Origin of the sequence: Halomonas ventosae (assembly GCF_004361885.1) — a bacterium.
Classification (GTDB): Bacteria; Pseudomonadota; Gammaproteobacteria; order Pseudomonadales; family Halomonadaceae; genus Halomonas; species Halomonas ventosae_C.
The window spans coordinates 112,976-167,318 of record NZ_SNWH01000005.1 but is presented as its reverse complement, the minus strand read 5'-3'; the positions used below and the strand labels follow the sequence as shown (position 1 = coordinate 167,318).

Sequence of the window (54,343 nt, the reverse complement as noted above, 5' to 3'; positions counted from 1 at the left end):
GGGGTAGGGCGGGGCGCCGGGATAGAGCCGGGATATCATAGCGGCGTTAGCCGGAATCCGTCAGCAACGAAACGTCTCGACGAGCAACCTGCGAACGCTGGCGAGTCAGCTTATGCGTCGTCGAAGCGCTGACCGACCCGATCGATGTGCGCACGCAACCCCTCATTATCGATATCCTGATATCGAATGACGTCAAAAAGGTAGGGCGTGTTGAGCTCATCCAGACGATTCAGGAGTCGGAGCAAATCATCATCGGAGACGCTGCCGTAAAGCACCAGATCGATATCGGAACCGGGCCGAAAGGTTCCCTTGGCCCTCGAGCCGTAGATCTCGACCTTCTCAACACCCGGGCACGTCGCCAGGGCCTGGCGGATAGCCTCGCTGGTGCTTTCGGGTAGCCCGAACATCAGCAATACTGCTCCATCGTTTGCCGAAACTGCTTCAATGCCGGGCAATAACGTCCGACGATCTTGGTGAACTCGGTTTCCAGAATGCTGCGACGGTAGGCATGCACCGTATGATTACGGGTTTCGATCATGTCCATCCAGACTTGGCCATCCTCCAGCAGCCCGAGATTGAAGGCATGGCGGGCCGCACTGCGCGATCCCGTGACGTTCTGGATGCCTTCGTGTTCGAGGTAATCCTTCATCACCTTCCAGGCAAGCTCGTGGGTGAACTCGAAGCGCTGGATGACCCCTTCCTTGATGATGTCCAACGTCGTGTCGCCATACGCCTCGACCGCCTGCTCCAGCTGGGAAAAGGCATTGCTGTAGTTGGCGAACCGCTGCTGCCAGCGAATATCGTCTTCCATCACCATCTCCTTTTCGCAAGGGCCACGACATGCAAGCAGGCCATGCCTCTTTCTAGGACATGGCCTGCCAGCGTCACTACCGCTTCACGCCATCACCCTCAGCGATACACCGGCAGGCGGTCGCAGACGGTCTCGACCTTGCCCTTGACCTCGACCTCGATGGGGGCGGTGTCCTCGCCCTTCGCCATCGCCTCAAGGATGTCGCAGATCCAACCGGCCAGCTCGGTACACTCGGCCTGGCCGAAGCCGCGGGTGGTCACGGCAGGCGTGCCGATACGCAATCCCGAGGTGACAAAGGGGCTCTGCGGGTCGCCGGGCACGGCGTTCTTGTTGACGGTGATATGCGCGCGCCCCAGGGCGGCGTCGGCGTCCTTGCCGGTCAGGCCCTGCTTGACCAGCGAGAGCAGGAAGAGGTGGTCCTGGGTGCCGCCGGAGACCACCTCGAAGCCGCGTTCGATGAACACCCCGGCCATGGCCTGGGCGTTGGCGACCACCTGCTGCTGGTAGCTCTTGAACTCGGGCGCCATGGCCTCCTTGAAGCAGATCGCCTTGGCGGCGATGACGTGCTCCAACGGGCCGCCCTGGCTACCGGGGAAGACCGCGGACTGCAGCTTCTTCTCGATCGCCTCGTCGCCTTCGCTCGAGAGGATCAGCCCGCCACGCGGGCCGCGCAGGGTCTTGTGGGTGGTGCTGGTGACCACATGGGCGTGGGGCAGCGGGCTCGGATAAACGCCGGCCGCCACCAGGCCCGCCACGTGGGCCATGTCGACCAGCAGGTAGGCGCCCACCTCGTCGGCGATCTCGCGGAACCTGGCCCAGTCGATCACCTGGGAGTAGGCGGAGAAGCCGGCAATGATCATCTTCGGCTTATGCTCGCGGGCCAGCTCGGCGACCTGGTCATAATCGATACGACCACTGTCATCGATGCCGTACTGCACGGCGTGGTAGTGCTTGCCGGAGAAGTTGGGCTTGGCGCCGTGGGTCAGGTGGCCGCCGGCGTCGAGGCTCATGCCCAGCACGGTGTCGCCCGGTGTGACCAGCGCTTGGAAGACCGCACCGTTGGCCTGAGAGCCGGAGTGGGGCTGGACATTGGCGTAGGTGGCGCCAAACAGCTGCTTGGCGTAGTCGATGGCCAGCTGCTCGACGATGTCGACGTACTCGCAGCCGCCGTAGTAGCGCTTGCCGGGGTAGCCTTCCGCGTACTTGTTGGTCAGCTGGCTGCCCTGGGCCTCGAGCACCCGGGGGCTGGCGTAGTTCTCGGAGGCGATCAGCTCGATGTGCGCTTCCTGGCGTGCGACTTCCTTCTGCATCGCATCGAACAGGGCATCATCGAAACCGGCAATCGTCATGTCACGGCGGAACATCGGCGGAAACCTCGCAAGACGGGAGAATCTAGAGCCACATGATACCCCAGCCCCCGGCGGCTTTCACATGAAAGGCGGTCATCTCGAAGAGAGCCCTTTTCAAGCCTACCCGCTACCGGACGAACCATGCCAACCGTAGGGCCGGTAAGCGAAGCGCACCGGGCGGATACACGAGGCGGCGCTGACCTCTGCGCCCGATGCGCCTGCGGCTTATCGGGCCTACCGATACCCGGCGCAACGTGCCGACCTCAATGCGCCGAGTCTAGACGCATCTCCAGCCGGCGATTGACCTCCTCGAGAACGGCGAGGCGCGCGCGGCGCTTGTCGTCGCAGGCGATCAGTGTCCATTCGGCGCCTGGCGACTGGGTGCGGGCGAACATCTCGTCGATGGCTTGCCGGTAGTCATCCCAGCGCTCGCGATTGCGCCAGTCTTCCTCGGTAAGCTTGTGGCGCTTGTGGGGCGTGGCGGCACGCGCCTTGAAGCGGCGCAGCTGCTCCTCCTGGCTGATGGCCAGGAACAGCTTGCCAAGCACCGTGCCATGGGCCAGTAGCTGGCGCTCAAACTCGCGGATCTCTGCATAGGCGCGCCGCCAGGCAGGCTCCGAGGCTAGCTTTTCGACCCGCTCCACCAGTACACGGCCATACCAGCTGCGATCGAAGATGGCGATGCGCCCATCCGCCGGCAGGCGACGCCAGAAGCGCCAGGCCCAGGGCAGTGCCAGCTCCTCGTCGCTGGGCGCGGCGATGCGATGAACCCGGTACTGACGGGCATCCAGCGCCGCGGTAAGCCGGTGGATGCTGCCCCCCTTGCCTGCTGCGTCTAGGCCCTCGAAGGCCAGCACCATCGGAATGCGGCGGCGGGCCGCCTCGCGGGCGTTGATGGCCAGGCGGCCCTGTTCTTTGGCAAGGCGCGCGGCATAGCGCGACTTCTTCAGCGATGTCTTGATTCGCGGATCGCTGAGCCGTATTGAGGGCGGTGCCGGCGCTTCGCCGGGTACGCGCTCCGAAACCCCGTCGGGTGCGCTCTCAGGCACCTCGGTGGGCCGAGCACATGGCGCGACCAGGGTCTGGTGCAGCAGGCCCCCTACCCGCTGGAGCTGGATGGCGGGGTCGCGGAAGGCGAGCCGATGCCAGGGCGCATGGTCGGCCGCGGTGGCATGGCGCATCTCGCGGCCTAGCACTGTGATGGCAGCATGCTGCAGATGGCGTTGCCAGTCGGTAGGGCTCAGCTGCCAGGCACGGATCGGGTCCGCCTGAAGCGCCTGCAGGTGACGACGCTGCTCACGACGACCGATATCCATCCATAGCTTGAGCAGCATCACGCCCTCGGCGGCCAGTTCGGCCTCGAAGGCGCGGATCTCCGCCAGCCTGTCGCGAAAGGCGCCCGGCGAGAGACGCCGTTCGGCGCGAGCGAACAGCGCGTCGCCGTACCAGCCATGGATGAAGATGCCGATGCGGCCACGGTCGGGGACGCGTCGCCAGAAGCGCCACCAGTAGGGGCGCTCGCGCTCCTCGCTACTGGGGCCCAGGGCATGCACCTCAGTATGACGGTTCTCCAGCCAGTGATTGAGCTCGTTGACCAGTTGTCCCTTGTAGGTGACGGCGTGGCCCGTAAGCAGCAGGATCACCGACCGCTCCTGGCGATGGGCGAGGTCGAGTTGGGCTTCCAGCAGGCGGGCACGCAGGGTATGGGTTTTCATGATGGAACCTCAGGCCTCGCCCAGCAGGCCGAGGCTGGCCGCCGGCGCCTGGCGACGCAGACCTCGCGAGAGCAGGTGGCCGATCAGCCCGATCAGCAAGGCGCCAGCCAGCGGCAGGGCCAGCCACAGCCCCCAGTGGAAACGCGGCGCCAGATCGAACCAGGTCAGGTAGATGCCGGCGGCCGCCAGTTCCGCCAGCAGCGCGCCCATCAGCCCGCTGGCCAGCCCCAGCACGGCGAACTCCGCCGCCTGCATCCGCGACAGCAGCCGGTTGCTGGCACCGAACACCCGCAGCAGCCCGGTCTCGTGAGCGCGCACCGGCAGGCTGGCGGTGAGCGCCGCATAGAGCACGCTGATGCCGGCCAGCAGGACGAAGCCCAGCACCAGCTCCACCGCGCGGGTGACCTGGGCCAGCACTTCGCGTACCTGGGCGAGAATGGCCTCCACGTCGAGCAGGGTGACACCCGGGAACTCACGCACCAGGCGGCGCAGCAGGTCACGGTCGTCGTCGCCGAGATGGAAGGCGGTGATGTAGCTGTGGCCGAAACGCTCCAGGGTGTCCGGGGGGAAGATCACGTAGAAGTTGGGACGAAAGCTCTCCCAGTCGAGGCTGCGCAGGCTGGTCACTTCGCCGGTGACCGTGTCGCTGCCGATGGTGAAGGTCAGACGATCGCCCAGGGTGAGGCCCAGGCGCTCGGCCAGGCCATTCTCCACGGAGATTGGCACCGCCGCCCCGCTGGCTGAGGCTTGCGGCTCGGCGGCGACTTCGTCAAGCCAGTTGCCCTCTTTACCCTCCTCCTGGCCTGCGGCGAACCACTCCCCCGCCACCACCCGGTTGCCTTCGGGCAGGGTCGCGCGCCAGGTCAGGTTGAGCTCGCGACGCAGGGCATTGTTGCCGCGCGCCTCGGCGGGCACCGCCTCGCGGGCCGGCTGGCCGTTGATGGCGGTGAGGCGTCCGCGCACCATCGGATAGAGGGCCGTGCGGGCATCGGCGGCACCGGCCAGCGCCGAGGCGAAGGCGTCCCGCTCCTGGGGCTGAATATTGATAGCGAAGTGATTGGGGGTGTCCGCCGGCAGCTGGGCCTGCCAGGTAGTGAGCAGGTCGCCACGCACCAGGGCGATCATCGCCACGGTGAAGAAGGTCACCGAGAAGGCCAGCAGCTGGCCGAGGCTCGCCTGGCGGCGCCGCGCCAGCTGCTGGCCCCCCAGCCGCAAGGCCGTGAGCATGCCATCGGCCGGGCCGCGGCCGCGCGGCAGCCGGGCGGTGCCGCGCAGCACCAGCCTCAGCAGCACGCCGCCGAGCCCCCAGAGCACCACCAGCATCACCAGCCCGCCCAGCAGCAGGCCGGCGGCGAGCCACAGGTCGCCGGAGTAGAGCCACAGCAGGCCGCCGAAGACCAGCGCCGCCACGCCCACCACCAGCCAGGCCGAGGGCGGCAGCGGGTCCAGCTCGCGGCGCAGCACCTTGAGGGCGCTGACGCGCTTGAGGCGCAGCAGGGTCGGCCCGGCAAACCCCACCAGCACCGCCAGGGCGGTGAACACCCCGAGCCACAGCGGCAGCAGGCCGGGCGCCGGCAGGCTGAACGGCAGGAAGGTCGCGAGCAGCGCGACCAGCAGTGCCTGCCCGGCCAGCCCCAGCAGGGCCCCCAGTGCCGAGGCGGCCAGCGCCAGCCACAGCAGCTGCAGCACGAACAGCCTGAGCAGGTCACGCTGGGTGGCGCCGAAGCAGCGCAGCAGCGCCGCGGTATCCAGGTGGCGCTCGACATAGCGACGGGTGGCCATGGCCACGGCCACGCCGGCCAGCAGCACGGCGGCGAGCCCTGCCAGGCTGAGGTACTGCTCGGCCCGCGCCAGGGCACTGCCCAGCTGGGGGCGGTCCTGGCGCACGTCGCGCACCTCGACGCCCTCGCGACGCAGCCGCTGCAGCAGCGGCTCGACCCGCGCCACGGCCTCGGCGCTGCCGGCGGCGAGCAGCTCATACTCGATCCGCGAGCCCTCCTGAACCAGGCCGGTGGCGTCCAGGTCGTCGCGGTGCATCATCAGCCGCGGGTTGAAGTTGCCGAAGCCGGCCGATTGATCGGGTTCGCGCTCGACCACCCCGCCCACCTCGAGCTGGGTCTCGCCCAGGCGCACCCGATCCCCCACCTCGAGCTCCATCAGCAGGGCCAGGCGCGGGGCTACCCAGACCTCGCCCGGCGGCGGGCCATGAGCCAGTGACTCGATGCCGTTGCCGCGGTCCACCCGGACGGTGCCGTAGTGGGGATAGACCGAGTCGACGACCTTGAGGCTGGCCGGCTGGAAGCGCTCACCACGACTGACCATGGAGACCATGTCGATCTGCTCGGAGAGCGTCAGGCCGGCGTCTTCGAGGGCCTCGCGGACCTCTGTATCGAAGGGTCGACCCTGCTCCAGCACCACGTCGCCGCCCGCGAGCTGGCCCGCTTGGCGGGTCAGGCCGCGGTCGAGGCGATCGAGGAAGAAGCCGATCATGGTGGAGGCGGCCACCGCCAGCGCCAGCGCCAATGCCAGGGCGCGCACGTCGGCGGCGCGCAGGTCACGGATCAGGCTTCTGGCGGAAAGGCGCAGCAGGGCCGGCCAGCTGGTTCGGCTCATGCCATCACCTCGTCGCGCGCCATCTCGACCAGCCGGCCATCCTCCAGGCGCAGGCAGCGATCACAGCGCCGCGCCAGGGCGTGGTCATGGGTCACCAGCACCAGGGTGGTGCCGGCCTCGCGGTTGAGCGAGAACAGCGCCTCGATGATGCGCTCCCCGGTGGTTGGGTCCAGGTTGCCGGTGGGCTCGTCGGCGAACACCAGCTCGGCGCCGGTGACGAAGGCCCGGGCCAGGGCCACGCGCTGCTGCTCGCCCCCCGAGAGCTGCTTGGGCAGGTGGTCCAGGCGCTCACCTAGACCGACACGGGTCAGCCAGTCGCGGGCCCGGGCCTCGGCCCCGGGGCTCGGCGACAGCTCCAGCGGCAGCAACACGTTTTCCAGGGCCGTCAGGGTGGGCAGCAGCTGGAAGTTCTGGAACACGAACCCCACCCGCCCCGCCCGCAGGGAGGCCCGGCCATCCTCGTCGAGGGCGCGCAACGACTGGCCGAACAGCGTGAGCTCGCCCCCGCTGGGCGTGTCCAGGCCCGCCAGCAGACCCAGCAGGGTCGACTTGCCGGCACCGCTCTGGCCGAGGATCGCCACGCTCTCCCCGGGAAACACCGCAAGCGACAGGTCACTCAGGATGCTCAGCCGCCGCTCGCCGCTCTCGACCTCCTTGGCGAGGTGATCGGCGTGTAGAATCGGTGAGACATGCGTTCGAGAGGAGACGGACATGACGATGGGCTTCCCTGTAGGTACGTGGGGCCAGCGAGCAAAGCGCTGGCTCGCAGGTTGCTGGTGGCCGATACGCTGGTTGTCGGCGCTGGGGCTGCCAGCACTTGGCATGACACTGCTGCTGGCCGGCGAAGCGGCGCAGGCGGCCCCCCGACCGCTGCTGCTGGTGATGGGCGACAGCCTGAGCGCCGCCTACGGCATCGAGCGGCAGGCCGGCTGGGTTAGTTTGCTGCAGGCGCGTCTGGACGGGAAGGCGCGCGTGGTCAACGCCAGCATCAGCGGCGAGACCTCCAGCGGCGCCGCCGCGCGACTGCCCGACCTTCTGCGACAGCACGAACCCGATATCGTTGTACTGGAACTGGGCGGCAATGATGGCCTGCGCGGCCTGCCACCCGGCCAGTTCGAGGCCAACATGCGGCGCATGATCGAGGACAGCCGGGCCGCCGGTGCCGAGGTGCTGCTGCTGGGCATCGACATTCCGCCCAACTACGGCCAGGCCTACCGCGACGCCTTCACCGGGGTCTACTACCGCCTCGCCGATGAGTTCGACCTGCCACTGGTGCCTTTCCTGCTCGAGGGCGTGGCCCTGAAGAGTGAACTGATGCAGAGCGACGGCATCCACCCCACGGCCGCCGCCCAGCCACGCATCCTGGACAACGTCTGGCCCAAGCTCGTGGCGCTGCTCGAAGCGAACGGCGTGAAGATAGATAGCGTTTCGCCACCGGACCAGACATAGACTAAATTTGGACCACTGACTCCTTGCCGTTGTGCGTCGGCGCGGCAAGCGCCCGCGCACCGGGCAAGCGAAGCAGCGCTAGGCCAGTGTGCCTCCCTGGCCGAGGCGCCTGCAGCTTATCAAGCCTAGTGCCCTTCACACCTTGTTCTGGAGCCTACCATGCGCACGGAGACCATCAGCTACCTGAAACAGAATGCCGCCACCCTGGATGTCCAGGAGCCCCTGGTGATCACCCAGAAGGGCAAGCCGACCTATGTGATCGAGTCCTACGCCGCCCATGAGCGTCGCGAGCAGGCCATCGCCCTGCTCAAGCTGCTGAGCCTGGGCGAAAAGAGCCGGGAAGAGGGCAAGACCATGAGCACCGAGGAGTTCCTGGCGAAAGTCAGGGCCCGTCACGCCGCGAGGCGAGGTGAATCGATGTGAGGAGGCCTTCGGATGGATATCATCTTCGAAGCCACAGCAGACGCCTCGCTAGAAAGCTGTGAAAACCTCCTGCTCGACAAGTTGGAGATACCGTTGGACAGGGTCGAAGCCATCTCCCTGCACCTTATCACCAAGACCATGACAGCGCTGCAAGGTTTGGGGCAACAGAGCGTGAAGGCGCGCCGCCTGGTTGATGTTCTCGGCGATCGCCTGGCTATCGGTCAGGTATTCATGCGCAAAAGCATTGCGTAACAGCCGCACTTCCAACCAGTCATCAAATTCGTTCGGCCATCTTGAGCTGTTCTTCGAGTATCGCCCTGGGTGTCGTGGTCATAGCCGGATTCCTTGTTCCAGGGCATCACGATGAATCGGCCGCAGCGTTTGATCGGCAGAGCGAATCAATAGATCGATTCGCCGGGGCCCAGCCGCGCCCAGAGCCTTCGCTGCAGACGCGCCTGAATCCGGGTGCGGGGTTCATCAAGCTCGGGGGCCTCGATGTAGAGGTCGATATCGCCTCCGCGACGCCCGTCATCGACCCTTGAGCCGAACAGGTAGACATGCGCCTTCTCACCCAGCAATTCGGCCACGGTGTCATGGATGACGGACACCTGCTCACCAGTCAGCCGCATGATTGACTCCTTATCGGTCGACATGCCCCAGGTCGCGGCCGGGGTCGAGACGGTCGCGCACCGCCTGCTTGAGGGCCTTGATGGCGGGGAAGCCGCCATCGCGCTTGCGCTCCCAGAGCGATTCTCCATCGCAGAGGATCTCGAAATGGCCGCCATGGGAGGGCGCTAGCGACACCTCCTCGAGGTCTTCACCAAAGGTGGCGAGCAGCTCCTGGGCGTACCAGGCACTGCGCAGCAGCCACTGGCACTGGGTGCAGTAGTGGATTCGGATGCGTGACATAGAACCTCGCGGGTCGCGACAACAATGAGCCTTCCGATGATAGCAGCCAGGAAGTCATCATGACCCACACAGAGATTTGTCGGCCCCGCCGCGTCGAAGGCTCAGCGGTGACGAGGACTACCGGATGTGCCGACGCGTTGAAATCCCGACGCCGCCTGGCCATGATAAGAGCCCTATCCCGCTCCTTGCCGCCGTGCGACGCGCCAAGGGCATCGCGACAGGAACGCCTGCATGAAACGATCTCCGCTGATCAGCCCAGACTTGCTGGAGCGCATCATCAATGCCTCTGAGGATGGCATCGTGGTCGCCGAGCAGGAGGGCGACGAGAACATCCTGATCTACGTCAATGAGGGGTTTGAGCGCCTTACCGGCTACAGCGCCGACGAGATCCTCTACCAGGATTGCCGCTTCCTGCAGAACGAGGATCGCGAGCAACCGGGGCTCGACGTCCTCCGCCAGGCGCTGAAGGCGGGTCGTCCCTGCCGCGAGGTGCTGCGCAACTATCGCAAGGATGGCACCCTGTTCTACAACGAGCTCTCCATCACCCCGATGTACGACGAGGACGACCATCTCACTTACTACATCGGGGTGCAGAAGGATGTCACCGAGCGCGTCGAGACCCAGCAGGAACTCGAGCGACTCAAGGCCGAACACGGCCTGAACTGACCTGCCCCGACACAGCGAAAAAAAGTCCCTGCAGGGCTTGTCCTCGGCCTTTCTTGAAGCTATACAGCCCGCAGGCAAGAGCCATTGCCTGCGGGCGCTTCAGGTTCCACACCCGGGACGGGAAGCGATCGAATGATCCGCCGGACACTGCCCGTTCGGCCCCGGGCCATGGGAGGATATCGCATGAGCCATGAACCCCTTCTTGACACTAGCGACGACGATCAGGACTACCTCGAGGCGGTCAACGATGACGAGGGCCGCATCCGCCCCAGCAGTCGCGCCGACACCTTGCGGGCCCGCCGACGCGTGGAGGCGTTGATCGAGGAGCGCCGCCTGCGGCGCGCCATCGAGGACGACTGGAGCCTCGACGAAGAAGAATAGGCCGAGTGCCTGCTGACGCAAGGCGATACCCGGGGCGGAGGAAGGCCATGAACTGGCCTTCAGCCGTCTCGGGTTCTATCATCGTCGTCCAGCCAATTCCTCAACCAAATGGATTTCCATGGCGCAATACGTCTACACCATGAACCGGGTGGGCAAGGTCGTGCCCCCCAAGAAGCAGATCCTCAAGGACATCTCGCTCTCCTTTTTCCCGGGCGCCAAGATCGGCGTGCTGGGTCTCAATGGCTCGGGGAAGTCGACCCTGCTGCGCATCATGGCCGGCGTGGATACCGAGTTCGAGGGCGAAGCGCGCCCCATGCCGGGCATCAACATCGGCTACCTGCCCCAGGAGCCGGCGCTGGACGACGACAAGAACGTCCGCGAAACCGTCGAGGAGGCGCTGGGCGAGATCATGCAGGCCCAGGAGAAGCTCGACGCCGTCTATGCCGCCTATGCCGAGCCGGATGCCGACTTCGACGCCCTGGCCAGCGAACAGGCCCGGCTCGAGAACATCATCGAGGCCTCCGACGCCCACAACCTGGACCGCAAGCTGGAAGTAGCCGCCGAGGCCCTGCGCCTGCCGCCCTGGGAGGCCCGCGTCGGTACCCTCTCCGGCGGCGAGCGGCGCCGCGTGGCGCTGTGCCGCCTGCTGCTCTCCAGCCCTGACATGCTGCTGCTCGACGAGCCCACCAACCACCTGGACGCCGAATCGGTGGCCTGGCTGGAGCGCTTCCTGCACGACTATTCCGGCACCGTGGTGGCGGTTACCCACGACCGCTACTTCCTCGACAACGTGGCCGGCTGGATCCTCGAGCTCGACCGCGGCCAGGGGATTCCCTTCGAGGGCAACTACTCGGGCTGGCTGGAGGCCAAGGAGAAGCGCCTCGAGCAGGAGGCCAAGCAGGAAGCCTCGAAGAACAAGGCGATCAAGCACGAGCTGGAGTGGGTGCGCAGCAATGCCAAGGGTCGCCAGGCCAAGAGCAAGGCGCGCCTCAACCGCTTCGAGGAGCTGCAGTCGGGTGACTTCCAGAAGCGCAACGAGACTAACGAGATCTTCATCCCGCCCGGGCCGCGGCTGGGCGACAAGGTTATCGAGTTCCATGACGTGGCCAAGGCCTTCGATGACAAGCTGCTCTACGAGAACCTGACCTTCAGCGTGCCCAAGGGCGCCATCGTCGGCATCATCGGTGGCAACGGCGCGGGCAAGTCGACGCTGTTCAAGCTGATCACCGGCAAGGAGCAGCCCGACGCCGGCGAGGTGGTGGTGGGCGAGACCGTTGATATCGCCTATGTGGAGCAGCTGCGCGATCACCTCGACGACAAGCAGACCGTGTGGCAGGCGGTTTCCGACGGCCAGGACATCCTCAACATCAACGGCTACGAGGTCTCGTCACGCGCCTACGTGGGCCGCTTCAACTTCAAGGGCAACGATCAGCAGAAGCGCCTTTCCGAGCTCTCCGGCGGCGAGCGTGGCCGCCTACAGCTGGCCCAGACCCTCAAGCAGGGCGCCAACGTGCTGCTGCTCGACGAGCCCTCCAACGACCTGGACATCGAGACCCTGCGGGCGCTGGAAGAGGCCCTGCTGGCCTTCCCCGGCTGTGCCCTGGTGATCTCCCACGACCGCTGGTTCCTCGACCGCATCGCCACTCACATCCTGGCGTTCGAGGGCGACTCCCACGTCGAGTTCTTCGAGGGCAACTACACCGAGTACGAGGCCGACCACAAGAAGCGCGTTGGCGACGACACCCCGCACCGCATGAAGTACAAGCGCATCGACGCCTGAGGCGCTGCGCGCCAGCTGTAAGCCCTAAGCTTGACGCGAAGCGTCAGTAGAAACCGGGTTCGCCGGCGGGGCGTGTCTTAAAGCGGCGGTGCAGCCACAGGTACTGCTCAGGATGCTTGCGGATGGCGCCTTCGATGAAGGCGTTGACCTTGGCGGCGTCGGCGACTTCATCGCCGCTGGGGAAGTCCTCCAGCGGCGGCAGGTACTCCAGGGTGTAGGTAGCGTTGTCGGGGTTGCGGTGGAACATCAGCGGCATGACCGGAGCCCCGGTCATGCGTGCGATCTTGGCGGTCAGCTTGATGCTCGCCGCTTCGATGCCAAAGAAGGGGGCAAAGACGCTGGCTTCCCGGCCGAAATCCTGGTCCGGCGAGTACCAGACGTGGTGGCCGGTCTTGATGCGACGCACCACACTGCGCAGGTCGTGGCGGTCGATGGAGGTACCGAAGATGCGGTTGCGCGCGCGGGTCATGAAACGCTCGAAGAGCGGATTGTCGTGGGGGCGATAGACCACGTCCGCGGGGAAGAACAGCGAATGCAGCGCCCCGCCCAGGTCGAGGGTGGAGAAGTGTACGCCGATGATCAGTGCCCCCTTGCCCTCGGCCTGCACCCGCGCCATGTGCTCCTGACCCTTGAAGGTGACGCGATGGCGCAGGTGCTCGGGGTCGCGGCACCAGCCGGTGGCGGTCTCCATAAGGCCGATGCCGTTGGCGATAAAGGTCTCCTTGACCAGCCGTCGAAGCTCGACCTCGTCCAGCTCGGGAAAGCACAGCCGCAGGTTGGTCTCGGTGATGTGCCGCCGGCGCCCGGCGAAGCGCCATGCCGCCAGGCCGATCCGCCTGCCAACCCACAGTTTGAGGCGCCATGGCAGCCAGGCCGCCACGTACATCAGGCCGATGGCCAGCCATACCGGCCAGTAGCGGGGATGGGCGAAGGCGCTCTTGGGAGCGTGGTCCCTGGACATGCGGCTTCCCGTGGCGTGGCGATCAGTGCGCGCCATGATAGCGCCTGGGCACCCTTGGCAGTACGCCGCTGAGCAGGGTATAGCTGAGGGTATCGCAATGGTGGGCCACCTCGTCCACCGACAGAATCTGGCCGTTGGTGGCTCGCCCCCAGAGCACCACCTCGCTGCCGATGTCGGCCTCGGGAAGGTCGGTGAGATCCACCGTCAGCATGTCCATGGAGACCTTGCCGGCGATGGCCGTGCGTTGTCCGTCGACCAGTACCGGCGTGCCGTCGACGGCATGCCGGTCGTAGCCGTCGCCGTAGCCGCAGGCGACCACGCCGATCCGCGAGGGACGCGGTGCCCTCCAGCGCCCGCCGTAGCCCACCGCCTCCCCCGCGGCGAGCTCGCGCACGGCGATGATCGCCGAGCGCAGGGTCATCACCGGCGTCAGGCGACGGCTGGCCTCGTTGGAGGCCTCCAGCGGGTCGCTGCCGTAAAGCATCACCCCCGGACGGTTCCAGGCGCCATGCGCCTCGGGCCAGGCCAGGGTGGCGGGCGAGTTGGCGAAGCAGGTGGGCGCCGCGAGCCGTATCGCCAGGTCGTCGAGCAGCTCGAGCTGGCGCCGGAAGTCGGCGGATTGCAGGGCGTCGGCGCTGGCGAAGTGGCTCATCAGGTGCAGGTCGCAGGCGCGCTCGGGCGCCGCGGCGAGACGCGCCCACATCGCCTCGACCTGCGCCGGCGGGAAGCCCAGGCGGTGCATGCCCGAGTCGACCTTGAGCCATACCGGAATGGGGTGCGCGGGGCAATAGGCCAGCAGTGCCTCGAGCTGCCAGTCGCTATGGATTACCAGCCACAGGTCTAGCGTCTCGACATGCTCGAGCTCGGCGGTCGCGAAGATGCCCTCGAGCAGCACGATGGGCGTCGTGATGCTGGCCTCGCGCAGGGCCTGGGCTTCCTCGAGGCAGGCCACGGCAAAGGCCGGCGCCAGGGCTTCGAGCGCCTGGGCACAGGCCACGGCGCCATGCCCATAGGCATCGGCCTTGATCACGGCGACGGCGCGGCTATGGGGGGCCTGGTCACGGGCCAGGCGATAGTTGTGACGCAGGGCGTCAAGGTCGATGTCGGCAATCAGCGGTCGCGCCATGCCGGCGGGTTCCTCATTCGAAGATGGCATCCAGCGAGAGGCCCTGCTTATCGAGCATGCGGCGCAGCTTCTTCAGGGCTTCTACCTGGATCTGACGAACCCGCTCGCGCGTCAGGCCGATCTCCTCGCCAACGTGCTCAAGGGTCGCGGCCTCATGGCCGCGCAGCCCGAAGCGGCGCACCACTACCTCCATCTGCTTTTCGGTGAGTTCGGCCAGCCATTCGTCGACATGCTGGCGCACATCGCCATCCACCAGGGTCGACTCCGGGCCCTGGTCATTGTCGTCGGCCAGGGTCTCAATCAGCGGCTTGTCGTTCTCGCTGCCCATCGGGTAGTCGACCGATGAGACCCGCTCGTTGAGGCCCATCATCTTCTTGACGGTCTCCACTGGCTTGTCGAGGTAGTCGGCGACCTCCTCGGCCGTGGCCTCGTGGTCGAGCTTCTGGGTCAACTCACGGGCCGCCCGCAAGTAGATGTTGAGTTCCTTGACCACATGGATCGGCAGACGGATGGTGCGGGTCTGGTTCATCAACGCCCGCTCGATGGTCTGGCGAATCCACCAGGTGGCGTAGGTGGAGAAGCGAAAGCCGCGCTCGGGGTCGAACTTCTCGACCGCGCGGATCAGACCCAGGTTGCCCTCCTCGATCAGGTCGAGCAGGGTCAGGCCACGGTTGAGATAGCGCCGGGCGATCTTTACTACCAGACGCAGGTTGGATTCGATCATCCGCGAGCGGCCAACCGGGTCGCCCTGGCGCGCCAGGCGACCGTAGTAGACCTCTTCTTGCGGCGTCAGCAATGGCGAGAAGCCGATCTCGTTGAGGTAGATCTGCGTGGCATCGAGGCTCTGGCGACGATGGCGATCCTCGCGATTCAGAGCCTTCTCGAAGGCTTCCTCATCGTTGATCACGGCCTCTTCGTCATCAATGTCCTCTCGCTCATCCGGCGTCTCGACCGCGTCCTCGTCCGCCTCGTCGACGGACGCCAGATTCACATCCTGAAGGTCCTGTTCAAGCATGCTCATCGATTGCCTCCCCTCGATTGCTACCCCATGGTGGCGACCCAGCGTCGTGAGTCCATGGGTCGGACGTTCGACGCACAACATTATTATTAGGTTACAGCCCGTGTTTCCTGCCGGTGATACTGTCCACCCCTGGGGGGGGTCAGCGGGAAGGCAGGAACTTGAGAGGATCCTGAGGCTGTCCATCCTTGCGCACCTCGAAATGCAGCCTGACGTCCTCGGCATCGCTGTCACCCATGGTGGCGATGACCTCACCGGCTTCGACGACGTCGTTCTCCTTGACCTTCAGGCTGTCGTTGTGGGCATAAGCACTCAGGAACTGGTCGTTGTGCTTGAGCAGGATCAGCTTGCCGTAGCCCCTGACGCCGCTGCCTGCATAGACCACGATTCCCGGCCCGGCTGCCTTGACAGGTTGCCCCTTTTTCCCGGCGATATCAATGCCGGCGGTGATGCTTCCCCCTTCGCCAAAACGCCCCACTACCTCACCGGACGCAGGCCACTGCCAGGCCACCTCCTCCACCGGTGTGTAACGCCGCCCGGCGCGCTGCTCGGCGCTCGCCTCGCCGGCAACCGAGGTTCCGGCATCGGCCGCAACGGTGCTCGGCGACGGGGTGCTAGCGACCTGGTGCGTCGCGTTCTTGCTTGCCGCTTTGGGGGTATCGGGCGACTCGGCGGCGGCCTGCCGCTGCGCTTCGCGCGACGCCCGCTCCCGCCGCTCGGCCAGGTCGCGCTCGCTCAGGGTGCCGTCCGCTCCGGGGCTGTTGTAGTTGTAGACCGGCCCCGGCCCCTTCGGCGAGGCGCCTTCGGCCCCCTCCTGCGCGCCCGGGCTGGACGACTGGACGGCGTCTTGCGCCGCCTGACGCTCGGCGGAAAGGCGACGGTTGCGCTCGATGGCGCTCTCGTCGGGAAGCAGCCAGTCGAGTTTCTCGTCGCTGGCGGGGGCGTCATCGCGCCCCATCGTCGCCACCTTGCGGCCGGTGGAGGCGTCATCGGCGCCCTGCTCGCCGGCGGCGCGTCCCTCACCACCCAGTATCAGCCGTTGACCGGGCTCGATGAGGTAGGGCGGGCCGATGCGGTTGAGGCGCGCCAGATCGCGGTAGTCCATACCATGGCGCCAGGCGATGCCGTACAGCGTATCCCCGGCTTTCACGGTGTATTCGGCGGGTGTTGCGTCCGCCCGGCTGGCCGACAGGTCGCGAACCTGGACCGGCTCGCGCTGCCCTTGCTGGGCGGCACAGCCGGCCAGCGCCAGGGCCAGGCCGGAGATCAAAAATAGCTTATACATCGGAGCCTTTCTCCTTGTCAGCACCTTGTCGGCAAGCGGATGTCGCGGGCCGATTGGCCCGGCTGATCAGCAGCACCAGGGCGGCACCGGCCAGCATCAGGGCCACCACCGCCGGCAGCCGGGCAGGGTCGCCGGTGAGGTCGGCAAAATCGCCCGGGGTCAGGTATCGATAGTCGAGGGGAATCTTCTGGCCATCGGGTCCCAGCTGATAGCGTACCAGCTCGCGCCACGGCCAGAGTACCGGCAGCGAGCCGATGATAAAGCCGACCAGCAGTTGCAGGGTGGCGGTATGGTGGTGGCGCAGCAGCCAGGAGAGCAGCCGCGAGAAGCCGAACAGGCCAATCAGGCAGCCCACCCCGAACAGCCCGATCAGGCCCAGGTCGAGGCTGCGCACGCCCTGCATCACCGTGCCATACAGCCCCATGCTAAGCAGCAGGAAGCTGCCCGACACGCCGGGCAGCAGCAGCGCACTGATGGCGATGGCCCCGCCCACCACCAGTACTAGCGCAGGGTTGCCGAGCTGGGCGACCAGCGGCATTAGCGACGGCAGGCCATGGGCGAGCAGCAGCCCGGCAACCAGCGGCAGCAGGTGCCACCATCGCCAAGTGGCCGGGTGGCGGCTGACCACCACCGCCGAGGCGGCTACCAGACCGAAGAAGAAGCCGTCGAGCAGCAACGGGAAATCCGCCATCAGCCAGACTACGAGGTGAGCCACGCTGAACAGGCTAACGGCGATGCCGGCCAGCAGCGGCAGCACGAAGGCCAGGTTGAGATGGGCCATCAGCAGCGGCAGGCCGCCACGGCGCCAGGCCAGGTAGGCGCTGGGTCCGAACTGCTTGATGCTGTGGATCAACTCCTCGTAGATGCCGGTGACGAAGGCGATGGTGCCGCCGGACACGCCGGGCACGGCATCGGCGGCGCCCATACCGGCGCCCCTGAGGAAGATACCCAGATGACGTTTCAACAGCGGACTCCTTGCAACGAAATAGCGCCTGGTAGCCAGGCAGGGATACCGCTCAACGAATGACACCTTCCAGCAACGGCACGAAGCGCACCCTCTCCAGCCGCTGTGGCTCCAAGCCCTCGCCGCTGCGGCGCACGCGGGTCAGCCACTGCTCGCCATCCGCCTCGGCCAGCGGCGCGATCAACACGCCCCTCTCGCCAAGCTGGGCGAGCAGCGGCGCAGGCAGCTCGCTGGCGCAGGCGGTGAGCAGGATGACATCAAAAGGCGCCTGCTCCGGCCAGCCATGCCCGCCGTCGGCGAGGCGCAGGCGGGTATTGTGAACCTCGAGCAGGCGCAGGCGGTCGCCGGCCCGGCGATGCAGGGCATTGATCCGCTCCACCGACCAGAGTTCCGCCACCAGGCGCGACAGCACCAGGGTCTGGTAGCCGGAGCCGGTGCCTACCTCCAGCACCCGGGACGGCGCCTCCTGGATCACCAGCTCGGTCATGCGCGCCACCATCCACGGCTGGGAGAGTGTCTGGCCATGGCCGATGGGCAGCGAGGTATCCTCATAGGCACGATGCGCCAGGGCCTCGTCGAGGAAGAGGTGGCGCGGCTCGCGAGCCATCACCTCGAGCACTCGGGGGTCGCGTATGCCCTGGTCAGCCAGGCGGCCGACCATGCGGTCGCGGGTACGCTGCGATGTCATGCCGACACCGCGCAGCAGTTCAGGTGAGTGCATCCAGCCAGTCCTGCACGTCGTCGCACGCGGCATGCCGGGTCAGGTCGGTCTGCAGCGGCGTGATGGAAACGTAGCCCGCCTCGATGGCGGCAAAGTCGGTGTCCGGGCCATCGTCGGCGTTCTCGCCCACGGCGGCGATCCAGTAACGCAACCGGCCCCGGGGATCACGAACCTCCAGGGGGCGGGCCGCCGGGCCGCGATAGCCCATCCGGGTGACCCGAAAGCCCTGTATCTCGCTCCACGGCAGGTCCGGCACGTTGACGTTGAGCAGGCTGCGCGGCGGCAGCGAGAGCTGCTCGGCCGCCCCCACCAGGCTCGCCGCCACGCGGCCGGCGGTCTCGAAATAACGCGCGCCCACCAATGACATGGCGATGGCTGCCATGCCCAGGTTGCGCCCCTCCATGGCCGCGGCCACCGTGCCGGAGTAGAGCACGTCGTCGCCGAGGTTGCCACCATGGTTGATGCCCGAGATCACCAGGTCGGGCTTCTCGTCCCAGACGCCGTTGACCCCCAGGTAGACACAGTCGGCAGGCGTACCGTCGACGCTATAGAAGCCGTTGTCGAGCGCGGTGAGCGCCAGCGGCCGGCTCAACGTAAGGGAGTTGCTGGCCCCGCTCTTGTCGCGGTCCGGCGCGACCACACGCAGTCGCGCATGGGGCAGCAGGGCATCGTGGAGGGCGCGCAGCCCGGGGGCATGCACGCCGTCGTCATTGGAAAGCAGCAATCGACGCATCATGAACTCCTGTCAGGGGGCGGGGTCCCCAGCGAGGGATGAGAGATCAGTTCGCGCAGCACGGCGGTGGCGAAGACCCCCCGCGGCAGGCTGAAGGCCAGCCAGAGTTCGCCATCGCCGTGCGTCAGCCGTGGCTCGCCCAGGCGTAGCCGCAGCGCCCGGCGGGCCAGGCGCACACCGGCGCGCTCGAGCCCGCCGCAAAGCCCCGGGTAGCGCACGGCCAGGGCGGTCTCGTGGGCCCTGGCCGCGCCGGCGGCGCGCGACTCGCCAACGCCCCAGAGTATGCCGGCGGGATGCAGATCGAGGCGTGTCGCCCTCTCGCGCAGCTCGGCGAGCTCGACGGCGGCGTCCGGCGCGACGCCGAACTGGCTGGCGCTGCCGTCGAGCATCACCACCTCGCCGGGCAGCGGCGTGGCCCAGCTGCCGTCACGGATGCGCGCGGCCAGCAGCTCGTTGAACAGCCAGCTGCGGGCCGCCGAGAGCAGCATGCCCGCGCGGTCGTCACGCTTGCGCCAGCCGCGGGCCAGCACGGCCCGGGCACGCTGCAGGTTGCGCCCGTCCGCGCCGAAGCGCTGAGGGCCGACGTAGTTGGCGACCCCCGCCTGGCACAGGCGCTGCCAGCGCGCCTCGAGCGCCGGGTCGGCCACCGCCGCCCCGCTGATCCGCAGGCGAAAACGGTTGGCCCGATGCACGCCGCGCTTGAGCTTGCGCGGATGGCGAGCCTGGTCGAGCACCCGGATGCCGCGCTCGGCGAGTCGCGTCACCAGGGCCTCGGGGGCCTCGCGGCCAGGCAGCTGCACGGAGAGCCATTGGCGGGTCACGGCGACGCGGTCCTTCATGCCCGCATAACCGACCTGCCGCGGCGCAACCGCGCAGAGCCGGGCGAGCTCGCGGGCCACCATGGCGGTGGTCTGGTCGCGCTTCTCGATGAACAGCCACAGGTGCTCGCCCTCGCCTTGCGGGGCGAAGTCGAGAAGCTCCTCGACCCGGAAGTCCTCGGGGACGGTGCGGTAGTCGCCACTCGGTGGCGCGCCGAGCTCGCCCTGGAGCACCCGCGGCCAGGCCGGCGGCCAGTCAATGGAATCCTCGACGGCCGAGTGTGCAGGCTCAGTCACCGGCCATCCCCTTCGTTGCATCGTACCAGCAATGCCACCGCCTCGGCGGCGATGCCCTCGCCGCGGCCGGTGAAGCCGAGCCGTTCGCTGGTGGTGGCCTTGACGTTGACCGCGCCCTGGGTGATGCCCAGGTCCGCGGCGATATGCCCGGCCATGGCGTCGATATGCGGCGCCATCTTCGGCGCCTGGGCGATCAGCGTGGCGTCCAGATTGCCGACCCGGTAGCCGGCCCCGTCCACCAGCCGGGCGACCTGGCGCAGCAGCAAACGGCTGTCGGCGCCGGCCCAGGCCGGGTCGGTGTCGGGGAAGTGGTGGCCGATATCGCCCAGCGCACAGGCCCCCAGCAGGGCGTCGCAGACCGCGTGCAGCAGCACGTCGCCGTCGGAGTGGGCGACGAAGCCCTGCGCGAAGGGAATGGCGACGCCGCCGACCACCAGGTGGTCGCCCTCGCCGAAGCGGTGGACATCGAAGCCGTGGCCGATTCGCATCATGCGCGTTTCATGCTCCCTTCAAACTCGCGGCGCCCCCGGGGACGCCTCGGCGTGGTCAGTGTGGACGGTTCGCTGCTGAGCTGACAGCACCCGCTCGGCCAGGGCCAGATCCTCGGGATGGGTGATCTTGAGGTTGTCGCGACGCCCGCTGACCAGGCGTGGCGACAACCCCGCCGCCTCCATCGCCGAGGCCTCGTCGGTCACCGCGACACCGCGCGCCTGCGCCTCGCCCAGGGCACGGCGCAACAGGCCAAGGCGGAAGCCCTGGGGGGTGAAGGCATGCCACAGGCCCTCGCGGGACTCGGTGGCGCGCACCCGCCCGGCGCCGTCGTCGCGCTTCATGGTGTCGGCGACCGGCGCGGCCAGCAGCCCACCCACCGGATCGTCGACGATGGCGGCCAGCAGCCGCGTCAGGTCAGCCACGGTGACACAGGGCCGGGCCACATCGTGAACCAGCACCAGGTCGTCGTCCGTGGCATCCGCGGCGATGGCGTCCAGGGCGTTGACCACCGACTCGGCTCGCTCGGCCCCACCGGGCGAACGCCGCCAATCGGCGAAGGGCACCCAGGCGGGGTCGAACCAGGCGTCGTCGGCGTCCAGGCAGAGACAGAGCCGCGCCTCGGGGAAGGCCTCGTGGAGCCGTTCCAGAGTGCGCGCCAGCACCGGCCGGCCGGCCAGCGGCAGGTACTGCTTGGGGCGCTCGGCGCCCACGCGCCGCCCCTGCCCCGCGGCGGGCACCACCAGCCACAGGCTAGCGCTCACTGGCCGGCCTCCGGCCTGGGAGCCGGCATGCCCACCAGGCCGGCATTGATTTCGAGGTCGGTGTTGTCCACCGCCACACCGGGCACCCAGAAGAACTGCTCGTCCGTGCGCACCATGCCGATGTCGCTGCGAGCCCGCTCCTCGATGGCATCGAGGCCGGTCTTGAGGTCCACCACCTCGGCAGCCAGGCGGGCATTGCGGTCGCGCAGCGGCTGGTTCTCTTCCTCAAGGGCATCCACGCGTTGGCGCACCTCGGTGAGCTCACGCATGCCGCCCTCGCCCAGCCACAGCCGGTACTGCAGCAGCGCGAGCAGGATGATGAGCACGATGGCCAGCCACTTGAGCATGCAGGGAGTCCGTCACAAGGTTACCGATGGCGGGCATTATGCCAGTTTCGCCGCCTATCGGCAGGGTTTAGGAGCCCTCCCGGAAGGGCAGTGCCGCCTCGGCTGCCCGGCAGTAGGCCTCGACGTGAGTACGCTCCTCGGCGCAGAAGCGTGCCACGGCGTCGCGCAGGCGCGGGTCGGCGATATGGTGCAGCGAGGTGAGCCGCCGCGGGGCGAAGCCCCGGGAGAGCTTGTGCTCGCCCTGGGTCCCGGGGTCGAAGGTGGTCAGGCCGCGTTCGAGACAATGCTCGATGCCCTGGTAGTAGCAGGCCTCGAAGTGCAGGCAGTCGGCCAGTACCTCGCTGCCCCAGTAACGCCCGTAGAGGGTGCGCGCGCCCTGCAGGCAGAGCGCGGCGGCCACCGGGGCCCCGTTCAAGCGAGCCTGGATCAGCAACAGCGATTCGGGCAGGGTGCGACGCAGCCGCTCGAAGAAGTCGAGATTGAGGTAGCCGTGACGGCCGCGCTCCAGGTAGGTGATCTCGTAGCAGCGAAAGAAGTGGGCCATCGCCGCCGCGTCGATGGCCTCTCCCTCGAGGCGATGCAGGGTCAGCCCCTGTTCGGCCACCAGGCGCCGCTCGCGGCGGATCGCCTTGCGCCGCTTGGCCGTCAAGGCAGCCAGGAAGCCCTCGAAGTCGCCATAGCCGCGATCCTGCCACTGGAACTGCACTCCCTGGCGTGCCAGCAGGGACGGACAGGCCGTCTGCCAGGCCTCGACCTCGGCCGGTTCGGCAAACAGCAGGTGCCAGCTCGACAGCGCGCTATCCTCCCAGGCCCGCGCCATCACCCGACGGGCCATCAGGGGATCGAGGTGCGCCGCCAGGGCCAGGCGCGGCCCCGGAGCGGGGGTAAAGGGAATCGCCGAGAGCCCCTTGGGGTAGTAGTCGCCGCCGGCGCGTTCCCAGGCCTCGGCCCATCCCCAGTCGAACACATACTCCCCGTAGGAGTGGTGCTTGTGGTAGTACGGCATGATGCCGACCAGCGCCTCGCCCTGCCACAGGGTCAAATGGCGCGGCACCCAGCCGGTGGCGGGGCTCACCGCGCCACTGGCCTCCAGAGCATGCAGGAACTCGTGGCGCAGGAAGGGATGGTCGTCGCCGACCAATGCGTTCCAGCGCACGGCCGGCACCGCCCCAATAGCGGGCAGTTCATGCAGAACGAGCGGGGTCATGGCTGCTCCCGAAAAAATGCGTTATCCAAGGCAAGGGGCGCCGACAGCTGACAAGCCATTGGCAGAAGGCCTACATTGTGCCCAGTGCCCGAGCCCGCTTCCATCCTCATCGACACACGGAGATGTGCATGACCGATGCCCGCGCCCTGCAGGCGCATCTGGACCAGCAGCGCCACGCCTTCGCCGCCGAGCCCTTCCCCTCGGCGGCGACCCGCCGCGACCGCCTCGCCCGCCTGGCGCGCATGACCCGCCAACATCGCGACAAGATCATCCAGGCGATCCACCAAGATATCGGCCACCGTGCCGAGGCCGAGACGCGCCTGGCGGAGATCGCCCCCTTGCTGATGGCCATCCGCCACGCTCGCCGCCACCTCAAGCGCTGGATGGCGTCGCGTCGTGCCGCGGTGCCCTGGCGGCTACTGCCCGGTCGGGCGCGCATCCACCGCCAGCCGCTGGGGGTGGTGGGCATCATCGCCCCGGCCAACTACCCCTGGGGCCTGGCACTGCTGCCGGCGGTGGATGCGCTGGCCGCGGGCAACCGGGTAATGCTCAAGCCCAGCGAGCAGACCCCCACTACCAGTGCCTTGCTGGCACAGCTGGCGGAGCGCTATTTCGCGACCGACGAGTTGAGCGTGGTTACCGGCGACACCGCCACCGCCCAGGCCTTCGCCGCCCTGCCCTTCGATCACCTGCTATTCACCGGCAGCCCGCGGGTCGGCCGTGAGGTGGCCCGCGCCGCGGCGGAGCACCTGACCCCGGTTACCCTGGAACTCGGCGGCAAGGCCCCGGCCATCGTCGCCGAGGACGCCGACCTGGCGCATGCCGCCCGGCGCATCGCCTTTGGCAAGTGGCTCAATGCCGGCCGGACCTGCATCGCGCCGGACCCTGTGCTGGTCGATGCAGCACGCCTGCCGGCCTTCATCGAGGCGATCCGCGCGGTGGTCAAGGGCTTCTATCCGGCGGGTACCGCCAGCGATGACTACTCGGCGGTGCCCGGTGAAGGCGCGCGCCAGCGGCTCGAGGGCATGTTGGCAGAGGCGCGCGACCACGGCTGCCGGGTGATCGAGCTCGGCGAACGACAGGCGTTCAGCCATGGCGCCAAGCTGCCGCCCACGCTGGTGATCGACCCCACCGCCAACCTGGCGATCATGCAGGAGGAGGTCTTCGGCCCCTGGCTGCCGGTGATCGGCGTGCGCGACTTCGACGCTGCCCTGGCCCGGGTCGCCGCGGGGCCTAGCCCTCTGGCGCTCTACGCCTTCACCGACGACCCGGCCCGTCGCCGGCAACTGCTGGAGCAGACCCGCTCGGGCGGCGTGGTCTTCAACGACACCCTGTGGCATGGCGTCGTGCCCGCCCTGCCTTTTGGCGGCATCGGCGAGAGCGGCATGGGGGCCTACCATGGCGAGACCGGTTTCCTGCGTTTCAGCCACCCGCGTAGCGTCTTCCTGCAGGCCCGCCACAACGCCGTGGGGCTGATTGATCCACCGTGGCGTCGCTGGTGGCTGCGCCTGCTGGGGCTCTAACATGATCCGCCTGGTGCGCTAGCGCTTACCAGGCTTACGGCCGGGGCAAGGCTTGAAAGCCGGCTTATCGGTAATAAAACTACAAATATTGCCGTATCGCGGGTAACATGGCGTAATGCCTGGACGCTTTATTGGTAAGTTTACAATACAACCGACACTCGATTCCGAGGTGACCCATGGCCAGCACGACCCCCGCCCTCAACCCCACCGTTGCCAACGTCAGCCGCCGCATTCGGCAACGCTCCGCCGAGCGTCGCGCCCTCTACGAGCGCCGCATGGCCGACCAGCACCGCCGGGGCGTGCATCGCGGCGAGCTCAGCTGCGGCAATCTGGCCCACGGCTTCGCGGCCTGTGGCGAGACGGACAAGAATTCGCTGAAGCTGATGAATTCGGCCAACCTCGGCATCATCTCCGCCTATAACGACATGCTCTCGGCCCACCAGCCGTTGGAGAGCTTTCCCGAGACCATCAAGGCCGCCGCCCGCGCCATGGGCTCCACCGCCCAGTTCGCCGGTGGCGTGCCGGCGATGTGCGACGGCGTGACCCAGGGCCAGCCGGGCATGGAGCTGTCGCTGTTCTCCCGCGATGTGATCGCCATGGCCACCGCCGTGGGGCTCTCCCACAACATGTTCGACGCCGCCCTCTACCTCGGCGTGTGCGACAAGATCGTCCCGGGGCTGTTCATCGCCGCGGCGCGCTTCGGCCACCTGCCGGCGATGTTCGTGCCGGCAGGCCCCATGCCCAGTGGCCTGCCCAATAAGGAGAAGGCGCGCATCCGCCAGCTGTTCGCCGAGGGCAAGGCGAGCCGCGCAGACCTGCTGGAAGCGGAATCGCAGTCCTACCATAGCCCCGGCACCTGCACTTTCTACGGCACCGCCAACTCCAACCAGCTGATGATGGAGATGATGGGCCTGCACCTGCCGGGCACCTCCTTCGTCAACCCCGGCACCGAGATGCGCGAGGCGCTGACCCGCTACGCCACCGAGCAGACGATCCGCAATACCGAGCCCGGCGGCGACTACCGCCCCTTCTACCAGCAGATCGACGAGCGTGCCATCGTCAATGCCGTCGTCGGTCTGCTCGCCTCCGGCGGCTCGACCAACCACACCCTGCACCTGGTGGCCATGGCCGCCGCTGCCGGGCTGACCCTCACCTGGGAAGATTTCACCGACCTCTCCGCGGTGACGCCGAGCCTGATGCAGGTCTATCCCAACGGCCAGGCCGACATCAACCACTTCCAGGCTGCCGGCGGCATGAGCTACCTGTTTCGTGAACTGCTGGGGGCCGGCCTGATCCACGGCGATATCCCCACGGTGTTCGGCACCGATCTCACCGCCTACACCCGAGAGCCCTTCTTGGAGGAGAGCAAGCTGGTATGGCGCGAGGGACCGGAACAGAGCCTTGACACCGAGGTGCTGCGCGGCGTGGCCGAGCCCTTCGCGCCCACCGGCGGGCTCACCGTGCTTGACGGCAACCTGGGCCGCGGGGTGATCAAGGTCTCGGCGGTCAAGCCCGAGCACCGCCTGGTGGAGGCGCCGGTGCGCATCTTCGAGGACCAGAACGAGCTCAAGGGCGCCTTCGAGGCCGGCGAGCTGGACCGAGACGTGATCGCCGTGGTGCGCTTCCAGGGCCCCAAGGCCAACGGCATGCCGGAACTGCACAAGCTGACCCCCTACCTCGGCGTGCTGCAGGACCGCGGCTACCAGGTGGCACTGGTCACCGACGGGCGCATGTCCGGCGCCTCCGGCAAGGTGCCGGCAGCCATCCACATCAGCCCCGAGGCGCTGGACGGCGGAGCGCTCGCCAAGCTGCGCGACGGCGACATCGTGCGCCTGGACGCCGACCACGGCAGCCTGGAGGTCAAGATCGACGCCCATGAGTGGGCCGAGCGCGAGCTGCGGATTGGCGATCTGGACCACTACCACGTGGGCCTGGGACGCGAGCTGTTCGGTGGCTTTCGCCACCTGGCCATGCGCGGCGAGCAGGGCGCTGGGGTGTTCGGCGGCTTCGAGGCCGACGACCTGGCGCGCCAGGAGGGCCAGATTCACGAAGACGACGCCTGAGCCACTTCGAGAACAGGAGCACCGCAGTTGCACAGCGCGAAGTGCCGGGGACAGGTCGAAGAGGGGGTTCTACGCCAGGGATGGCGTCGGTAGCGCCCAGGGAGGGGTTCACAGCGCCCCCTCGTAGACCTGTCACCGGAAAAGCTTCGAGTGATTGCCATCTACACCTCCCCTGTCGGCCAGAAGGAATGAATTGACGATGACCAGACCCGCACTCATCGGTGATATCGGCGGGACCAATGCGCGCTTCGCCCTGGTAACGCCGGACACCTTCGCGCCTCGTGACATCCTGAGCCTGCCGTGTGCCGACTACCCGGGCCTGGTCGAGGCGGTGCGCGACTACCTCAGCCGGGTCGGGCTGAGCGGCGAGGGCGCCCTCCGCGAGGCCTGCCTGGCCTTCGCCTGCCCGATACGCGACGACCGGGTAAAGATGACCAACAACCCCTGGACCTTCTCCCGGAAGGCGGTCCAGCAAACGCTGGGGCTCAGCCTCTTCAAGGCCATCAACGACTTCACTGCCCAGGCGCTGGGCGTGCCCCATGTGGCCAGTACCGACCGAGTGGAGGTGCAGCGCGGCGAGGCGGTTCCCCACGCCGCCCGTCTGGTGATCGGCCCCGGCACTGGCCTGGGCGTGGCCGGGCTGTTTCCCGGGCGACACGCCTGGATCCCGCTACCTACCGAGGGCGGCCACGTGACCTTCGCGCCCACCGATGAGCGCGAGCAGAACCTGCTGCGCCACTTCCGCAACCGCTACGGCCGCGTCTCAGTGGAGCGCATCCTCTGCGGCCAAGGGCTGCTCGACCTCTACCTGGCCCACTGCTCGCTGAAAGGCGCCCCGCCGCGCTATGCCAGCGCGGCCGAGGTCACCCAGGCGGCGGCGGGCGGCGACGGCGTGGCCCGTGATACCCTGCTGCGGTTTTTGAAGATCCTCGGCGATGTCAGCGGCGACGCCGCCCTGACCCTGGGGGCCCGCGGCGGGGTCACCCTGTGCGGCGGCATCCTACCGCGGCTGCTCGAGTGGCTGCCTGAGAGCCGCTTCCTCGAGGCGTTCACCGCCAAGGGGCGCATGAGCGCCTACACCCGGGCCATCCCGGTACAGGTGGTTACCACGCCCTGGACCGGACTGCTGGGCGCCGCCGAGGCCCTGCACAATCCAGAGGTCGAATGAATCGACGGAAGAGGTCGAATGACTCGACGCAAGAGGCCGAATGATGATTCCACAGAGTCTGCGAACGCTCATCGACGAGACCCGCGGCCAGCGCCGTGCCGAGTGGGCCGGCCGCGAGGTATGGCTGGCCAACGAGGCCTGGGGAGAACTGGCGGTATCCCTTCAGGGCGCGCAGGTGCTTCACTTTCTACCCGCGCCCGAGGCCGCGCGCGCTGAAGGCTCTCTTGTACCCGCGCCCGAGGCCGCGCGAGCCGCGGGCGCGCCGGCGACGACGGACAACGTCGCTAAGGAGGCCCTGGTGCCCGGTGGCTGGCTGTGGGTCACCCCCACGCCCCAGCCCCTGCCCGGCGCGATCCGCGGCGGCATCCCGCTGTGTTGGCCGTGGTTCGCCGACGAGCACACCGCCGACGAGTCACCGGATCGTACCGGCCCGATGCATGGCCCGGCACGCAAGGCGCCATGGCGGCTGGACGCCGTGGACGAGCACGAGCAGGGCGTCGAGCTGCACCTTTCGCCCGAGGAGCGTCTGCACGGCCAGCTCACGCCCCGCGCGGTGATCCAGGCCAACGCCCGACGCCTGCACGTGGAGCTGATCAGCGAGCATGTCGGCGAGACACCGGTGAAGCTCACCGGGGCCCTGCACAGCTACCTGGCGGTCGCCGATGCCTTCGCCTGCCGCGTCGAGGGCCTGGCCGGGGCCAGCTACCTGGACAAGCTGGCCGACGTCGCCGAGCGCGACCAGCAAGGCGAGCTGGGCGTGCGCGGAGCGCTCGACCGCATCTACCGCAGCAATGCCGAGCTGCGCCTCGACGACGGCAGCCGCCGCCTGAGGATCGCCCGTCAGGGCAGCGATTCCGCCGTGGTCTGGCATCCCGGCGACGCGCCGCCCGGGGACACCCCGAGCCAAGCTGCCCGCCACTTCCTGTGCGTGGAGTCGGCCAATACGCGACTCGACCCGGTGTGGCTGGTACCCGGCGCCCAGCACCTGCTGGGCACCACTCTCAGCCTGGAGAAGCCCCAATGACCCCCGTGATCGCCTTCGGCGAAGCCCTCGTCGACCTGCTTTCCAGCCGTCTCGGCGAGTTCGACCCCGCCGTTACCGAGACCTTCACTCCCTATGCCGGCGGCGCGCCAGCCAATGTTTCCGTGGCCTGCGCTCGGCTGGGCGTACCCAGCCGCTTTCTCGGCATGCTCGGCAAGGACCACTTCGGCGACTTCCTCGCCAGGGAGCTCGCCTTCCACGGTGTGGATATCTCCGGCGTGGTACGCACTCGCGAGGCCCGCACGGCGCTGGCCTTCGTCTCCCGCGATGCGCTGGGCGAGCGCACCTTCGACTTCTATCGCCCGCCCGCGGCGGATCTGCTCTACCGCCTGGAGCATCTGCCCGCCGGGGTGTTCGCCGAGCCGGCGATCGTGCATTTCTGCTCCAACAGCCTGACCGAGCCGGAGATCGCCGAGACCACCCTGGCCATGGCCGAGATGGCCCGCCGCGCCGGCTGCCTGGTGAGCGTGGATGCCAACCTGCGCCATGCTCTCTGGGACGGCGGGGTCGCCGATGTCAGCCTGGTCACCCGGCTGCTCGACGCCGCCGACCTGCTCAAGCTCTCCACGCAGGAGCTCGACGACCTGCGCGCCGATCACCCCCGGGAGGGCTGGCTGGCCGAACGCTTCGCCGCCGGCGTCAAGGTCGCGGTGATCACCGACGGCCCGGGCGAAGTGAGGCTCAAGGGGGTCGGCCTGGACGAGCGTATCACCCCACCCCGGGTCGAGGCGGTGGATACCACGGCAGGCGGGGACGCCTTCGTCGGCGGCCTGCTTGCCGAGCTCGCCGAATTCACCGCAGGCAAGGGGCTCGACGGTGACTGGTACCGGGACACGGCCTTCCTGCACCGCGCGGTGGAGATCGCCTGCCGCTGCGGCGCCCACGCGGTGACCCGCCCCGGGGCCTACGCCTCACTGCCTACCCGCGAGGACCTAAAGCGACTGCAGGGCTGAGTCGCCACCCGTCCGTCGATCGGCCAGGCTCAGGCGAGCGCGGTCTCGATGACCGCCTTCTCGTGCAGGGTCCGATGCACGGGACACTTGTCGGCGATCGCCAACAGGCGCTCGCGCTGCTCTTCGGTCAGCTCGCCTTCCAGGCGAATCTGGCGACGGAAGACATCCACCTCGTCAGGGGTCTCCTCGCAGTGTTCGCACTCCTCGCCATGGGCCTTGTTGTGGCTCACCTCCACGTCGACATGCTCCAGGGGGATCTTCTTGTGCCGCGCATACAGCCGGATCGTCATGGCGGTACAGGCCCCCAGTCCCGCAGAGAGCAACTGGTAAGGGGTCGGCCCCAGGTCGCTGCCGCCCATATTCTCGGGCTCGTCTACCACCAGCGAGTGCTTGCCGCCCACTACCACATCCTGACGTAGGCCCTCAGGGTCGGCCTCGGCGACGCGCACCAACCCTTCCGGAACCGCCTCGGGCGTGGGTTCGGCAGCCAGCTCCAGGTAGCGTGACGACCAGGAGACGATGACATCGGCAGCGTATTCGGCATCCGCCTCGCGGCTGATCAGGTGGTCGGCATCGTCCAGGGTAACGAAGGACTTGGGGTGCTTCGCCGCCTGGAAGATTGTCGCGGCATTGTCGATGTCGACCAGGCTATCGATGGGGGAATGCAATACCAGCAGCGCCGCTCCCAGGCGGGGCAGGGCTGCGTCGAGGGAGCTGGCCTCGATATCCTCGATGAACTCCCGGCGAATCTCGAAGCGCCGACCGGCCAGGGAGACTTCCGCCGTCCCCTTGTCGCGGATCTCCTCCAGCGTGTCGCCGAAGTTCTTCAGCACGTGCTCCGGGTCGGCCGGTGCGGCGATGGTGACCAGCGCCTTCAGGCCGGGGATCTCGGCCGCCACCTTGATGGCGGCCGCCCCTCCCAGCGAATGGCCGATCAACAGCTGAGGGGCCATGTCTCGACCCTCCAGGTACTCCGCGGCCTTGACGAGATCCGCCACGTTGGACGAGAAGCCGGTATTGGCGAACTCGCCCCCCGAGTGACCGAGGCCGGTGAAATCGAAGCGCAGTACGGCGATGCCCCGGGCGGCCAGGCGTCCGGCAATGCGCCGGGCGGCAGGAATGTCCTTGGAGCAGGTGAAGCAGTGGGCGAAGAGCGCCGTGGCGCGCACCGGGCCCTCGGGCAAGTCCAGCCTGGCCGCCAGGGCCGATCCCTCGTGCCCGCTGAATTCGATACGCTCGCTGTGCATGACGTCTCCTTACCGGTGATCACCGCCGGCCGCCGAGTCGCGGCTGCCCCTCGAAAAAGCCTAGCAGGCCGCCAGTGGATCGTCTCTCATCTGGCCAGGCGGTACTGCAGGGAAACTCAGGCACTGTATATGCCTTTGACATATCCCTAACCACTGCTAGTATTGGGATATCCCTAGAATATATGCCGAGGTGAGAACCATGCCACAAGGATCCGTATTCCAGTCAAACCGCAGCCAGGCGGTACGCCTGCCCAAGGCGGTTGCCTTGCCTGATGACGTGAAGCGTGTGGATGTGGTGGCGATTGGCCGGGCGCGGGTGATTACCCCTGCGGGCGAATCGTGGGACAGCTGGTTCGATGAAGAGGGCGTCACGGAGGATTTCATGAACGTGCGCGACCAGCCCTCGGAGCAAGAGCGCGAATCCTTCTGATGCTCAAGTACATGCTCGATACCAACATATGCATCTACACCATCAGGATGAAGCCGACCCAGGTGCGTGAAACCTTCAAGCGCCTCCAGGAGCAACTATGCATCAGCACGGTTACCCTGATGGAGCTCATTTACGGCGCGGAGAAGTCGGCTAATCCCGAGCGCAACCTGCACAGCATCGAGGGATTCGCCGCACGTCTCCAGGTGCTGCAGTACGACATCGATGCGGCAGCCCATACGGGTCAGCTCAGAGCCGAGCTTGCCAGGACGGGGACGCCGATAGGCCCCTATGACCAGATGATTGCTGGCCACGCCCGTTCGATGGGGTTGGTGGTAGTCACCAACAACATCCGAGAGTTCGAGCGCGTGCCAGGCCTTCGCATCGAGGACTGGCTCTCGGAAGAGGCCCGAGGTCAGTGATGGAAGCGGTCAGCCACCTCACGAGCGAGCCGGCGGATGGCCTCCCAGTCCTCGGCCTCGACAAGCGACTTGGGGGTCAGCCAGGAGCCGCCCACGCACATCACGTTGTTAAGCGCCAGGTAGTCCTCGGCATTATTGATGCCGATGCCGCCGGTGGGACAGAAGCGCGCCTCGGGAATCGGGCCGGCGAAGGACTTAAGGGCCTTGACGCCACCGCTGGCTTCGGCCGGGAAGAACTTGAAACGGCGATAGCCGTACTGCCAGCCGGTCATCAGCTCGGAGACGGTCGCCACGCCGGGCAGCATCGGCAAGGGGCTGGTGACGCCGTAGCGATAGAGCGCTTCGGTGGTGCCGGGGGTCACCACGAAGTCGGCTCCCACCTCCTCGGCCTGGCGATACTGGGCCGGCGTGAGCACGGTGCCCACGCCGATGCTGGCCTGGGGCAGCGCCTCGTTGATGCGCTTGATCGCCTCCAGCGCGCAGTCGGTGCGCAGGGTGATCTCCAGCACGCTCAAACCGCCCTCGAACAGGGCGCGCGCTAAAGGCACGGCGTCCTCGATGCGCTGGATGGCGATGACCGGGATCACCTCGGCCTTGAGGCAGATGCTGTCCAGTTCGGTGGTACGGGTCGAGGGCAGCTGCTTGTCGATGCTCATTTGAACGGTCATGGGGAGATGGTCTCCAGAATTCAGGGGGCCCAGTAGATGGCCAGCGGGCAGGCGAGAAAGGCGCGTATCGGCAGTTCGCGGACGTCGTCGCCGGTCAGCGCCCTGGCCAGCACGGCGCGCTTGTCGCCGCCGGTGATGTGCAGCACATGACGACGGGCCTGGTGCAGGCGAGCGGCGCTCAGGGTGATGCGCGGCTGGGGCTGGCTCGGCGTGCGTACCGCCACCGCCGGGGCTTCGGTGGCCAGCGCCAGGGGCAGTTCCCGGCTGTCGGGGAACAGCGAGGCGGTGTGGCCGTCGCCGCCCATGCCCAGGATCACCACGCTGGCCGGCCAGGCCAGCCCGGCGATCCGCTCGGCCACCGCCGCAGCACCCTGCTCGGGGGTGGCGTCGGCGGTGGTCAGCGGCACGAAGGTGGCGGCGGCGGCCGGCCCCTGCAGCAGGTGGGTGCGCACCAGGCGGGCATTGCTGTCCTCGGCGTCCTCGGCCACCCAGCGCTCGTCGGCCAGGGTGATCTGGATGCGCTCCCAGGGCAGCTCGCAGGCCGCCAGTGCCGCGAAGAAGGTCACCGGCGTGGAACCGCCGGAAACCACCAGCAGGGCCTGGTCCTGGTGGGTCAGATCGACCCGCAGCGCCTCGGCCACGGCCTCGGCCAGCTGACGGGCCAACTGGTCGCGGGGGGAATCACTCATCTCGTCTCTTCCTCTAGGCAGGCCCGATAAGCCTAAGGCGCATCGGGCGTATTGTGCCCGGTGCGCTGGCGCTTACCGGGCCTACGCTCAAGCGGCTTTGATATGTTGATGTTTTCTAATAATCCTCATACCAGCTGCGCCCATCCTGGGTGATCATGGCGATGGAGGCCACCGGCCCCCAGGAGCCGGCCGGATAGCGCCGCGGCGGCTCGTCGCGGTCGGCCCAGGCGGCAATCAGGTCGTCACACCAGCGCCAGGCATGCTCGACCTCGTCGCGGCGCACAAAGAGATACTGCTGGCCCTTCATCACCTCGAGCAGCAGCCGCTCGTAGGCGTCCGGGATGCGGGTCTTGGGGAAGGCGCTGTTGAAGTCCAGGTGCAGGGGGCCGCGGCGCAGGCGCATGCCCTTGTCCAGGCCGCTGTCCTTGGTCAGCACTTCCAGGGCGATGCCCTCTTCCGGCTGCAGACGAATCACCAGCTTGTTGGCGGCAAGCCCGCGCTGGTCGGGGTCGAAGATGTAGTGTGGCTGCTGGCGGAAATGGATGATGATCTGCGAGAGCTTCTCCGGCATGCGCTTGCCGGTGCGCAGGTAGAAGGGCACGCCCGCCCAGCGCCAGTTGGCGACGCCGGTTTTCATGGCCACGAAGGTCTCTGTGTGGCTGGCGGTATTGGCGCCCTCCTCCTCCAGGTAGCCCGGTACGGCCTGGCCATCGCTGGTACCGGCTATGTACTGGCCGCGCACCACGTCACGCCCTAGCATGTCGTCGGTGAAGGGCTTGAGTGCCTTGAGCACCTTGACCTTCTCGTCGCGGATGGCGTCGGCATCTAGGTTGGCCGGCGGGTCCATGGCGATCAGACAAACCAGCTGCAAGAGGTGGTTCTGCACCATGTCGCGCAGCTGGCCGGCCTCGTCGAAGTAACCCCAGCGCCCCTCGATGCCGACCTTCTCGGCCACGGTGATTTCCACGTGGGAGATGTGGTTCTGGTTCCACTGGGTGCCGAACAGCGGGTTGGCGAAGCGCAGCGCAATGAGGTTCTGTACCGTCTCCTTGCCCAAATAGTGATCGATGCGATAGACCCGCGACTCGGGGAACACCGCGCCGATGGCGTCGTTGACCTCGGCTGAGGAGCGCAGATCGAAGCCGATCGGCTTCTCGACCACCACCCGGGTCTGTTCGTCGAGGCTGCCGCTGGCCTGGAGGTGGCGGCAGATGTCGCCGTAGATCTTGGCGCTTACCGAAAGATAGACCACCATGGGACGTAGCAGACCTTGCTGGCGCCACTCGCGGATCGCGCCATAACCCTCGGCGGTGGTGAAGTCGAGCTGCAGGAAGTCAAGGCGGGTCAGGAAGCGCTTGAGCACGGCGCGGTCGAGCTCCGCGCCTTTGACGTGGGTCTCGAGCGCCGACTGGACCCTGGCCTGGAAGGCCTCGCGGTCGAGTGCCTGGCGCGCCAGGCCCAGCAGGCGGGTATCGGCGTCCAGCAGGCCCTCACGGTCGAGGTGGTAGAGCGCCGGATACAGCTTGCGCTGGGCCAGGTCACCCAGGGCACCGAACAGCGCCAGGTCGATTTCCGTGCTGCCGGCATCGGTGGACCTGGCCTCGCCGACTCGATTGCGTTGTGTCATGTCCGCCCCATCTGGTTAACTTACCTAAAAATAGCCTATGCAGGCCAAGTCTTGCAAACTAAACCTGTAATATTACCACTTTCCTTGCCAGACACTGCCGCAACTGACCGCTGGGTTGGGCAAACCCCAGTACAATGTAGTTAAATCACTACATTATGTATGTTTCACGCCCCGCGCCGCCAATGGCGCCCCGTCGTCACGGAGACTTCACCGCCCATGGTCCGACACGATCTGCTCGACCGCATCCGTCGACAACTCGATGAGCTCAATCGCTCCGAACGCAAGGTAGCCGAGGTGATCCTGGCCGACCCGGCCTCGGCGACCAGCATGAGCATCGCCACCCTGGCACAACGGGCCTCAGTCAGCGAGCCCACCGTCAACCGCTTCTGCCGCAGCTTCGAGGCCAAGGGCTACCCCGACTTCAAGATCAAGCTGGCCCAGAGCCTGGCCGGCGGCACCCCTTACGTCAGCCAGGCGGTGGAGCCCGACGACGACGCCGCCGAGTACACCAACAAGATCTTCGGGGCTACCATCGCCGCCCTGGACCTGGCGCGCCGCGAGGTGCCCCCGGAGCGCATCGAGCGCATGGTCGACTACCTGATCCAGGCCCGGCAGCTGCACTTCTTCGGCCTAGGGGCCTCCGGGGCGGTGGCCCAGGATGCCCAGCACAAGTTCTTCCGCTTCAATCTGCCAGTCACCGCCTATGTGGACGTGCTGATGCAGCGCATGGTGGCGGCGGCCTGCCATACCGGCGATGTGGTGGTGGTGCTCTCCTGGACCGGGCGCACCCGGGAGCTGGTGGACATCGCCCGACTGGCACGGGACAACGGCGCCGTGGTGCTCGGCATTACCGCCCCGGATTCACCGCTGGCCGATGAATGTACCGAGACCCTGGAAGTCGCCACCGCCGAGGACACCGACTATTACATGCCGATGACCTCGCGGATGATCCAGCTGGCGCTGATCGATGTGCTGGCCACTGGTGTGACCCTGCGCCGCGGCGAGGATTTCCTGCCCCATCTCAAGAAGATCAAGGACAGCTTGCAAGCGACACGCTACCCGGTAAGCGGTCGCGAAGACCCGCGCTGAAGCCTCGCTGGACTTGCCAGGCCGACGACGAGCCACAACAATGACAAGCCTATCGCCCACTTCCGGAGACCGAGATGCGCTGGCTTGCCGCTTCCACCGTTGTCGTCACCCTGTTCACCCAGGGTGTCGCCGCCGATACCTTCCGCTTCACCGCCATCCCCGACGAGAACCAGTCGCGACTGGTCGAGCGCTTCTCCAAGGTCGCCAACTACCTCGAAGAGCGCCTCGAGGTGGACGTGGAGTACGTGCCGGTGAAGTCCTATGGCGCCACGGTGACGGCCTTTCGCAACGACCAGGTGCAGCTGGCCTGGTTCGGCGGTCTCTCGGGGGTTCAGGCGCGTCGCCTGGTGCCGGGCTCGGAGGCCGTGGCCCAGGGCAGCGAAGACGCCGAGTTCCAGAGCTACTTCATCGCCCACCGCTCCACCGGCCTGGAGCGGGCCGAGGAACTGCCAGAGGCCATCGAGGGCATGAGCCTGACCTTCGGCTCGCGCACCTCCACCTCGGGACGCCTGATGCCCGAGCACTTCCTGCGCCAGCGCTTCGGCGAGGCGCCTAATGAGCTTTTTTCGCGGGTCGGCTTCTCCGGCGATCACTCGCGCACCATCGCCCTGGTGGAAGCCGGCACCTGGGACCTGGGTGCGGTGAACTTCAGCGTCTGGGAGGCCGCGGTGGCGGACGGCCGGGTGGATACCGACAAGGTCGAGGTGATCTGGGCCAGCCCGCCCTATCCGGACTACAACTGGACCCTGCGCGGCGACGTCGATGCCCGCTTCGGTGAGGGCTTCAGCGAGAAGGTTCGCACGGCCCTGCTCGAGATGGACGACCCCGAGCTGCTGGCGAGCTTCCCACGCAAGAACTTTATTCCCGCCCACAACGACCTCTACGCCCCCATCGAAGACGTTGCGGAAGAGCTCGGCCTGCTGCGCTGATGGGCGAGTCCCGCGACACGCTGGTCTCGCTGACCGGCGTCGACCTGGGCCATGGCGATCAAGTGGTGCTGCCGGGACTGCATCTCCACCTGCGGCGCGGCGAGCGCGTCGCCCTGCTCGGCCCCAGCGGGGCCGGCAAGTCCACCCTGCTCGGGGCCCTGCGCCGGCGCCTGGGTAACCGCGCCGCCTGGTGTCCCCAGCAGCATGGCCTGGTGCCCCAGCTGGCGGTCTATCACAACGTCTACATGGGGCGGCTGGCCGAGCACTCGGCGCTGGCCAACCTGTGGAACCTGGTGCGGCCGCTGGCCGGCCCCTGGCAGGAGGTCACCGAACTCTGCGACGAGCTGGGCCTGGACGGGCTGATGCGCCGTCCCGTCGCGCAGCTCTCCGGGGGCCAGCGCCAGCGGGTCGCCATCGCCCGAGCCCTCTACCAGCAGCGGGCGCTGTTCCTGGGTGACGAGCCGGTGGCCAGCGTCGACCCCCACCAGGCATTGCGCCTGCTGGCACTGATCGACCACCGCCACGCCACCTCGGTGGTCGCCCTCCACCAGCGGGAGCTGGCCCTCAGCCACTTCGACCGGGTATGGGGCCTGCGTGACGGCCGGCTGGTGATCGATGCGCCGGCTCGCGACCTGAGCCTGGCAGACCTGGACGGCCTCTATCCCGACGCCGATGGCCAGAGGGGAAATGCCGCCCGCCGGGGCCGGCCATGACCCAGGCCCACTCTCGCACCCAGGCGCCCCGGCCGGGCTGGCTGGAAGGCCGGAGCCCCGGCGTGCGCCTGGCGCGTCACAGCCTGGCCCTGGTGGCGCTGGCGGTGCTGCTGGTGCCCTTCGCCGACCTGGCGGTGCTGACCCGCGACCCCTGGGCGGAGCTCGCTCGCATGGCCCGCGGGCTGGCCTGGCCCGCCTGGGGGGCGCTGGAGTCACCGCTGGAGGCGCTGGGCCTGACCGTGGCCGTGGCGCTGTGGGGAACCTTGGGCGGAATGCTGCTGGGCTTCCCGCTGGCCCTGCTGTTCGCCCGCTCGCGGCTGATCCGCGCTGGCTGCGCCTTCGTGCGCGCCATCCACGAGCTGTTCTGGGCGCTGCTCTTCCTGCAGGTGTTCGGCCTCTCCGCCGCTACGGCCCTGATGGCCCTGGTGATTCCCTATGCCGGCATCTTCGCCAAGGTCTATGCCGAGATCCTCGAGCAAATACCCGGCGCGCCGCGCGACGCCCTGCCGCCGGGGATCGGGCGACTCTCGCGCTTCGTCTATGCCGAACTGCCGCTGGCCTGGACCCGACTCGCCGCCTACACCCGCTATCGCTTCGAGTGCGCGCTGCGCGCCAGCGTGCTGCTGGGCTTCGTCGGCCTGCCGACCCTGGGCTTTCAGCTCGAGACCGCCTTCCGCGAGGGGCGCTACCACGAGGCGGGGGCGCTGCTGTGGATGTTCTATCTGCTGATCGCCAGCCTGCCCTGGTGGAGTCACCGGCGGCTGATACCGCTGCTGGCGCTGGGCGGCGCCTTGCTGCTGGGCCCCTGGCCGGCGCTGGAGGGCGGCCTCCTGTGGCGCTTCGTCAGCCAGGACATCTGGCCGCCGGCGCTGCTCGAGGGCGACTGGCGCGGCCTCATCGAGTGGCTGGCGCGCATCCCCGACCTGGGCCCGGCCATCGGCAACACCTTGCTGCTTGGCCTGCTGGGCAGTGTGGGGGCGCTGCTGGTCGCCCTGGCGCTGTGGCCCCTGGCCTGCCGCCACTTCGGCAACCCGCTGACCCGGCTGGCCGGGCGGGGCCTGCTGGTCTTCCTACGCTCGACGCCGGAACTGATGCTGGCCTTCTTTTTCCTGCTGCTGCTGGGGCCGTCGCTGCTGCCCGCCTGGCTGGCGCTGGCGCTGCACAACGGCGCACTGATCGCCTTCCTGGTGGCACGCCACGCGGACGCCATCACTCCCGGCATGCCGGGAGTGAACGCCACGGGCCGGCTGGCCTACGAGCTGCTGCCGCGGCTCTATCCTGGCATGCTGGCCCTGCTCTACTACCGGGCCGAGGTGATCCTGCGCGAGACGGCGATCCTGGGCATGCTGGGGGTGGCCACCCTGGGCTACTACATCGACGCGAACTTCGAGTACCTGCTGTTCGATGTGGCCTTCTTCCTGCTGCTGGTCACCGCGGCCCTCAATATCGCCGTGGACGCCCTGTCGCGACGCCTTCGGCCGCGGGAGACCGCCATCATCGACGACCCCTGCCAGCGTTAGCTCCCGGCGCCGGGCGTCACTCGGCGCAATCGATGCACTTCAGCACCAGCGGATCGCCTTCCAGGCGCCTGGCGCCGATCCATTCACCGCACTCGATGCACTCGCCATACTCGCCCTTCTCGATGCGCGCGAGGGCTCCCGTGATGCGCCGCAGGGCCAGCTGGCGACGCTGCTCCTCGGCCTTGGCCATGGCCTGCCCCTGCATGGCATCCATGCGCGACAGGCGCCCCACCGAGGTCTGGTCCAGCATCACGGTGTCGCGGGAATCGCGGCTGGCGTCGCTGTGCTCGAGCAGTTCGGCGCGCAGCGCGTGCAACCGCCTCACCACGGCGTCCATATCCAGCTCAGGATGGTTCATCTTCGCCTCCATTTCCGGAATCTTTGAATCAGCCCGGCAGGCCATCGCATGCACGCAAGCTGATATCCTACTTGCCACCGACAGGACCGCCATGGCGACATCTTGCCATCGCGCTGCTGCCGTCGCACTGCCGCCATGCCCTCCCACACTCACCGGAGTGTCACCATGAGTTACCGCGCCCTGCTGCGGGATCATCGCGGGCTGCTGGGCATCGCCTTCCTGGCGATGTTCACCTCGAGCCTCGGCCAGAGCTTCTTCATCGGCCTGTTTCAGGCGCCGATCTCCGAGCGCCTGGAGCTGACCGCCGGGCAGTTCGGTACTGCCTATGCCGTGGTCACCCTGGCGGCCGGTTTCGCCATGCTGCGCTTTGGCCCGCTCATCGACTGGGTGGCGCCGCGGCGCTTCGCGCTGGTGGTCCTCGTTGCACTGCTCACCGGCATCCTGCTGTTGACCGCCGCCCCTTGGTGGTGGCTGGGACTCCTTGGCCTGGGACTGGTGCGCTTCTGTGGCCAGGGCATGATGACCCACCTGGGCAACACCCTCGCCGGCCGGGAGTTCGTCAGCCTGCGTGGTCGCGCCCTGGGGCTGGTTGGCATGGGCATCATGCTTGGCGAGACGGCGCTACCGCCGCTGATGGCGGCCCTGCTGATGTGGTTGGGCTGGCGGGAGCTGTGGTGGCTGCTGGTGGCCTTCCTGGCGCTGTTCTGGGGGCCTGTGCTGCTTCGCGGCCCCTGGCCGAGGGCGCCGGGCAGGCGCCCGGCACGAGGCCAGCGCCGTGAGGGACCGCGCCCCTTCCGCGAGGCGCGCTTCTGGCAGCTGCTGGGGTTGCTGATGATCCTGCCGGTGACGATGACCGGACTTTTCATCTACCAGGCGCGCATGACCGACGACCTGGGCAGTTCGCTCACCGTCTACTCCCTGGCCCTGACCGGCATGGGACTGGCCAAACTGCCCGGCGCCCTGCTGGGCGGGCGCTGGGTCGACCGGCTCGGCCCGGTACGCCTGGCCAGGCTCTATCTGATGCCCTACGCGCTAGCCCTCGTGGTGGCCATCCTGATCGGCGGCCACACCGGCGTCTGGGCGCTGATGGTGGGCGGGGGGCTCGCCATGGGCGCTCAGGAGTCCATCGCCACCAGCCTGCTGGTGCGCCTGTGGGGCGCCGAGCACCTGGGCACGGTACGCGCCACCCTGAGCGCCACCATGGTCTTCGCCACGGGTATCGCCCCAGCGCTGCTGGGCATCGCGCTGGACCTGGGCGCTGCCTTCTCCCATATCCTGATCGGCATGCTGGCGCTGCTGGTCATCGGCTGGGCGCTGGCCCAGGGCGTGCTGGCGAGCCCCGAGGCCGGTGGGACCTGACGCGACGACGGCGGCCCGAGGGCCGGCATCGCGCGGTGCAGGCGATGGCGATCAGCGCAGCAGCAGCACCGGGCCGTTAGCCTTGCGCAGCATGGTGGTGGTGGTGCTGCCCACCAGCAGATGGCGGATGCGCGAGTGGCCATAGGCGCCCATCACCAGCAGGTCGATGCCCTGCTCCGCCTGGTAGCCGCACAGGGTGGTCTCCACCTCGCCGGCGCGGATCGCCCCCTCGGCCACATGGCCCGCATCACGCAGCATCTTCAGCGCCCAGTCGAGCTGGGAGCGGTTGTCGCCGGTCTCGGCGCCGACGATCACCACATGCACGGGAATGCCGTCGAACAGCGGGCTCTTGGCCAGGATTTCCACGCCCTTGCGGGTGGTCTTGCTGCCGTCGAAGGCCAGCATCACCTTCTCGGGCGTCTTGTAGGTGTCCGACACCATCAGGATCGGCCGATGCAGGGTGCGTACCACTCGCTCGAGGTTGGAGCCCAGGTGGTCACTGGCTTGATGCGCGCCCTCGCCACGCTTGCCGATCACCAGCAAGCGGATCTCATCGACCAGCTCTTCCAGGGTCTCCACCAGGGTGCCGTTACGCTGGCGAGTGCCAGGCTCGGTCACGCCGTCCTCGATGGCCCGCTCGCGGGCCGCCTTGAGCATCAGCCGGCCCTGCTCCTGGGCCACCTTGGCCCGCTGCTCGTCGAGATGAGAAAGCTCCTCGAGCAGATGCTCCCGAGCGCCGAGCCCGATATTGCCGGAGAGGTCCGCCTCGGCTGTCTGGGGGTGGTTGTCGTTCACATGCAGGAAGGTCAGCGGCGCCTGAAGCGCCAGACTGGCCCAGGCGGCATAGTCGCACACGCCTTCCGAAAACGTCGAGCCGTCGATGGCGGCCATCACCTGTTCTGTCATTATCGTGTCCTGACGCTGGCGTTAAGGGTCATTGCTTCATGTGCTACATGGTCCGTTGCGCGGGTCAATGCCCGCCCATCAGCTTCTCGACGGCCTCGGGGTCGTCATGTACCGCGTAGCGGTCGACGATGGTGGCGCTGGCCTCGTTGAGGCCGATCATCTCCACCTCGGTCCCCTCCCGGCGAAACTTGATCACCACCCGGTCCAGCGCCTGGACGGCGGTGATATCCCAGAAGTGGGCACGCGAAAGATCGATGGTCACCTTCTCCACCGTCTCCTTGAAGTCGAAGGCGTCGCCGAAGCGCTCGGAGGAAGCGAAGAACACCTGACCCACCACCTGGTAGATGCGATGGCTGCCCTGCTCGGTCTCCTCGCTGCCGATATATAGGATGTTGCCCACCTTGTTGGCGAAGTTCATGGCGGCCAGCAGCACGCCGACGAAGACACCGATGGCCAGGTTGTGAGTGCCCACGGTGACCACTACGGTAGCCACCATCACCATGTTGGTGCTCACCGGATGTTTCTTCAGGTCACGGATCGACGACCAGCTAAAGGTCCCGATGGCGACCATGATCATCACCGCCACCAATGCGGCCATGGGAATCTGGGAGACCCAGTCGGCGAGGAACACCACCATCATCAGCAGCGCCACGCCGGCGATCAAGGTCGACATGCGACGACGACCGCCGGACTTGATGTTGATCACCGACTGGCCAATCATCGCGCAACCCGCCATGCCGCCGAGCAGGCCGGCGCCGATGTTGGCAATGCCCTGCCCCTTGCACTCGCGGTTCTTGTCGCTCTTGGTATCGGTCAGGTCGTCGAGGATGGTCGCGGTCATCATCGACTCCAGCAGGCCCACCACGGTCAGCATCAGTGCGGTGGGGAAGATGATCCTCAGGGTCTCGAGGTTGAGCGGCACCTCGGGCCACAGCAAGACCGGCAAGCTATCGGGCAGCTCGCCCATGTCGCCGACGCTTCTGATCTCCATGCCGGTGAGCATGTAGACCGCCGTGAGCACCAGGATGCAGACCAGCGGCGAGGGCAGCAGCTTGCCCACTACCGGCAGGTAGGGGAAGCCGTAGATGATCGCCAGGCCGGCCAGCGTCATGACGTAGACGTGCCAGCTCACGTCGGTGAGCTCGGGCAGCTGGGCCATGAAGATCAGGATCGCCAGGGCATTGACGAAGCCGGTGACCACCGAACGCGACACGAAGCGCATCAGCTCGGCGAGCCTGAGATAGCCGGCGATGAGTTGCAGGACCCCGGTGAGCAGGGTGGCAGCCAGCAGGTACTCCAGGCCGTGCTCTTTGACCAGGGTGACCATCAGCAGCGCCATGGCGCCGGTGGCCGCCGAGATCATCCCCGAGCGCCCGCCGGCGAAGGCGATGATCACGCAGATGGCGAAGGAGGCGTAGAGGCCGACCTTGGGGTCGACCCCGGCGATGATGGAGAAGGCGATGGCCTCGGGAATCAGCGCCAGGGCGACGACGAGGCCAGCCAGGGTGTCGCCCTTGAGATTGGAGAACCAGCTCAGTTTCATTTTTTCGTACATGCTGCGGTCCTGTCGAAAGGGTTTGTGATGCCGCAAGGCGCCAGGACACCAGGATGATGCCGATCGATGACGGCGCGCCCGAGTCGCCGGGGACAAAGGCGCGGGATTCTAACAGGAACACCGGCGACCCGCATGTCGTGTCGCCGGCGGGAACTCAGCGATCGTCGCTATGCGTTGCCGACTCACCCATGGCCTGAAAGGCCTTGAGAAGGTCCATCGGCATCGGGAAGACCACGGTGGAACTCTTGCTGCCCATATCGGCCATGGTCTGCAGGTAACGCAGCTGAAGCGCCGCCGGGTTGGCCGACAGGACGTGGGCTGCTTCAACCAGTTTCTTGGAGGCTTGCAACTCCCCCTCGGCATGGATCACCTTGGCGCGCCGCTCGCGCTCGGCCTCGGCCTGGCGGGCAATGGCGCGGATCATGCTCTCGTCGAGGTCGACGTGCTTGATCTCCACGTTGGCCACCTTGATGCCCCAGCCCTCGGCGGAGCTGTCGATGATCTCCTGGATGTCGTCGTTGAGCTTGTCACGCTCGGAAAGCATCTCGTCGAGGTCGTGCTTGCCGAGCACCGAGCGCAGCGTGGTCTGGGCCAGCTGACTGGTGGCATTGACGAAGTGCTCGACCTGGATGATCGCCTTCTCCGGGTCCACGACCCGGAAGTAGAGCACCGCATTGACCTTGACGGTGACGTTATCCTGGGAGATGACGTCCTGTTCCGGCACATCCATGGTGATCACCCTCAGGTCGACCACCTGCATCTTCTGAATGCCGGGAATGATGATCAACAGGCCGGGGCCCTTCACCGACTGGAAGCGCCCGAGGAAGAACACCACCCCGCGCTTGTACTCGGGCAGGATGCGGATCGACGCCGCCAGCAGCAAGACCAGCAGGACGACCGGAACGAGATAGGACATCAACATGGCGTGCTCTCCTTCGATGTGGCCGACGACGGCAGGGGGCCGGCGCCGAGGGTGCAGATATCAGCTCAGGACGCGGTGTCGAGCGGCTCCACCTCCAGGGTCAGGCCGTCGACCGCCGTCACGCGCACTGCCTGCCCGCGCGTCAGCGGCTGGCTGCTGCGGGCATTCCAGCGCTCGCCCCTCAGCCGCACATGACCGTACCCCGAGAAATCCTCGAGGGCTCGGGCCTGGCTGCCGACGAGTTCCTCCTGGCCGGTGCGAGGGGTACGACGGCGAAGTCCGATGAAGCGGGTCACCACCCACAGCATCAGGCCTGCGGCCACCAGGGCGATGCCACCGATCATCGGCAGCGAGATGTTCAGGGTGTCCGCGTCCATCAGCATCACCGAACCGATCACGAAGGCGACGATGCCGCCTATCCCGAGAATACCGAAACTGGGCACCAACGCTTCGCCCACGATCAGCCCCAGCCCCACCAGGATCAGCGCCAGGCCGGCGTAGTTGACCGGCAGCACCTGGAAGGCGAACAGTGCCAGCAGCAGCGAGATGATGCCGATGGTCCCCGGCACCAGGCTGCCCGGGTTGGCCAGCTCGAAGATCAGCCCGTAGAAGCCGATGATCATCAGGAAATAGGCGACGTTGGGATCGGTGATCACCGCCAGCAGCTTGGTGCGCCAGCCCGGATCGAAGCGCTCGATGGTGAGGCCGGCGGTGGCCAGGGTGCGCTCGCCGTCCTCCATCACCACCTGGCGACCGTCGATCTGGGTCAGCAGGTCGTCCAGGTCACGGGCCACCACATCGACGACATTGCGCTCCAGGGCCTCCCGGGCGGTAAGATTGACCGCCTCGCGCACGGCCTGTTCGGCCCAGTCGGCGTTGCGGCCGTGGCGCTTGGCCAGCGAGCGGATATAGGCGACAGCATCCTCCAGCACCTTGCGCTCCATGGCCGTGTTGCCGCGGCGCTTCGTCGACTCATCGGCGCCAGCGGCGGCGTTCTCGCCATCCGGCGGTGAGGCGCCTTCGCCGTCACCCTGGGTGTCATCTCCCGCCGGCGCGCCATCATTCGCGGGGGGCTCGGGCTCTCCCAGGCCCGGAAGCCCTCCCCCACCACCGAGCTGGACCGGTGTGGCCGAGCCCAGGTGGGTGGCCGGCGCCATGGCCGCCACATGGCTGGCGTAGAGCAGGTAGGTGCCGGCGCTGGCCGCCCGGGCGCCCGCCGGCGAGACGTAGATGGCCACCGGCACGCGGGAGCCGAGCATGGTACTGATCATGGCCCGCATGGAGGCATCGAGTCCGCCGGGCGTGTCCATCTTCACCACGACCAGCTCGGCTTCGCGCGTCTGGGCATGTTCCAGGCCACGCTGAAAGTAGTCGTTGATGGCCGGGCCGATGGCACCGTCGATGGTCATTAACAGCGCATTGCGCTCGTTCTGCTGTGCCTGAGCCTGCCAGGCCAGCAGGGCTCCCAGCGCCAGGCACAGCAGGCTTGCCAGCATCAGGATACGCCCGGCCCTGCCCCTGCCCCTGCCCTCTGGATTCGTCATCGCATGCCCGCCCTGCAGTGCCTGTTCGTGACAACCTCATCGAAAAACAGTGGTTCAGGCGTCACCGATATCAGCGTAGGCAGTGGACCCAAGGGCGGCAATGCCCTGCCTCGGGTCGAAGGCAAGCAGATGCCATCGTTGCAGACAGCCGGGCCCGCCAGCTGGCGGGCCCGGAGATGATCACCGAAAGCAGCGCGAAGCGATGAGCGCGTTCAGCGTCGCCGGCCGGGCTCAGAGATCATGCGGCTCTCCGGCGACACGCTTCTGAACCTCCACCACGTAGGCCGCCAGAGACGTCAGCGCCTCGCCGCCCCACTCGAGCGGCTCGGCCGCCATCGGCACTACCATGCAGATCTGCACCATCTCGTCGGCATGCACTGCCGACATGCCGAACTGGTGGGCGCCCATCGCTACCCGATGGGGGAAGGGCTGTTCGAATGTCGAGTTGTATCCCATGTCCTGACCGTTACTGCCATGGCAATTCGCGCAGGCCAGGCCGTTGCTGCTCAAGGATGTGTCGTAATAGAGCGCCTCGCCTCGCGCCAGCATCTGCTGAGGGTTGTCGCCGGTCTCGCTGTAGGCCGGTGAATACCCCTCGGGCCTTGCCACCGCAGCGCTATCACCTCCTTCGGCCTCGCCTTCCGCTTCACCCTGGGCTTCTCCCTCTGCCTCGCCCTGGGCCTCGGCGGCCCCTTCTGTGTGGTTGCTGGCCAGCATCAAGGACGCATCGGAGGGCGAGGTAACGTCGGCCATGGCCGCATCATCGCCTGCCGAGGCCTGAAGGACACCGCCCCCCGCCACCAGGGCAAGCAGCGGGGCCGTGTAGGCCAGTCGCCGATTCAGGCGGCCCAGGAGCTTGCGGCGTTGTTCGTCATGCTGTGACATATTGTTCACCTTCGCTTGTGTCCATCCAGGAGATATCTGGAGCCCTCGCTCCAGCGTGTCGCACCAACGGCTCCCTTTTGTCGATGATGTTGTTCCAGGCTTACAGTCGCCCGCCATGCAGCAGGTCATCGGGCAGGCGCCGATATGTAAGGAATGCCTTGCACCGCACGACCCTACGTTAACGATTGCAATACCATCTCGCGAGGAACGACATGTCGGATATCGCCGTTCGCCCCGCTTCGCCGGAACCGCAAGAGGCCCACCCGGATCTCGGCCATCCGCTGGCCATGGCGCTCGCCCACGCCGGTCATGACGCGGTCATCCAGGCCATGTATGCGATGGCCGATACCGGCCTGGCCCATCACCATGTGTGGCTCAAGCGACAACAGATCGACTGGGTGGCACGCTTGCCCAAACAGAGCCAGATGCGACTCGACCCCGCCGCCAACCTCGACTACCAGACGGCCTGCTTCGAGCGCGCCAGCCAAGGCGGCCATGCCCCCGCCCTGCATGGCATCCTCCCGCCCAGCCAGGCGCTGCCGCGCGGCGGGCTGCTGGTCAGTGCCATCCGTGGTCGCCCGGCGCGACTCCCGGATGACCTTCCGGGCATCGCCGAGGCGCTGGCCAGCTTCCATGTGCTAGAGGTGCCCGATGCCGAGGCCCGCCCGCCATTGCTGTCCCCCGCTGACCCCTGGGCGGCGATGCTCGAGGAGGTCAGGGAGCAGGCGTGCTTCCTCGACCGGGCCGGGCTGGCGGCAGACGCCCGAGCGCTGATCGACGCCGAGCTGTCCGCCCTGCCGGAACGGCTGCCTGCCGGGCCTGGCGCCGAGCCGCGACTGATCAGCTTCGATGCCCACCCCGGCAACTTCCTGGTCACCGAGTCCGGACGCGCGGTGCTGGTGGACCTGGAGAAGTGCCGCTATGGCCTGGCGGGCTTTGACCTTGCCCACGCCAGCCTCTACACCTCCACCACCTGGGACCTGCAGAGCCGCACCGAACTGCTGCCCGGCCAGGTGGCTGCCTTCTACCGTCACTGGATGGCCGCCATGGGCTTCACTGGCGACACCGATACGCTGCTGGCTTGCCGGCGGGCCATGTGGCTCTGGTCGCTGACCTGGTGCGCCAAGTGGCGAGCCAGTCACCTTCGCTCCCGGGACGCCCAGGCCCGTGGCGAGGACTGGTCCGCCGAGCTGAGCGACGATGCGCTGATCGCCCACGTTCGCGACCGAGTCGACCACTATCTTTCGGTGGACGTGATCGAGCATGTACAGCGAGAATTTCGCACCCTCGAGCAGTTACTCGACGGCTGATGGCAAACGCCGATAACGCATCATCGCGCGTATTCCACCCCCCATTGCCCATCATCCAACATTGCCCATCATCAGAGAGGAACCCTAGATGCCGATTCGTCTGTTGGCTGCCGCCACGCCCATCGCCCTCCTGCTCGGCGGCCCTGCCGCCGCGGCCCCCGATCCAACCGACTGGGAGGCGGTGCTCGACGAGGCCCGAGGCCAGACGGTCTACTGGTATGCCTGGGCGGGTGAGCAGCGCACCAACGACTATATCGATTGGGTGGCCGGACGAGTCGAGGAGCAGTTCGCTATCGACCTCACCCATGTCAAGATCGGCGACACCGCCGAGGCGGTCTCCCGGGTTCTGGCCGAAAAACAGGCCGGCAACCATGACCAGGGAAGCGTCGACCTGATCTGGATCAACGGCGAGAACTTCGCCACCATGAAGGCCAACGACCTGCTGTTCGGCCCCTTCGCCGAGTCGCTGCCGAACTTCGCGCTCACCCACCCCGAGCACAACCCCGAGGTCGTCACCGACTTCACCCTGCCCACCGAGGGCTACGAATCCCCCTGGGGACGGGCGCAGATCACCTTCTACTATGATAGTGACGAATTTCGCGGAGATAGCGACGAGCTCCGCGGAGATAACCAGCCGGTGGCAGCGCCCCCGCAGGACATGCCTGCCCTGCTGGAATGGGCCGCGGCCAACCCCGGACGCTTCACCTATCCACGAATCCCCGATTTCACCGGCAGCACCTTCCTCAAGCAGGTTCTGATCGAGCTGAGCGAACAGGACGAGGCCCTCTATGCGCCGGTCGAGGAGAGCGACTTCGCGGCCGTCACCGCGCCGCTGTGGGACTACCTGGATGCGCTCCACCCTCACCTATGGCGCAGCGGGCGGCAGTTTCCTGCTACCGGCCCCGAGATGCGCCGCCTGATGGGGGACGGTGAATTGTCGCTGGCCTTCACCTTCACCCCCTCCGAGCCGGCGGCGGCGGTCGCCGACTTCGAACTGCCGAAAAGCACTCGCAGCTATGTGCCCCAGGGCGGCACCCTGGGCAACGTGCACTTCGTGGCCATTCCCTTCAACTCGCCCCACCAGGCCGGCGCTCTGGTGGTCGCCGACTTCCTGCTCTCGCCCAAGGCTCAGGCCCACAAGCAGGATCTCGACGTCTGGGGGGATCGCACCGTGCTCGACGTGGCGCGTCTCGATGACGACAGCCGGGCCCTGTTCTCCCTGGATGAGCACAACCCGGCGATGCTGCCGCCCGGCGCCTTGCAGCGCACGCTGCCCGAGCCGCATCCCAGCTGGATGACAGCCCTGCAGGACGCCTGGCAGGCCCGCTACATCGGCAACTAATAGCGAGACCCCACGCCGTGATTTCTGCCGCGACAAGGCGCGCGCGATGATGCTGCGCCTGGCGCCGATATTGATCGTGCTGCTGCTGGTCGCGCCGATCCTGGCCGGCCTAGCCATGGTGCTGCTGCCGGCCTTCGGCTACCTGCCGGCGCTGGGCGGGGAGAGCCTGACGCTCGCCCCCTGGCGGGCCCTGTTTGCCGAGCCCGGCATATGGCGCTCGGTCACCATCAGCCTCGCCAGCGGACTGCTCGCCACCGCCATCTCGCTGGCAGTGGTCTTGCTCTATCTGGCCGCCGCGACCGGCAGCCGGCTCGACCGATGGATTCGCCGACTGATCTCGCCACTACTCTCTCTTCCCCATGCCGCCGCGGCCTTCGGCCTGGCCTTTTTGATCGCCCCTTCAGGGCTGATCGCACGTCTCGCCTCGCCGGGGCTGACCGGCTGGCAGCGCCCGCCGGACCTGCTGATCGTCCACGATCCCTGGGGGCTGTCGCTCATCGCGGGGCTGGTGATCAAGGAGATTCCCTTCCTGCTGCTGATGAGCCTGGCGGCCCTGCCCCAGCTCGATCCCGAACGGCGAATCGCCATGGCCCGCTCACTGGGCTACCGCCCGACCCTGGCCTGGTGGAAAGTGGTCGCGCCATCGCTCTATCCGCTGATCCGGCTGCCGGTCTACGCGGTGATCGCCTTCGCCTCGTCGGTGGTGGATGTAGCGATGATCCTCGGCCCCACCCTGCCGCCAACGCTTGCCGTGTCGATACTCACCTGGTTCAGCGATCCGGATCTCGACAAGCGCTTCCTGGCCTCGGCCGGCGCGATCCTGCAGCTCGGTGTCACCGCCATGGCGCTGGCGATCTGGTGGGGGCTGGAGCAGGCCGCCAGGCGGCTGATGGGTCTCTGGATCGCCCACGGCGGACGGCGTCGAGGCGAGACGGGCCTGCATCTCGCCGGCAAGCTGTGGATCCTGCTGGCCACGGTGGTCGCCTTCGTCGGCATCGCCGGCCTGGCGATCCACTCGGTGGCCGGCTTCTGGCGCTTTCCCAACGCCCTGCCGCAGAGCTTCACCGCCACCCACTGGGCCCGGGCCCTGCCCTCGCTTGCCGGGCCACTCGCCTCGACGGCGCTGATCGCCCTGGCTTCGACACTGCTCGCCGTGACGCTGGCCCTGGCGGCACTCGAACACGAGCAGCGCAGCAGCCGACACCCCTCGCGGGCTCTGTGGCTGCTCTACCTGCCGCTGATCGTGCCGCAGGTCGCCTTCCTGTTCGGCCTGGTGGTAATGATGGAGCAGCTCGGCATGCGACCGACCCATGCACTGGTCGCCTTCGGCCACCTGCTGTTCGTGCTGCCCTACGTGTTCCTTTCACTCTCCGAGGCCTACCGGCGCTTCGATCCACGCTGGACGCGGCTGGCCCTGACGCTCGGGGCCTCGCGCAACGGGGCCTTCTGGCGGATACGCCTGCCGATGCTGCTGGCGCCGATCCTCACCGCCCTGGCCGTGGGGCTGGCGGTGAGTATCGGCCAGTACCTGCCCACCCAGCTGCTGGGGGCAGGACGCATCACCACCGTCACCACCGAGGCGGTCTCGCTGGCTGCCGGTGGCAACCGCCGGGTGATCGGCGTCTGGGCACTGATCCAGGCCAGCCTGCCGCTGGCGGGTTTCATCATCGCCATCGGCCTGCCTAGATTGCTATGGTCGAATCGCCGCGCCATGCAGGGAGCCCCATGAACGCCACCCATCGCCTCGAACTTCGTGACATCTGCCTCCAGCTGGGCGACCAGATACTGGTAAAGCTCGATGCCGAGATCGCTCCCGGCGAGGTCCTCACTGTCATGGGGCCATCCGGCTCGGGAAAGTCGACCCTGCTCGCCTACCTCGCCGGCTTCCTGGCCCCCGCGTTCCAGGCCCGCGGCCAGGTGCTGCTCGACGGCCGCGACATCAGCGGCCTGCCGGCCGAGCAGCGCGGCATCGGCCTACTGTTCCAGGACCCGCTGCTCTTTCCCCACCTGTCGGTGGGCGGCAACCTACGCTTCGGCATGCCCGGGGGCAGCGCCGACAAGACCGCGCGGGTCGAGCAGGCCTTGGCAAACATCGGCCTTGCCGGCTTCGGCGATCGGGACCCGGCCACCCTCTCCGGCGGCCAGAAGGCCCGAGTGGCGCTGATGCGCCTGCTGCTGTCGGCCCCTTGTGCAGTCCTGCTCGACGAGCCCTTCTCGAAGCTCGACACCCATCTGCGTCACGAGATGCGCCGGCGGGTGTTCGATCGCCTGCGCGAGGCCGGCCTGCCCAGCCTGCTGGTCACCCACGACGCTGAAGATGCCGAGGATGCCGGTGGGCGAGTGATCGAACTGTCCCACTGAGCCGCTGGGCCACGTCTCTTCCAGACACGCTCCCAGGCCGGCAAGGTCGCCGCCGCATAGCAAGGATCAGGCGTCATATCGGACCCAGAAGATCTCAACGGCGAGACGCGCATCAGGACATCAGGATATCAGGAGAAGCGCCGGCATGCCGGACACAGCGAGACTCAGCATCGTCATCCCGACCCTGAATGAAGCGGCCACCATCGAGAAGCTGCTGATCCCCCTTCGCCAGTGGCGACTCAACGCGGTGGAGACCGTAGTCGTGGACGGCGGTAGCCATGACGATACGCTGGCCCGGGCACGCCCCCTGGCATCAACGCTGATCGTCAGCGCGCCCAGCCGAGCCCGACAGATGAATGCCGGGGCTCGCGAGGCCCGCGGACATCACCTGCTGTTCCTGCATGCCGATACGCGCCTCCCGCGCGGCGCCGATCGATTGATTGCTTCGGCCCTTTCGAGCAAACAATGCTGGGGGCGCTTCGATGTGCGACTGGAAGGGAGGCATCCACTGCTGCCGGTGATCGCCACTGCCATGAATCTGCGCTCACGCCTGACGGGCATCGCCACCGGCGACCAGGGGCTGTTCATGACCCGGGAGGCCTTCGACGCCGCGGGCGGCTTTCCCGACCAGCCACTGATGGAGGACATCGAGATGTCCCGACGCCTCAAGCGACTCTCGCCACCGGCCTGCCTGAGAGAGAGGGTGACGACCTCGGGGCGGCGCTGGGAGCGAGAGGGTGCCTGGCGGACCCTGCTGCTGATGTGGCGGCTGCGCTGGCGCTACTGGCGAGGCGCGTCGGCCGATGAGCTGGCCCGAGTGTATCGCCATGTCCGCTGATGCTCACCACCGCTTTCCCCTGGCGATACTGGCCAAGGCACCGATTGCCGGGCGGGTGAAGACGCGCCTGATACCGGCGCTGGGCGCCGAGGGCGCCTGCCGGCTGCACGAGCGACTGCTGCGCCATGCGGTGGCTACCGCCCTTGCGGCGACCTCGCCACAGTGCCTCACCCTGTGGACGGCACTGGATCATTCCCACTCACTGTTCCGGGAACTGGCCAACCGGCATGACATCAGGCTTCACGCCCAGTCAGAAGGCGACCTGGGAGAGCGCATGTTCCAAGCCCTGCAGGCCATGGACGCACCGGGAGTGCTGATTGGCAGCGACTGCCCCGCGCTTACCCCGCCCCTGCTCCGGCGTTGCCAGGCTGCCCTGACGGACGCCGATGCCGTCTTCCTGCCAGCGGAGGATGGCGGCTATGCACTGGTCGGGGTCCGGCGAGCCGACCGCCGTCTCTTCACTGCCATCGACTGGGGCACGAACCGCGTCATGGCACAGACGCGCGAGCGCGCCGATGAGCTGGGCTGGCAGCTGGCCTGCCCCGCTCGTCTGTGGGATGTGGACCGCCCCGAGGATCTTGACCGACTGGCGAATCATTCCGACCTGCTCAGCTAGCCGGAAGGCTGGTATCGATGACATGGCCCGCCCGACCCATCTTTCGAGGTGGCAGTGCGTCTGGATATCGCCCCTACTCTTTCATGCAGGTTGCGATAAGTCTCCTGTCAATATCGGCTAAAGCTCACCAAGCAATCAGGGAATCCATGGGCATTTCCTTTCCAAAACACCCTCCTTCCTGCATCGAGTAACGCACAAGGCCCCAGGCAAATCAGGAGAGATTCTGATGTCATCGATACCATAATTCCTGCCGAAAACCTTGCGAACCCCGTAAGGAAATTTTGGCATGAACGACTCACTCGAGAGACCCTATATCCTGGCTGATGCCAACTGCTAGACTTTGCCTGAATCGGGTCCAAGCATCAGCACAGGGAACGAGGCTCTCCTAAATGAACGAAAAAGAAGATAGACTACAACGACTTACGGCTGTCAGGCCACGCCTGGTCTCCTTCGCCCTCATGCACTTGCGTGATCGAAGCCAGGCCGAGGATGCCGTACAGGAGGCCATGATGTCCGCCATCGAAAAGAGCGAAAACTTCGCCGGGCGATCCGGTTACGAGACCTGGGTCTTTGGCATCCTCAAGTACAAGATCCTCGACGCCATGCGCGTCCAGAAACGCCATGGACGATGGCAGCCTCTCGAGGATGAAGGCGATGACGACGCCATCGACCGACAGTTCCAGCGCGATGGCCGCTGGCAGGAGGACGCACGCCCATCTCGCTGGGGGGAGCCCGAGGCGACCTTCGAGAACGAACACTTCTGGAAGGTCTTCGATGCCTGCATGATCGCCCTGCCGGAAAATGCCGCCCGGGTATTTTCCTTGCGCGAGCTGATGGGGCTCTCCACCGCCGATATCTGCCACGAGCTGGACATCAAGGAGAACAACTGCTGGGTGATACTGCATCGCGCTCGGCTGCGACTCAGGGCCTGCATCGAGAAGGGCTGGCTTAAGGAGGACACGGCATGATGATGTGCAAGGAGGCGACCCGCCTGATGTCCCTCAGGCAGGACCGCCCTCTCACCTTCCAGGAACGTCTCTCCCTGAGGTTACACCTTTCCATGTGCAGCGCCTGCCGAGAGTGCGACAGACAGTTCACGCTGCTTCATGAAGCCGGCCGGCGATACCACCCCGAACATGATGACGCCGAGCAAGGCGATGACGGGCACTGAAGGCCCGTCAATCCCCCACAGAAGCGCTCTCACTGGCCTGCGGCAGCACTCGCCACGCCCTCCAGAACACCGGCGACCTTCTCCAGGGGCAGCTCACAGCCCTCGAGACCGTGACGCTCGGCCAGGTAGCGAGGGTCGTTCCACTCCAGGAGGACCGCCTCGTCGGTCTCTCGCACCACCATCTTCTGGGGCAGGTCCAGCGCCACGCTTCCCTGGCACTGCATCATCGGCGTGCCCACCTGCGGATTGCCGAAGATGAAGGTACGGGTC

Annotated in this window: 57 protein-coding genes (1 of these 57 only partly in view); 26 read left to right on the top strand and 31 right to left on the bottom strand. The window is 67.3% G+C overall.

Annotated elements, in window-relative coordinates; genetic code table 11:
- Positions 1-110: 110 nt before the first annotated feature.
- From DFO68_RS06130 to DFO68_RS06105, 6 genes are all read right to left on the bottom strand, one after another.
- On the bottom strand, positions 111-407 hold the full coding sequence (locus tag DFO68_RS06130) for a nucleotidyltransferase domain-containing protein (RefSeq protein ID WP_133482821.1): 297 nt from the start codon (positions 405-407) through the stop codon (positions 111-113).
- Positions 407-811 (bottom strand): nucleotidyltransferase substrate binding protein, encoded by a 405-nt coding sequence (locus tag DFO68_RS06125; RefSeq protein ID WP_133482780.1) that lies wholly within the window; start codon positions 809-811, stop codon positions 407-409. Before DFO68_RS06125 ends, DFO68_RS06130 begins: the two co-directional genes overlap by 1 nt.
- 98 nt (positions 812-909) lie before the next feature.
- On the bottom strand, positions 910-2,175 hold the full coding sequence (gene glyA, locus DFO68_RS06120) for a serine hydroxymethyltransferase (protein WP_133482779.1): 1,266 nt from the start codon (positions 2,173-2,175) through the stop codon (positions 910-912).
- A 248-nt stretch (positions 2,176-2,423) separates the two neighbouring features.
- Entirely contained in the window at positions 2,424-3,875 is a 1,452-nt protein-coding gene (locus DFO68_RS06115) for a polyphosphate:AMP phosphotransferase (RefSeq protein ID WP_133482778.1), read from the bottom strand.
- Positions 3,876-3,884: 9 nt separating this feature from the next.
- Positions 3,885-6,488 (bottom strand): ABC transporter permease, encoded by a 2,604-nt coding sequence (locus tag DFO68_RS06110; RefSeq protein WP_133482777.1) that lies wholly within the window; start codon positions 6,486-6,488, stop codon positions 3,885-3,887.
- Complete coding sequence (locus tag DFO68_RS06105; protein WP_133482776.1) at positions 6,485-7,201, bottom strand: ABC transporter ATP-binding protein; 717 nt, start codon at positions 7,199-7,201, stop codon at positions 6,485-6,487. The genes DFO68_RS06110 and DFO68_RS06105 overlap by 4 nt, the downstream gene beginning before the upstream one ends.
- A 109-nt stretch (positions 7,202-7,310) precedes the next feature.
- Here DFO68_RS06105 and DFO68_RS06100 point away from each other — a divergent pair, with 109 nt between their 5' ends.
- From DFO68_RS06100 to DFO68_RS06090, 3 genes are all read left to right on the top strand, one after another.
- Positions 7,311-7,937, top strand: coding sequence for an arylesterase (locus tag DFO68_RS06100; RefSeq protein ID WP_133482820.1), 627 nt, complete (start codon positions 7,311-7,313; stop codon positions 7,935-7,937).
- Between the two features lie 159 nt (positions 7,938-8,096).
- Complete coding sequence (locus tag DFO68_RS06095; protein ID WP_133482775.1) at positions 8,097-8,360, top strand: type II toxin-antitoxin system Phd/YefM family antitoxin; 264 nt, start codon at positions 8,097-8,099, stop codon at positions 8,358-8,360.
- A 12-nt stretch (positions 8,361-8,372) separates the two neighbouring features.
- Positions 8,373-8,612, top strand: coding sequence for a hypothetical protein (locus DFO68_RS06090; RefSeq protein WP_133482774.1), 240 nt, complete (start codon positions 8,373-8,375; stop codon positions 8,610-8,612).
- 146 nt (positions 8,613-8,758) lie between these two features.
- On the opposite strand, the gene DFO68_RS06085 is transcribed toward DFO68_RS06090, so the two are convergent.
- Positions 8,759-8,989 (bottom strand): nucleotidyltransferase domain-containing protein, encoded by a 231-nt coding sequence (locus DFO68_RS06085; RefSeq protein ID WP_208107366.1) that lies wholly within the window; start codon positions 8,987-8,989, stop codon positions 8,759-8,761.
- A gap of 10 nt (positions 8,990-8,999) precedes the next feature.
- Complete coding sequence (locus DFO68_RS06080; protein ID WP_133482773.1) at positions 9,000-9,269, bottom strand: SelT/SelW/SelH family protein; 270 nt, start codon at positions 9,267-9,269, stop codon at positions 9,000-9,002.
- 231 nt (positions 9,270-9,500) lie between these two features.
- Here DFO68_RS06080 and DFO68_RS06075 point away from each other — a divergent pair, with 231 nt between their 5' ends.
- The 3 genes from DFO68_RS06075 (at position 9,501) to ettA (ending at position 12,096) form a co-directional block, all read left to right on the top strand.
- Positions 9,501-9,935, top strand: coding sequence for a PAS domain-containing protein (locus DFO68_RS06075; protein WP_133482772.1), 435 nt, complete (start codon positions 9,501-9,503; stop codon positions 9,933-9,935).
- A gap of 183 nt (positions 9,936-10,118) precedes the next feature.
- Complete coding sequence (locus DFO68_RS06070; RefSeq protein WP_133482771.1) at positions 10,119-10,316, top strand: PA3496 family putative envelope integrity protein; 198 nt, start codon at positions 10,119-10,121, stop codon at positions 10,314-10,316.
- A 118-nt stretch (positions 10,317-10,434) separates the two neighbouring features.
- Positions 10,435-12,096: an energy-dependent translational throttle protein EttA gene (gene ettA, locus DFO68_RS06065; RefSeq protein ID WP_133482770.1), complete on the top strand. Its 1,662-nt coding sequence runs from the start codon at positions 10,435-10,437 to the stop codon at positions 12,094-12,096.
- A 43-nt stretch (positions 12,097-12,139) separates the two neighbouring features.
- On the opposite strand, the gene lpxL is transcribed toward ettA, so the two are convergent.
- From lpxL to DFO68_RS06005, 12 genes are all read right to left on the bottom strand, one after another.
- Complete coding sequence (lpxL, locus tag DFO68_RS06060; RefSeq protein WP_133482769.1) at positions 12,140-13,057, bottom strand: LpxL/LpxP family Kdo(2)-lipid IV(A) lauroyl/palmitoleoyl acyltransferase; 918 nt, start codon at positions 13,055-13,057, stop codon at positions 12,140-12,142.
- A 22-nt stretch (positions 13,058-13,079) separates the two neighbouring features.
- A complete protein-coding gene (gene alr, locus DFO68_RS06055; protein ID WP_133482768.1) occupies positions 13,080-14,183 on the bottom strand; it encodes an alanine racemase in 1,104 nt (367 codons plus the stop codon).
- Positions 14,184-14,196: 13 nt separating this feature from the next.
- Positions 14,197-15,204, bottom strand: a complete 1,008-nt coding sequence (rpoS, locus tag DFO68_RS06050) for an RNA polymerase sigma factor RpoS (RefSeq protein ID WP_133482767.1) — start codon at positions 15,202-15,204, stop codon at positions 14,197-14,199.
- Positions 15,205-15,343: 139 nt separating this feature from the next.
- Complete coding sequence (locus DFO68_RS06045) at positions 15,344-16,486, bottom strand: peptidoglycan DD-metalloendopeptidase family protein (protein ID WP_133482766.1); 1,143 nt, start codon at positions 16,484-16,486, stop codon at positions 15,344-15,346.
- Positions 16,479-17,453, bottom strand: coding sequence for a DUF368 domain-containing protein (locus DFO68_RS06040; RefSeq protein WP_133482819.1), 975 nt, complete (start codon positions 17,451-17,453; stop codon positions 16,479-16,481). The genes DFO68_RS06045 and DFO68_RS06040 overlap by 8 nt, the downstream gene beginning before the upstream one ends.
- Positions 17,454-17,502: 49 nt before the next feature.
- On the bottom strand, positions 17,503-18,171 hold the full coding sequence (locus tag DFO68_RS06035) for a protein-L-isoaspartate(D-aspartate) O-methyltransferase (protein WP_133482765.1): 669 nt from the start codon (positions 18,169-18,171) through the stop codon (positions 17,503-17,505).
- Positions 18,158-18,904, bottom strand: a complete 747-nt coding sequence (gene surE, locus DFO68_RS06030; RefSeq protein ID WP_133482764.1) for a 5'/3'-nucleotidase SurE — start codon at positions 18,902-18,904, stop codon at positions 18,158-18,160. The genes DFO68_RS06035 and surE overlap by 14 nt, the downstream gene beginning before the upstream one ends.
- Entirely contained in the window at positions 18,904-20,019 is a 1,116-nt protein-coding gene (truD, locus tag DFO68_RS06025) for a tRNA pseudouridine(13) synthase TruD (protein ID WP_373190635.1), read from the bottom strand. The genes surE and truD overlap by 1 nt, the downstream gene beginning before the upstream one ends.
- Positions 20,016-20,507 carry a 2-C-methyl-D-erythritol 2,4-cyclodiphosphate synthase gene (gene ispF / locus DFO68_RS06020; RefSeq protein ID WP_133482818.1) on the bottom strand — a complete coding sequence of 164 codons (492 nt, stop codon included), beginning with the start codon at positions 20,505-20,507 and terminating at the stop codon, positions 20,016-20,018. Before ispF ends, truD begins: the two co-directional genes overlap by 4 nt.
- Positions 20,508-20,528: 21 nt before the next feature.
- Positions 20,529-21,272, bottom strand: coding sequence for a 2-C-methyl-D-erythritol 4-phosphate cytidylyltransferase (gene ispD, locus DFO68_RS06015; RefSeq protein WP_133482762.1), 744 nt, complete (start codon positions 21,270-21,272; stop codon positions 20,529-20,531).
- A complete protein-coding gene (ftsB, locus tag DFO68_RS06010) occupies positions 21,269-21,619 on the bottom strand; it encodes a cell division protein FtsB (protein ID WP_133482761.1) in 351 nt (116 codons plus the stop codon). Before ftsB ends, ispD begins: the two co-directional genes overlap by 4 nt.
- A gap of 67 nt (positions 21,620-21,686) precedes the next feature.
- Complete coding sequence (locus DFO68_RS06005) at positions 21,687-22,826, bottom strand: GNAT family N-acetyltransferase (RefSeq protein WP_133482760.1); 1,140 nt, start codon at positions 22,824-22,826, stop codon at positions 21,687-21,689.
- Positions 22,827-22,954: 128 nt separating this feature from the next.
- On the opposite strand from DFO68_RS06005, the gene DFO68_RS06000 reads away from it, so the two are divergent.
- The 5 genes from DFO68_RS06000 to DFO68_RS05980 all read left to right on the top strand — a co-directional run bounded on the left by DFO68_RS06000 (position 22,955) and on the right by DFO68_RS05980 (position 29,575).
- Entirely contained in the window at positions 22,955-24,349 is a 1,395-nt protein-coding gene (locus DFO68_RS06000) for a coniferyl aldehyde dehydrogenase (protein WP_133482759.1), read from the top strand.
- Between the two features lie 176 nt (positions 24,350-24,525).
- Entirely contained in the window at positions 24,526-26,412 is a 1,887-nt protein-coding gene (edd, locus tag DFO68_RS05995; RefSeq protein ID WP_133482758.1) for a phosphogluconate dehydratase, read from the top strand.
- 199 nt (positions 26,413-26,611) lie between these two features.
- Complete coding sequence (gene glk / locus DFO68_RS05990) at positions 26,612-27,580, top strand: glucokinase (RefSeq protein ID WP_133482757.1); 969 nt, start codon at positions 26,612-26,614, stop codon at positions 27,578-27,580.
- Positions 27,581-27,623: 43 nt separating this feature from the next.
- A complete protein-coding gene (locus DFO68_RS05985; protein WP_208107364.1) occupies positions 27,624-28,604 on the top strand; it encodes a D-hexose-6-phosphate mutarotase in 981 nt (326 codons plus the stop codon).
- The gene (locus DFO68_RS05980) at positions 28,601-29,575 is read left to right on the top strand and encodes a carbohydrate kinase family protein (RefSeq protein ID WP_133482756.1); all 975 of its coding nucleotides are present in this window, start codon (positions 28,601-28,603) and stop codon (positions 29,573-29,575) included. The genes DFO68_RS05985 and DFO68_RS05980 overlap by 4 nt, the downstream gene beginning before the upstream one ends.
- Before the next feature lie 29 nt (positions 29,576-29,604).
- Here the strand turns inward: DFO68_RS05980 and DFO68_RS05975 are convergent, their stop codons facing one another.
- Entirely contained in the window at positions 29,605-30,822 is a 1,218-nt protein-coding gene (locus DFO68_RS05975; RefSeq protein WP_133482755.1) for a bifunctional alpha/beta hydrolase/OsmC family protein, read from the bottom strand.
- 199 nt (positions 30,823-31,021) lie between these two features.
- Here DFO68_RS05975 and vapB point away from each other — a divergent pair, with 199 nt between their 5' ends.
- Both vapB and vapC read left to right on the top strand, forming a co-directional pair.
- The gene (gene vapB, locus DFO68_RS05970) at positions 31,022-31,252 is read left to right on the top strand and encodes a type II toxin-antitoxin system VapB family antitoxin (RefSeq protein ID WP_133482754.1); all 231 of its coding nucleotides are present in this window, start codon (positions 31,022-31,024) and stop codon (positions 31,250-31,252) included.
- On the top strand, positions 31,252-31,671 hold the full coding sequence (vapC, locus tag DFO68_RS05965; RefSeq protein ID WP_133482753.1) for a type II toxin-antitoxin system tRNA(fMet)-specific endonuclease VapC: 420 nt from the start codon (positions 31,252-31,254) through the stop codon (positions 31,669-31,671). The genes vapB and vapC overlap by 1 nt, the downstream gene beginning before the upstream one ends.
- Here the strand turns inward: vapC and DFO68_RS05960 are convergent.
- The 3 genes from DFO68_RS05960 to zwf form a co-directional block, all read right to left on the bottom strand.
- A complete protein-coding gene (locus tag DFO68_RS05960) occupies positions 31,665-32,327 on the bottom strand; it encodes a bifunctional 4-hydroxy-2-oxoglutarate aldolase/2-dehydro-3-deoxy-phosphogluconate aldolase (RefSeq protein WP_133482816.1) in 663 nt (220 codons plus the stop codon). The genes vapC and DFO68_RS05960 overlap by 7 nt on opposite strands.
- Positions 32,328-32,359: 32 nt before the next feature.
- Positions 32,360-33,028, bottom strand: coding sequence for a 6-phosphogluconolactonase (pgl, locus tag DFO68_RS05955; protein WP_133482752.1), 669 nt, complete (start codon positions 33,026-33,028; stop codon positions 32,360-32,362).
- 115 nt (positions 33,029-33,143) lie between these two features.
- Positions 33,144-34,655: a glucose-6-phosphate dehydrogenase gene (gene zwf, locus DFO68_RS05950; RefSeq protein WP_133482751.1), complete on the bottom strand. Its 1,512-nt coding sequence runs from the start codon at positions 34,653-34,655 to the stop codon at positions 33,144-33,146.
- 216 nt (positions 34,656-34,871) lie between these two features.
- On the opposite strand from zwf, the gene DFO68_RS05945 reads away from it, so the two are divergent.
- From DFO68_RS05945 to DFO68_RS05930, 4 genes are all read left to right on the top strand, one after another.
- Positions 34,872-35,744, top strand: a complete 873-nt coding sequence (locus DFO68_RS05945; protein ID WP_133482750.1) for a MurR/RpiR family transcriptional regulator — start codon at positions 34,872-34,874, stop codon at positions 35,742-35,744.
- Positions 35,745-35,818: 74 nt separating this feature from the next.
- Entirely contained in the window at positions 35,819-36,673 is an 855-nt protein-coding gene (locus tag DFO68_RS05940) for a putative selenate ABC transporter substrate-binding protein (protein ID WP_133482749.1), read from the top strand.
- Positions 36,673-37,386: an ATP-binding cassette domain-containing protein gene (locus DFO68_RS05935; protein ID WP_133482748.1), complete on the top strand. Its 714-nt coding sequence runs from the start codon at positions 36,673-36,675 to the stop codon at positions 37,384-37,386. The genes DFO68_RS05940 and DFO68_RS05935 overlap by 1 nt, the downstream gene beginning before the upstream one ends.
- Entirely contained in the window at positions 37,383-38,906 is a 1,524-nt protein-coding gene (locus tag DFO68_RS05930) for an ABC transporter permease (protein ID WP_133482747.1), read from the top strand. Before DFO68_RS05935 ends, DFO68_RS05930 begins: the two co-directional genes overlap by 4 nt.
- A 16-nt stretch (positions 38,907-38,922) precedes the next feature.
- Here DFO68_RS05930 and DFO68_RS05925 read toward each other — a convergent pair whose 3' ends face one another.
- On the bottom strand, positions 38,923-39,264 hold the full coding sequence (locus DFO68_RS05925; RefSeq protein WP_133482746.1) for a TraR/DksA family transcriptional regulator: 342 nt from the start codon (positions 39,262-39,264) through the stop codon (positions 38,923-38,925).
- Between the two features lie 165 nt (positions 39,265-39,429).
- On the opposite strand from DFO68_RS05925, the gene DFO68_RS05920 reads away from it, so the two are divergent.
- Entirely contained in the window at positions 39,430-40,623 is a 1,194-nt protein-coding gene (locus tag DFO68_RS05920; RefSeq protein ID WP_133482745.1) for an MFS transporter, read from the top strand.
- 51 nt (positions 40,624-40,674) lie between these two features.
- On the opposite strand, the gene DFO68_RS05915 is transcribed toward DFO68_RS05920, so the two are convergent.
- From DFO68_RS05915 to DFO68_RS05895, 5 genes are all read right to left on the bottom strand, one after another.
- The gene (locus tag DFO68_RS05915) at positions 40,675-41,529 is read right to left on the bottom strand and encodes a universal stress protein (protein WP_133482744.1); all 855 of its coding nucleotides are present in this window, start codon (positions 41,527-41,529) and stop codon (positions 40,675-40,677) included.
- A gap of 64 nt (positions 41,530-41,593) precedes the next feature.
- Positions 41,594-43,084, bottom strand: coding sequence for a SulP family inorganic anion transporter (locus tag DFO68_RS05910; protein WP_133482743.1), 1,491 nt, complete (start codon positions 43,082-43,084; stop codon positions 41,594-41,596).
- A gap of 154 nt (positions 43,085-43,238) precedes the next feature.
- The gene (locus tag DFO68_RS05905) at positions 43,239-44,006 is read right to left on the bottom strand and encodes a slipin family protein (protein ID WP_133482742.1); all 768 of its coding nucleotides are present in this window, start codon (positions 44,004-44,006) and stop codon (positions 43,239-43,241) included.
- A gap of 65 nt (positions 44,007-44,071) precedes the next feature.
- Positions 44,072-45,550 carry an NfeD family protein gene (locus DFO68_RS05900; protein WP_133482741.1) on the bottom strand — a complete coding sequence of 493 codons (1,479 nt, stop codon included), beginning with the start codon at positions 45,548-45,550 and terminating at the stop codon, positions 44,072-44,074.
- Between the two features lie 231 nt (positions 45,551-45,781).
- Positions 45,782-46,435 (bottom strand): hypothetical protein, encoded by a 654-nt coding sequence (locus tag DFO68_RS05895; protein WP_133482740.1) that lies wholly within the window; start codon positions 46,433-46,435, stop codon positions 45,782-45,784.
- Between the two features lie 212 nt (positions 46,436-46,647).
- Here DFO68_RS05895 and DFO68_RS05890 point away from each other — a divergent pair, with 212 nt between their 5' ends.
- The 8 genes from DFO68_RS05890 to DFO68_RS15920 all read left to right on the top strand — a co-directional run bounded on the left by DFO68_RS05890 (position 46,648) and on the right by DFO68_RS15920 (position 54,073).
- On the top strand, positions 46,648-47,745 hold the full coding sequence (locus DFO68_RS05890) for an aminoglycoside phosphotransferase family protein (RefSeq protein ID WP_373190630.1): 1,098 nt from the start codon (positions 46,648-46,650) through the stop codon (positions 47,743-47,745).
- Between the two features lie 88 nt (positions 47,746-47,833).
- The gene (locus DFO68_RS05885) at positions 47,834-49,087 is read left to right on the top strand and encodes an ABC transporter substrate-binding protein (protein WP_133482739.1); all 1,254 of its coding nucleotides are present in this window, start codon (positions 47,834-47,836) and stop codon (positions 49,085-49,087) included.
- Between the two features lie 49 nt (positions 49,088-49,136).
- Entirely contained in the window at positions 49,137-50,816 is a 1,680-nt protein-coding gene (locus DFO68_RS05880) for an ABC transporter permease (RefSeq protein ID WP_133482814.1), read from the top strand.
- Positions 50,813-51,448, top strand: a complete 636-nt coding sequence (locus DFO68_RS05875) for an ATP-binding cassette domain-containing protein (protein WP_208107363.1) — start codon at positions 50,813-50,815, stop codon at positions 51,446-51,448. The genes DFO68_RS05880 and DFO68_RS05875 overlap by 4 nt, the downstream gene beginning before the upstream one ends.
- Before the next feature lie 145 nt (positions 51,449-51,593).
- Complete coding sequence (locus DFO68_RS05870; RefSeq protein WP_133482737.1) at positions 51,594-52,286, top strand: TIGR04283 family arsenosugar biosynthesis glycosyltransferase; 693 nt, start codon at positions 51,594-51,596, stop codon at positions 52,284-52,286.
- Positions 52,276-52,902 carry a TIGR04282 family arsenosugar biosynthesis glycosyltransferase gene (locus tag DFO68_RS05865; RefSeq protein ID WP_133482736.1) on the top strand — a complete coding sequence of 209 codons (627 nt, stop codon included), beginning with the start codon at positions 52,276-52,278 and terminating at the stop codon, positions 52,900-52,902. Before DFO68_RS05870 ends, DFO68_RS05865 begins: the two co-directional genes overlap by 11 nt.
- A gap of 389 nt (positions 52,903-53,291) precedes the next feature.
- Positions 53,292-53,870 carry a sigma-70 family RNA polymerase sigma factor gene (locus DFO68_RS05860; RefSeq protein ID WP_133482735.1) on the top strand — a complete coding sequence of 193 codons (579 nt, stop codon included), beginning with the start codon at positions 53,292-53,294 and terminating at the stop codon, positions 53,868-53,870.
- Positions 53,867-54,073 carry a zf-HC2 domain-containing protein gene (locus tag DFO68_RS15920; RefSeq protein WP_133482734.1) on the top strand — a complete coding sequence of 69 codons (207 nt, stop codon included), beginning with the start codon at positions 53,867-53,869 and terminating at the stop codon, positions 54,071-54,073. Before DFO68_RS05860 ends, DFO68_RS15920 begins: the two co-directional genes overlap by 4 nt.
- Positions 54,074-54,102: 29 nt before the next feature.
- Here the strand turns inward: DFO68_RS15920 and DFO68_RS05850 are convergent, their stop codons facing one another.
- Positions 54,103-54,343: the 3' portion of a DUF302 domain-containing protein gene (locus tag DFO68_RS05850; protein ID WP_243726432.1), read on the bottom strand. The gene runs 218 nt beyond the window's last position; 241 of the gene's 459 nt are visible here — the last part of the coding sequence; the start codon falls outside the window, past its right edge — the gene reads right to left on this strand; its stop codon occupies positions 54,103-54,105.

Bases quoted from the DNA above. Each gene is read 5' to 3' on its own strand.
- DFO68_RS05880 (WP_133482814.1), top strand. From the start codon at position 49,137: ATGCTGCGCCTGGCGCCGATATTGATCGTGCTGCTGCTGGTCGCGCCG.
- glk (WP_133482757.1), top strand. From the start codon at position 26,612: ATGACCAGACCCGCACTCATCGGTGATATCGGCGGGACCAATGCGCGC.
- DFO68_RS06090 (WP_133482774.1), top strand. From the start codon at position 8,373: ATGGATATCATCTTCGAAGCCACAGCAGACGCCTCGCTAGAAAGCTGT.
- DFO68_RS05930 (WP_133482747.1), top strand. From the start codon at position 37,383: ATGACCCAGGCCCACTCTCGCACCCAGGCGCCCCGGCCGGGCTGGCTG.
- DFO68_RS06075 (WP_133482772.1), top strand. From the start codon at position 9,501: ATGAAACGATCTCCGCTGATCAGCCCAGACTTGCTGGAGCGCATCATC.
- alr (WP_133482768.1), bottom strand. From the start codon at position 14,183: ATGGCGCGACCGCTGATTGCCGACATCGACCTTGACGCCCTGCGTCAC.
- DFO68_RS05895 (WP_133482740.1), bottom strand. From the start codon at position 46,435: ATGTCACAGCATGACGAACAACGCCGCAAGCTCCTGGGCCGCCTGAAT.
- DFO68_RS05925 (WP_133482746.1), bottom strand. From the start codon at position 39,264: ATGAACCATCCTGAGCTGGATATGGACGCCGTGGTGAGGCGGTTGCAC.
- DFO68_RS05910 (WP_133482743.1), bottom strand. From the start codon at position 43,084: ATGTACGAAAAAATGAAACTGAGCTGGTTCTCCAATCTCAAGGGCGAC.
- DFO68_RS06115 (WP_133482778.1), bottom strand. From the start codon at position 3,875: ATGAAAACCCATACCCTGCGTGCCCGCCTGCTGGAAGCCCAACTCGAC.
- DFO68_RS05940 (WP_133482749.1), top strand. From the start codon at position 35,819: ATGCGCTGGCTTGCCGCTTCCACCGTTGTCGTCACCCTGTTCACCCAG.
- DFO68_RS05920 (WP_133482745.1), top strand. From the start codon at position 39,430: ATGAGTTACCGCGCCCTGCTGCGGGATCATCGCGGGCTGCTGGGCATC.
- DFO68_RS06100 (WP_133482820.1), top strand. From the start codon at position 7,311: ATGACACTGCTGCTGGCCGGCGAAGCGGCGCAGGCGGCCCCCCGACCG.
- DFO68_RS05870 (WP_133482737.1), top strand. From the start codon at position 51,594: ATGCCGGACACAGCGAGACTCAGCATCGTCATCCCGACCCTGAATGAA.
- DFO68_RS06110 (WP_133482777.1), bottom strand. From the start codon at position 6,488: ATGAGCCGAACCAGCTGGCCGGCCCTGCTGCGCCTTTCCGCCAGAAGC.
- DFO68_RS05985 (WP_208107364.1), top strand. From the start codon at position 27,624: ATGATTCCACAGAGTCTGCGAACGCTCATCGACGAGACCCGCGGCCAG.
- vapC (WP_133482753.1), top strand. From the start codon at position 31,252: ATGCTCAAGTACATGCTCGATACCAACATATGCATCTACACCATCAGG.
- ftsB (WP_133482761.1), bottom strand. From the start codon at position 21,619: ATGCTCAAGTGGCTGGCCATCGTGCTCATCATCCTGCTCGCGCTGCTG.
- ettA (WP_133482770.1), top strand. From the start codon at position 10,435: ATGGCGCAATACGTCTACACCATGAACCGGGTGGGCAAGGTCGTGCCC.
- pgl (WP_133482752.1), bottom strand. From the start codon at position 33,028: ATGAGTGATTCCCCCCGCGACCAGTTGGCCCGTCAGCTGGCCGAGGCC.
- ispF (WP_133482818.1), bottom strand. From the start codon at position 20,507: ATGCGAATCGGCCACGGCTTCGATGTCCACCGCTTCGGCGAGGGCGAC.
- DFO68_RS05915 (WP_133482744.1), bottom strand. From the start codon at position 41,529: ATGACAGAACAGGTGATGGCCGCCATCGACGGCTCGACGTTTTCGGAA.
- DFO68_RS05890 (WP_373190630.1), top strand. From the start codon at position 46,648: ATGTCGGATATCGCCGTTCGCCCCGCTTCGCCGGAACCGCAAGAGGCC.
- DFO68_RS06095 (WP_133482775.1), top strand. From the start codon at position 8,097: ATGCGCACGGAGACCATCAGCTACCTGAAACAGAATGCCGCCACCCTG.
- DFO68_RS06035 (WP_133482765.1), bottom strand. From the start codon at position 18,171: ATGCACTCACCTGAACTGCTGCGCGGTGTCGGCATGACATCGCAGCGT.
- rpoS (WP_133482767.1), bottom strand. From the start codon at position 15,204: ATGAGCATGCTTGAACAGGACCTTCAGGATGTGAATCTGGCGTCCGTC.
- DFO68_RS05945 (WP_133482750.1), top strand. From the start codon at position 34,872: ATGGTCCGACACGATCTGCTCGACCGCATCCGTCGACAACTCGATGAG.
- DFO68_RS05875 (WP_208107363.1), top strand. From the start codon at position 50,813: ATGAACGCCACCCATCGCCTCGAACTTCGTGACATCTGCCTCCAGCTG.
- DFO68_RS05975 (WP_133482755.1), bottom strand. From the start codon at position 30,822: ATGCACAGCGAGCGTATCGAATTCAGCGGGCACGAGGGATCGGCCCTG.
- DFO68_RS05980 (WP_133482756.1), top strand. From the start codon at position 28,601: ATGACCCCCGTGATCGCCTTCGGCGAAGCCCTCGTCGACCTGCTTTCC.
- edd (WP_133482758.1), top strand. From the start codon at position 24,526: ATGGCCAGCACGACCCCCGCCCTCAACCCCACCGTTGCCAACGTCAGC.
- DFO68_RS05885 (WP_133482739.1), top strand. From the start codon at position 47,834: ATGCCGATTCGTCTGTTGGCTGCCGCCACGCCCATCGCCCTCCTGCTC.
- lpxL (WP_133482769.1), bottom strand. From the start codon at position 13,057: ATGTCCAGGGACCACGCTCCCAAGAGCGCCTTCGCCCATCCCCGCTAC.
- DFO68_RS06005 (WP_133482760.1), bottom strand. From the start codon at position 22,826: ATGACCCCGCTCGTTCTGCATGAACTGCCCGCTATTGGGGCGGTGCCG.
- DFO68_RS05960 (WP_133482816.1), bottom strand. From the start codon at position 32,327: ATGAGCATCGACAAGCAGCTGCCCTCGACCCGTACCACCGAACTGGAC.
- vapB (WP_133482754.1), top strand. From the start codon at position 31,022: ATGCCACAAGGATCCGTATTCCAGTCAAACCGCAGCCAGGCGGTACGC.
- DFO68_RS06130 (WP_133482821.1), bottom strand. From the start codon at position 407: ATGTTCGGGCTACCCGAAAGCACCAGCGAGGCTATCCGCCAGGCCCTG.
- DFO68_RS05905 (WP_133482742.1), bottom strand. From the start codon at position 44,006: ATGTTGATGTCCTATCTCGTTCCGGTCGTCCTGCTGGTCTTGCTGCTG.
- DFO68_RS06000 (WP_133482759.1), top strand. From the start codon at position 22,955: ATGACCGATGCCCGCGCCCTGCAGGCGCATCTGGACCAGCAGCGCCAC.
- DFO68_RS15920 (WP_133482734.1), top strand. From the start codon at position 53,867: ATGATGATGTGCAAGGAGGCGACCCGCCTGATGTCCCTCAGGCAGGAC.
- DFO68_RS06125 (WP_133482780.1), bottom strand. From the start codon at position 811: ATGGAAGACGATATTCGCTGGCAGCAGCGGTTCGCCAACTACAGCAAT.
- DFO68_RS06070 (WP_133482771.1), top strand. From the start codon at position 10,119: ATGAGCCATGAACCCCTTCTTGACACTAGCGACGACGATCAGGACTAC.
- DFO68_RS05900 (WP_133482741.1), bottom strand. From the start codon at position 45,550: ATGACGAATCCAGAGGGCAGGGGCAGGGGCAGGGCCGGGCGTATCCTG.
- DFO68_RS06080 (WP_133482773.1), bottom strand. From the start codon at position 9,269: ATGTCACGCATCCGAATCCACTACTGCACCCAGTGCCAGTGGCTGCTG.
- surE (WP_133482764.1), bottom strand. From the start codon at position 18,904: ATGCGTCGATTGCTGCTTTCCAATGACGACGGCGTGCATGCCCCCGGG.
- DFO68_RS06045 (WP_133482766.1), bottom strand. From the start codon at position 16,486: ATGTATAAGCTATTTTTGATCTCCGGCCTGGCCCTGGCGCTGGCCGGC.
- DFO68_RS05935 (WP_133482748.1), top strand. From the start codon at position 36,673: ATGGGCGAGTCCCGCGACACGCTGGTCTCGCTGACCGGCGTCGACCTG.
- zwf (WP_133482751.1), bottom strand. From the start codon at position 34,655: ATGACACAACGCAATCGAGTCGGCGAGGCCAGGTCCACCGATGCCGGC.
- DFO68_RS06105 (WP_133482776.1), bottom strand. From the start codon at position 7,201: ATGTCCGTCTCCTCTCGAACGCATGTCTCACCGATTCTACACGCCGAT.
- DFO68_RS06085 (WP_208107366.1), bottom strand. From the start codon at position 8,989: ATGCGGCTGACTGGTGAGCAGGTGTCCGTCATCCATGACACCGTGGCC.
- DFO68_RS05865 (WP_133482736.1), top strand. From the start codon at position 52,276: ATGTCCGCTGATGCTCACCACCGCTTTCCCCTGGCGATACTGGCCAAG.
- DFO68_RS05860 (WP_133482735.1), top strand. From the start codon at position 53,292: ATGAACGAAAAAGAAGATAGACTACAACGACTTACGGCTGTCAGGCCA.
- glyA (WP_133482779.1), bottom strand. From the start codon at position 2,175: ATGTTCCGCCGTGACATGACGATTGCCGGTTTCGATGATGCCCTGTTC.